51 protein-coding genes and 1 other annotated feature (1 of these 52 only partly in view) are annotated in these 57,671 nt (G+C 37.8%); of the genes, 37 read left to right on the plus strand and 14 right to left on the minus strand.

Going from position 1 to position 57,671, the window contains the following annotated elements:
- Positions 1-587 precede the first annotated feature (587 nt).
- The gene (locus tag ACIQ1H_RS20745) at positions 588-1,097 is read right to left on the minus strand and encodes a competence protein ComK (RefSeq protein ID WP_337982020.1); all 510 of its coding nucleotides are present in this window, start codon (positions 1,095-1,097) and stop codon (positions 588-590) included.
- A 228-nt stretch (positions 1,098-1,325) separates the two neighbouring features.
- On the opposite strand from ACIQ1H_RS20745, the gene ACIQ1H_RS20750 reads away from it, so the two are divergent.
- The 12 genes from ACIQ1H_RS20750 to ACIQ1H_RS20805 all read left to right on the plus strand — a co-directional run bounded on the left by ACIQ1H_RS20750 (position 1,326) and on the right by ACIQ1H_RS20805 (position 16,242).
- Positions 1,326-1,568 carry an IDEAL domain-containing protein gene (locus ACIQ1H_RS20750; RefSeq protein WP_173478112.1) on the plus strand — a complete coding sequence of 81 codons (243 nt, stop codon included), beginning with the start codon at positions 1,326-1,328 and terminating at the stop codon, positions 1,566-1,568.
- A 301-nt stretch (positions 1,569-1,869) separates the two neighbouring features.
- The gene (uvrB, locus tag ACIQ1H_RS20755; RefSeq protein WP_402891589.1) at positions 1,870-3,849 is read left to right on the plus strand and encodes an excinuclease ABC subunit UvrB; all 1,980 of its coding nucleotides are present in this window, start codon (positions 1,870-1,872) and stop codon (positions 3,847-3,849) included.
- Positions 3,850-3,856: 7 nt separating this feature from the next.
- Positions 3,857-6,721: an excinuclease ABC subunit UvrA gene (gene uvrA, locus ACIQ1H_RS20760; RefSeq protein ID WP_402891592.1), complete on the plus strand. Its 2,865-nt coding sequence runs from the start codon at positions 3,857-3,859 to the stop codon at positions 6,719-6,721.
- A 287-nt stretch (positions 6,722-7,008) separates the two neighbouring features.
- Positions 7,009-8,202 (plus strand): DUF4097 family beta strand repeat-containing protein, encoded by a 1,194-nt coding sequence (locus tag ACIQ1H_RS20765; RefSeq protein ID WP_402891595.1) that lies wholly within the window; start codon positions 7,009-7,011, stop codon positions 8,200-8,202.
- A 278-nt stretch (positions 8,203-8,480) separates the two neighbouring features.
- Positions 8,481-9,167: a cell division ATP-binding protein FtsE gene (ftsE, locus tag ACIQ1H_RS20770; RefSeq protein ID WP_173478108.1), complete on the plus strand. Its 687-nt coding sequence runs from the start codon at positions 8,481-8,483 to the stop codon at positions 9,165-9,167.
- Positions 9,157-10,041, plus strand: a complete 885-nt coding sequence (gene ftsX, locus ACIQ1H_RS20775) for a permease-like cell division protein FtsX (RefSeq protein ID WP_173478107.1) — start codon at positions 9,157-9,159, stop codon at positions 10,039-10,041. Before ftsE ends, ftsX begins: the two co-directional genes overlap by 11 nt.
- A 175-nt stretch (positions 10,042-10,216) precedes the next feature.
- A complete protein-coding gene (locus tag ACIQ1H_RS20780; RefSeq protein ID WP_402891599.1) occupies positions 10,217-11,512 on the plus strand; it encodes a murein hydrolase activator EnvC family protein in 1,296 nt (431 codons plus the stop codon).
- 273 nt (positions 11,513-11,785) lie between these two features.
- Positions 11,786-12,406 (plus strand): hypothetical protein, encoded by a 621-nt coding sequence (locus ACIQ1H_RS20785; RefSeq protein WP_402891602.1) that lies wholly within the window; start codon positions 11,786-11,788, stop codon positions 12,404-12,406.
- Positions 12,403-12,990 (plus strand): peroxiredoxin family protein, encoded by a 588-nt coding sequence (locus tag ACIQ1H_RS20790; RefSeq protein ID WP_173478104.1) that lies wholly within the window; start codon positions 12,403-12,405, stop codon positions 12,988-12,990. Before ACIQ1H_RS20785 ends, ACIQ1H_RS20790 begins: the two co-directional genes overlap by 4 nt.
- 264 nt (positions 12,991-13,254) lie before the next feature.
- On the plus strand, positions 13,255-14,703 hold the full coding sequence (locus ACIQ1H_RS20795; protein ID WP_173478103.1) for a S41 family peptidase: 1,449 nt from the start codon (positions 13,255-13,257) through the stop codon (positions 14,701-14,703).
- 109 nt (positions 14,704-14,812) lie between these two features.
- A complete protein-coding gene (locus tag ACIQ1H_RS20800; protein ID WP_402891606.1) occupies positions 14,813-16,018 on the plus strand; it encodes a PDZ domain-containing protein in 1,206 nt (401 codons plus the stop codon).
- The gene (locus tag ACIQ1H_RS20805; protein ID WP_173478137.1) at positions 16,018-16,242 is read left to right on the plus strand and encodes a CsbA family protein; all 225 of its coding nucleotides are present in this window, start codon (positions 16,018-16,020) and stop codon (positions 16,240-16,242) included. Before ACIQ1H_RS20800 ends, ACIQ1H_RS20805 begins: the two co-directional genes overlap by 1 nt.
- A gap of 174 nt (positions 16,243-16,416) precedes the next feature.
- Here the strand turns inward: ACIQ1H_RS20805 and ACIQ1H_RS20810 are convergent, their stop codons facing one another.
- On the minus strand, positions 16,417-16,743 hold the full coding sequence (locus ACIQ1H_RS20810; protein WP_173478102.1) for an AzlD domain-containing protein: 327 nt from the start codon (positions 16,741-16,743) through the stop codon (positions 16,417-16,419).
- On the minus strand, positions 16,740-17,471 hold the full coding sequence (locus ACIQ1H_RS20815) for an AzlC family ABC transporter permease (protein ID WP_402891609.1): 732 nt from the start codon (positions 17,469-17,471) through the stop codon (positions 16,740-16,742). Before ACIQ1H_RS20815 ends, ACIQ1H_RS20810 begins: the two co-directional genes overlap by 4 nt.
- A gap of 124 nt (positions 17,472-17,595) precedes the next feature.
- Between ACIQ1H_RS20815 and ACIQ1H_RS20820 the strand changes: the two genes are divergently transcribed.
- The 8 genes from ACIQ1H_RS20820 to ACIQ1H_RS20855 all read left to right on the plus strand — a co-directional run bounded on the left by ACIQ1H_RS20820 (position 17,596) and on the right by ACIQ1H_RS20855 (position 31,478).
- Entirely contained in the window at positions 17,596-18,147 is a 552-nt protein-coding gene (locus ACIQ1H_RS20820; RefSeq protein WP_173478100.1) for a helix-turn-helix domain-containing protein, read from the plus strand.
- Positions 18,148-18,158: 11 nt separating this feature from the next.
- Entirely contained in the window at positions 18,159-18,782 is a 624-nt protein-coding gene (locus tag ACIQ1H_RS20825) for a TVP38/TMEM64 family protein (RefSeq protein ID WP_173478099.1), read from the plus strand.
- Positions 18,783-18,949: 167 nt separating this feature from the next.
- Positions 18,950-22,459 (plus strand): helicase-exonuclease AddAB subunit AddB, encoded by a 3,510-nt coding sequence (gene addB / locus ACIQ1H_RS20830; RefSeq protein ID WP_402891613.1) that lies wholly within the window; start codon positions 18,950-18,952, stop codon positions 22,457-22,459.
- Position 22,460: 1 nt separating this feature from the next.
- Positions 22,461-26,174: a helicase-exonuclease AddAB subunit AddA gene (addA, locus tag ACIQ1H_RS20835; RefSeq protein ID WP_402891616.1), complete on the plus strand. Its 3,714-nt coding sequence runs from the start codon at positions 22,461-22,463 to the stop codon at positions 26,172-26,174.
- 159 nt (positions 26,175-26,333) lie between these two features.
- Positions 26,334-27,500: a DUF418 domain-containing protein gene (locus ACIQ1H_RS20840; RefSeq protein ID WP_402891617.1), complete on the plus strand. Its 1,167-nt coding sequence runs from the start codon at positions 26,334-26,336 to the stop codon at positions 27,498-27,500.
- A 124-nt stretch (positions 27,501-27,624) separates the two neighbouring features.
- On the plus strand, positions 27,625-28,527 hold the full coding sequence (locus tag ACIQ1H_RS20845; RefSeq protein WP_173478096.1) for a fumarylacetoacetate hydrolase family protein: 903 nt from the start codon (positions 27,625-27,627) through the stop codon (positions 28,525-28,527).
- Positions 28,528-28,745: 218 nt separating this feature from the next.
- Complete coding sequence (locus ACIQ1H_RS20850) at positions 28,746-29,114, plus strand: YisL family protein (protein WP_402891620.1); 369 nt, start codon at positions 28,746-28,748, stop codon at positions 29,112-29,114.
- A gap of 897 nt (positions 29,115-30,011) precedes the next feature.
- Positions 30,012-31,478, plus strand: coding sequence for an alpha-amylase family glycosyl hydrolase (locus tag ACIQ1H_RS20855; RefSeq protein WP_402891623.1), 1,467 nt, complete (start codon positions 30,012-30,014; stop codon positions 31,476-31,478).
- A gap of 337 nt (positions 31,479-31,815) precedes the next feature.
- Here ACIQ1H_RS20855 and ACIQ1H_RS20860 read toward each other — a convergent pair whose 3' ends face one another.
- Complete coding sequence (locus ACIQ1H_RS20860) at positions 31,816-32,673, minus strand: DegV family protein (RefSeq protein WP_402891778.1); 858 nt, start codon at positions 32,671-32,673, stop codon at positions 31,816-31,818.
- Between the two features lie 90 nt (positions 32,674-32,763).
- Entirely contained in the window at positions 32,764-33,573 is an 810-nt protein-coding gene (locus ACIQ1H_RS20865) for a Cof-type HAD-IIB family hydrolase (protein ID WP_173478092.1), read from the minus strand.
- A gap of 125 nt (positions 33,574-33,698) precedes the next feature.
- On the opposite strand from ACIQ1H_RS20865, the gene ACIQ1H_RS20870 reads away from it, so the two are divergent.
- On the plus strand, positions 33,699-34,463 hold the full coding sequence (locus tag ACIQ1H_RS20870) for a serine aminopeptidase domain-containing protein (RefSeq protein ID WP_402891625.1): 765 nt from the start codon (positions 33,699-33,701) through the stop codon (positions 34,461-34,463).
- Positions 34,464-34,516: 53 nt separating this feature from the next.
- Positions 34,517-34,825 (plus strand): metal-sulfur cluster assembly factor, encoded by a 309-nt coding sequence (locus ACIQ1H_RS20875; RefSeq protein ID WP_173478090.1) that lies wholly within the window; start codon positions 34,517-34,519, stop codon positions 34,823-34,825.
- A 154-nt stretch (positions 34,826-34,979) separates the two neighbouring features.
- Here the strand turns inward: ACIQ1H_RS20875 and ACIQ1H_RS20880 are convergent, their stop codons facing one another.
- The gene (locus ACIQ1H_RS20880; RefSeq protein WP_228134372.1) at positions 34,980-35,675 is read right to left on the minus strand and encodes a Crp/Fnr family transcriptional regulator; all 696 of its coding nucleotides are present in this window, start codon (positions 35,673-35,675) and stop codon (positions 34,980-34,982) included.
- Positions 35,676-35,933: 258 nt separating this feature from the next.
- Here ACIQ1H_RS20880 and ACIQ1H_RS20885 point away from each other — a divergent pair, with 258 nt between their 5' ends.
- Complete coding sequence (locus ACIQ1H_RS20885) at positions 35,934-38,060, plus strand: ATP-dependent Clp protease ATP-binding subunit (protein ID WP_402891627.1); 2,127 nt, start codon at positions 35,934-35,936, stop codon at positions 38,058-38,060.
- A 57-nt stretch (positions 38,061-38,117) separates the two neighbouring features.
- Here ACIQ1H_RS20885 and ACIQ1H_RS20890 read toward each other — a convergent pair whose 3' ends face one another.
- Complete coding sequence (locus tag ACIQ1H_RS20890) at positions 38,118-38,312, minus strand: YjzD family protein (protein WP_024362521.1); 195 nt, start codon at positions 38,310-38,312, stop codon at positions 38,118-38,120.
- Positions 38,313-38,689: 377 nt separating this feature from the next.
- Here ACIQ1H_RS20890 and ACIQ1H_RS20895 point away from each other — a divergent pair, with 377 nt between their 5' ends.
- From ACIQ1H_RS20895 to ACIQ1H_RS23040, 3 genes are all read left to right on the plus strand, one after another.
- The gene (locus ACIQ1H_RS20895) at positions 38,690-39,628 is read left to right on the plus strand and encodes a beta-ketoacyl-ACP synthase III (protein ID WP_173478087.1); all 939 of its coding nucleotides are present in this window, start codon (positions 38,690-38,692) and stop codon (positions 39,626-39,628) included.
- Positions 39,629-39,658: 30 nt separating this feature from the next.
- Positions 39,659-40,900 (plus strand): beta-ketoacyl-ACP synthase II, encoded by a 1,242-nt coding sequence (gene fabF / locus ACIQ1H_RS20900; RefSeq protein ID WP_173478086.1) that lies wholly within the window; start codon positions 39,659-39,661, stop codon positions 40,898-40,900.
- Positions 40,901-40,997: 97 nt separating this feature from the next.
- On the plus strand, positions 40,998-41,228 hold the full coding sequence (locus tag ACIQ1H_RS23040; RefSeq protein ID WP_337982012.1) for a YuzI family membrane protein: 231 nt from the start codon (positions 40,998-41,000) through the stop codon (positions 41,226-41,228).
- On the opposite strand, the gene ACIQ1H_RS20905 is transcribed toward ACIQ1H_RS23040, so the two are convergent.
- Entirely contained in the window at positions 41,206-41,520 is a 315-nt protein-coding gene (locus tag ACIQ1H_RS20905) for a hypothetical protein (RefSeq protein ID WP_173478085.1), read from the minus strand. The genes ACIQ1H_RS23040 and ACIQ1H_RS20905 overlap by 23 nt on opposite strands.
- A gap of 15 nt (positions 41,521-41,535) precedes the next feature.
- Positions 41,536-42,525, minus strand: a complete 990-nt coding sequence (gene trpS, locus ACIQ1H_RS20910; protein WP_173478084.1) for a tryptophan--tRNA ligase — start codon at positions 42,523-42,525, stop codon at positions 41,536-41,538.
- A gap of 63 nt (positions 42,526-42,588) precedes the next feature.
- Positions 42,589-42,820, minus strand: a binding site (T-box leader).
- Between the two features lie 492 nt (positions 42,821-43,312).
- Between trpS and spxA the strand changes: the two genes are divergently transcribed.
- The 4 genes from spxA to pepF all read left to right on the plus strand — a co-directional run bounded on the left by spxA (position 43,313) and on the right by pepF (position 48,021).
- A complete protein-coding gene (spxA, locus tag ACIQ1H_RS20915) occupies positions 43,313-43,708 on the plus strand; it encodes a transcriptional regulator SpxA (RefSeq protein ID WP_024362527.1) in 396 nt (131 codons plus the stop codon).
- Between the two features lie 438 nt (positions 43,709-44,146).
- Positions 44,147-44,815, plus strand: a complete 669-nt coding sequence (gene mecA / locus ACIQ1H_RS20920; protein ID WP_173478083.1) for an adaptor protein MecA — start codon at positions 44,147-44,149, stop codon at positions 44,813-44,815.
- A 169-nt stretch (positions 44,816-44,984) separates the two neighbouring features.
- Positions 44,985-46,109: a competence protein CoiA gene (locus ACIQ1H_RS20925; protein WP_402891632.1), complete on the plus strand. Its 1,125-nt coding sequence runs from the start codon at positions 44,985-44,987 to the stop codon at positions 46,107-46,109.
- Between the two features lie 94 nt (positions 46,110-46,203).
- Positions 46,204-48,021: an oligoendopeptidase F gene (gene pepF, locus ACIQ1H_RS20930; protein WP_402891634.1), complete on the plus strand. Its 1,818-nt coding sequence runs from the start codon at positions 46,204-46,206 to the stop codon at positions 48,019-48,021.
- Between the two features lie 599 nt (positions 48,022-48,620).
- On the opposite strand, the gene ACIQ1H_RS20935 is transcribed toward pepF, so the two are convergent.
- From ACIQ1H_RS20935 to ACIQ1H_RS20950, 4 genes are all read right to left on the minus strand, one after another.
- Positions 48,621-49,430: a ClpXP adapter SpxH family protein gene (locus ACIQ1H_RS20935; RefSeq protein ID WP_173478080.1), complete on the minus strand. Its 810-nt coding sequence runs from the start codon at positions 49,428-49,430 to the stop codon at positions 48,621-48,623.
- Positions 49,423-49,830, minus strand: coding sequence for a globin domain-containing protein (locus ACIQ1H_RS20940; protein ID WP_173478079.1), 408 nt, complete (start codon positions 49,828-49,830; stop codon positions 49,423-49,425). The genes ACIQ1H_RS20935 and ACIQ1H_RS20940 overlap by 8 nt, the downstream gene beginning before the upstream one ends.
- Positions 49,831-50,082: 252 nt before the next feature.
- Positions 50,083-50,874 carry a lytic transglycosylase domain-containing protein gene (locus tag ACIQ1H_RS20945; RefSeq protein ID WP_402891637.1) on the minus strand — a complete coding sequence of 264 codons (792 nt, stop codon included), beginning with the start codon at positions 50,872-50,874 and terminating at the stop codon, positions 50,083-50,085.
- Between the two features lie 40 nt (positions 50,875-50,914).
- A complete protein-coding gene (locus tag ACIQ1H_RS20950; RefSeq protein WP_402891640.1) occupies positions 50,915-51,505 on the minus strand; it encodes a CYTH domain-containing protein in 591 nt (196 codons plus the stop codon).
- Positions 51,506-51,733: 228 nt separating this feature from the next.
- On the opposite strand from ACIQ1H_RS20950, the gene ACIQ1H_RS20955 reads away from it, so the two are divergent.
- From ACIQ1H_RS20955 to ACIQ1H_RS20980, 6 genes are all read left to right on the plus strand, one after another.
- Positions 51,734-52,117 carry a UPF0738 family protein gene (locus tag ACIQ1H_RS20955; protein WP_173478077.1) on the plus strand — a complete coding sequence of 128 codons (384 nt, stop codon included), beginning with the start codon at positions 51,734-51,736 and terminating at the stop codon, positions 52,115-52,117.
- Positions 52,118-52,179: 62 nt separating this feature from the next.
- Positions 52,180-52,851, plus strand: coding sequence for a GTP diphosphokinase (gene yjbM / locus ACIQ1H_RS20960; protein ID WP_173478076.1), 672 nt, complete (start codon positions 52,180-52,182; stop codon positions 52,849-52,851).
- Positions 52,848-53,642 (plus strand): NAD kinase, encoded by a 795-nt coding sequence (locus ACIQ1H_RS20965; protein WP_173478075.1) that lies wholly within the window; start codon positions 52,848-52,850, stop codon positions 53,640-53,642. The genes yjbM and ACIQ1H_RS20965 overlap by 4 nt, the downstream gene beginning before the upstream one ends.
- Positions 53,617-54,543 carry an RluA family pseudouridine synthase gene (locus ACIQ1H_RS20970; protein ID WP_402891644.1) on the plus strand — a complete coding sequence of 309 codons (927 nt, stop codon included), beginning with the start codon at positions 53,617-53,619 and terminating at the stop codon, positions 54,541-54,543. Before ACIQ1H_RS20965 ends, ACIQ1H_RS20970 begins: the two co-directional genes overlap by 26 nt.
- 231 nt (positions 54,544-54,774) lie before the next feature.
- On the plus strand, positions 54,775-56,151 hold the full coding sequence (gene mgtE, locus ACIQ1H_RS20975) for a magnesium transporter (RefSeq protein ID WP_173478073.1): 1,377 nt from the start codon (positions 54,775-54,777) through the stop codon (positions 56,149-56,151).
- Between the two features lie 53 nt (positions 56,152-56,204).
- On the plus strand, positions 56,205-56,633 hold the full coding sequence (locus ACIQ1H_RS20980; RefSeq protein ID WP_402891648.1) for a hypothetical protein: 429 nt from the start codon (positions 56,205-56,207) through the stop codon (positions 56,631-56,633).
- A 65-nt stretch (positions 56,634-56,698) separates the two neighbouring features.
- On the opposite strand, the gene ACIQ1H_RS20985 is transcribed toward ACIQ1H_RS20980, so the two are convergent.
- Positions 56,699-57,223: a CotY/CotZ family spore coat protein gene (locus ACIQ1H_RS20985; protein ID WP_173478071.1), complete on the minus strand. Its 525-nt coding sequence runs from the start codon at positions 57,221-57,223 to the stop codon at positions 56,699-56,701.
- A gap of 134 nt (positions 57,224-57,357) precedes the next feature.
- On the opposite strand from ACIQ1H_RS20985, the gene ACIQ1H_RS20990 reads away from it, so the two are divergent.
- On the plus strand, positions 57,358-57,671 hold the 5' portion of the coding sequence (locus tag ACIQ1H_RS20990) for a YhcN/YlaJ family sporulation lipoprotein (protein WP_402891651.1). The gene runs 91 nt beyond the window's last position; the window shows 314 of its 405 coding nt (coding positions 1-314); it begins with the start codon at positions 57,358-57,360; its stop codon lies off the right edge, out of view.

A 57,671-nucleotide genomic window follows, 5' to 3' on the forward strand; every position in this document is an offset into this window, starting at 1 on the left:
TAGACTCCAGCGGGAATGCACAGAACGTAAGACGCAACAAACCGCGCGTTAGCGAGGGTTGCGGCTTATGTGTGTGCCCGCGGAAAGCGAAGTGGGTTTTTACGCATGAGAAGTACAATGCATAGAATGGCGCAGGAACTCCCGCAATGCAATATCCACCTTGCACTGCTAGTAGAACATTGATATATAAATGCCCGAGTAAAAATCCACGTAGACTCCAGCGGGAATGCACAGAACGTAAGACGCAACAAACCGCGCGTTAGCGAGGGTTGCGGCTTATGTGTGTGCCCGCGGAAAGCGAAGTGGATTTTTACGCATGAGAAGTACAATGCATAGAATGGCGCAGGAACTCCCGCAATGCAATATCCACCTTGCACTGCTAGTAGAACATTGATATATATACCCAAGTAAAAATCCACGTAGACTCCAGCGGGAATGCACAGAACGTAAGACGCAACAAACCGCGCGTTAGCGAGGGTTGCGGCTTATGTGTGTGCCCGCGGAAAGCGAAGTGGATTTTTACGTATTAGAATATCCAATGCAATAACTACCCCTACACATACTAATAGTAATAGTGGCCCTTCTCCTTAAAACGGAGGATGATAGGGAGCATCGTGGCTAAGTTGTTTACGCTCACCCATATAATGTTTATAAAGCATGGAAGCATTCACAAATTGTTTACTAATCGAAGCATATTTAATAGGCAATTCAATTTCCATATCATTTTTCAATGTAATAATACAGCCTTCATTACTCGGTGAAATATTTGAAATAGCATGAAGCCCAATCCAAATATTGTGTATAGAGTTTGGTGAATAGGTCGGTAAAAAAATACATGGAAAGCCATAATCATATGCGACGACTATGGGAAGCTTATGTTGATTACCAAAAAAACGCTTTGCTGAATGTTTTGCCGCTTCATAAGTCGTGCCTAATGAGATGCAAGATTTGCGTAAAACATGCAAAGGTTTGCGTGTCACAATAAGCTCATTATGCTTGTCGATAACTCGAGTAAAAACTTTAGATTCATGCTGAATCGGTTGTAATAAATAAGTATTGAAAGACATTAAATAACCATTCACATAATTTGATGACATATGTAAAAGCCTCCTTTTGATAGTGATTATTTGTAGTGTAAATGACAAAAATGCAATCTGAAAATATAGATATAAGCTCAAAACATATAGAAATTTGATGCTTTTTCCTAAGGAATTTGCTCGAAATTACGCTATAATTCTAATAAATAATAGATGATTTTTATTTGTTTAGCGTTGCATTTTAATCTAAATTTTCTTATAATTTAGAAAAGGATCGAGGTGAGATCGTTGGATAAATATTATTCGTACACAGATTTTCTAAAAGCCGTTGGTCAGTCAAAAAAAATTGATGAGGCAGAGAAATTATTGAACGAGATTTATTTAGATTTATTTTTAAATCATATCCAGCGTATACATCGTGAAGAACAGCTAATGGTTCTGATAGATAGAACACTCGATGAACGAGATAAAAAAGCTTTTCACTTATACGCAACTGAACTAGAAGCTTTACACAAAGTAGCAAGTGAATAATATGATAAATCCGCTCTCCACTACAGGAGAGTGGATTTTTTTGTCTCATGAACTAGACGCTAAGCGTGCCGATAGATTATTGCTTGCTGTAAAATCTTTTATTTTTCTAGAATTCTATGATTAAAGAATGGGTATATATCTAATCATGGGTATAAAGGATAGAAGTTGATCGTAACTGAAAGAGACATACCAAAAATTGAAAATGAAAAAATAACAAACATTCGTTCGTTAAATGTTCGATATTTTAATACTGCTATGCTAAAATATATGTACAAATTGGAAGGAAAGGACGGGGACATGCGTGCAAACATTTGATTTACAGGCGCCATATCAGCCTAATGGGGATCAGCCACAGGCGATTGCAGAATTAGTGGAGGGTGTACGTGAAGGGAAACGACATCAAACATTACTTGGTGCAACAGGTACGGGTAAAACGTTTACGATTTCTAACGTTATTCAGCAAATAAAAAAACCAACACTGATTATGGCCCACAATAAAACACTTGCGGGTCAATTATATAGTGAGTTCAAAGAGTTCTTCCCAAATAATGCGGTGGAATACTTTGTAAGTTATTATGACTACTTTCAGCCCGAAGCGTATGTTCCGCAAACCGATACGTATATCGAAAAGGATTCAAGCATTAATGATGAAATCGATAAACTGCGTCACTCAGCTACTTCGGCACTTTTTGAACGCGACGATGTTATTATTATTGCCTCCGTATCCTGCATATACGGTTTAGGTTCTCCAGAAGAATATCGGGAATTGGTTGTATCGATTCGCACAGGGATGGAAATTGAGCGCAATCAATTACTTCGAAAATTAGTAGACGTGCAATATGAACGCAATGATATTAGTTTTACTCGTGGGACGTTCCGTGTGCGAGGCGACGTTGTGGAAATTTTCCCAGCATCTCGTGATGAACATTGCGTACGTGTCGAATTTTTCGGAGATGAAATTGATCGAATTCGAGAGGTAGATGCTTTAACGGGAGAAATATTGGCAGATCGAGACCATGTAGCCATTTTCCCAGCATCCCACTTCGTTACGCGTGAAGAAAAAATGCTTAAAGCAATTGACAATATAGAACAAGAATTAGAGCAACGTCTTGAGCTATTGCGGGCAGAAGATAAGCTATTAGAGGCGCAGCGTTTAGAGCAGCGTACACGCTATGATTTAGAAATGATGCGAGAAATGGGCTTTTGCTCAGGTATTGAAAACTACTCACGCCATTTAACACTACGTGAAGCTGGAGCAACACCTTATACGTTACTTGATTACTTCCCAGAGGACTTTTTACTTGTAGTTGATGAAAGCCATGTGACATTACCACAAGTAAGGGGTATGTATAATGGGGATCAGGCGCGTAAAGGTGTTCTTGTAGAGCATGGTTTCCGTTTACCATCTGCACTAGACAATCGTCCATTACGTTTTGAGGAATTTGAAAAACATATTCATCAAGCAATTTATGTATCAGCAACGCCTGGCCCATATGAAATTGAACATACTCCAGAAATGGTAGAACAAATTATACGTCCAACAGGATTACTAGATCCGTTAATTGATGTTCGTCCAATTGAAGGGCAAATTGATAATTTAATTGATGAAATACATGATCGTATTGCGCGAAATGAGCGTGTACTCGTCACAACTTTAACGAAAAAAATGTCGGAAGATTTATCAGCTTATTTGAAGGAAATGGGCTTAAAAGTGGAATACTTACATTCAGAGATTAAGACACTAGAGCGTATTGAGATTATCCGCGAACTTCGTAAAGGTACATATGATGTACTTATCGGCATTAACTTATTGCGTGAAGGCTTAGATATTCCTGAAGTATCGCTAGTTGCAATTTTAGATGCAGATAAGGAAGGCTTTTTACGTTCGGAGCGTTCTCTTATTCAAACAATTGGCCGTGCTGCACGTAATGCGAATGGTCATGTCATTATGTACGCGGACAATATGACTGATTCTATGAAAAAGGCCATTGAGGAAACAAAACGCCGCCGAACAATTCAAATGGCTTACAACGAAGAACATGGTATTACACCGAAAACAATTGTCAAAAAGATTCCGGATGTTATTCGTGCGACACAGGTTGCAGAGGAAGAGGAGTCATATGTAACAAAGGCAACAAAAGGCAAAAAGTTAACGAAGGCAGAAAGAGAGAAATTACTTGCTACTCTTGAATTGGAGATGAAGGAAGCGGCAAAAGCACTTGATTTCGAACGTGCAGCAGAGCTTCGCGATACAATATTTGAATTGAAAGCAGAAGGGTGATTGGCTTGTGAAAAATACAGAAATTGTCGTGCAAGGTGCACGAGCACATAATTTAAAAAATATAAATGTTACAATTCCACGTGACCAATTAGTCGTGATAACAGGTTTATCTGGGTCTGGAAAGTCATCATTGGCGTTTGATACGATTTACGCTGAAGGACAACGTCGCTATGTCGAATCATTATCGGCATATGCTCGCCAATTTCTTGGCCAAATGGATAAACCCGATGTAGATGCAATAGAAGGGCTATCGCCTGCCATTTCAATCGATCAAAAAACGACGAGCCGAAACCCACGCTCAACAGTCGGAACAGTTACGGAAATTTATGATTATTTGCGTTTGCTATTTGCCCGTATTGGCAAGCCGATTTGTCCAAATCACGGTATTGAGATTACGTCTCAAACGATTGAGCAAATGGTGGATCGTTTGCTCGTCTACCCAGAACGTACGAAAATGCAATTACTTGCACCAATGATTTCTGGGCGTAAAGGGACACATGTAAAATTACTTGAGGATTTGAAGAAGCAAGGCTTTGTTCGTGTACGAATTGATGGAGAATTACGCGATTTAGATGATGCAATTGATCTTGATAAAAATAAAAAGCATTCGATAGAAGTTGTAGTCGATCGTGTTGTTGTAAAAGAAGGAATTGCAGCTCGTCTTAGTGATTCTTTAGAAACAGCACTTCGATTGGCGGAAGGGCGCGTACTTGTAGATGTAATGGAGCATGAAGAATTATTATTTAGCGAACATCATGCTTGCCCATTATGTGGATTTTCAATTGGGGAATTAGAGCCTCGTATGTTTTCATTTAACAGTCCTTTTGGAGCGTGCACTAGCTGTGACGGTTTAGGCACGACACAAGAGGTTGATCTGGATCTTATCGTGCCAGATTGGGATCGCTCATTACTAGAGCATGCTATTGCACCGTGGGAGCCTACAAGCTCACAATATTATCCACAGCTATTAAAAGCTGTATGTGACCATTACGATATTCCAATGGATGTACCTGTCAAAGATATACCTAAAGAAAAGATGGATAAGGTTTTATTTGGCTCAGGTAAAGATAAAATTCACTTCCATTATGAAAATGAGTTTGGCAATGTGCGAGATCAAATGATTGAATTCGAAGGTGTCGTTCGTAACGTAGAGCGTCGTTTTAAGGAGACAACTTCGGATTATGTACGAGAACAAATGGAAAAATATATGGCACAGCAAGCTTGTCCATCATGCAAAGGCTACCGCTTAAAACCCGAAACATTAGCAGTAAAAATTGCCGATCAGCATATTGGACAAGTAACAGAGTATTCGATTCAGGACGCCGATACATTTTTCAAAGAGCTCGATTTATCTGAAAAGGATATGCAAATTGCAAAACTAGTTTTGCGTGAAATTGAAGAACGTCTCGGGTTCTTAGTGAATGTAGGGTTAGACTATTTAACATTAAATCGTGCTGCGGGGACACTTTCAGGGGGGGAGGCTCAGCGTATTCGCCTAGCAACGCAAATCGGTTCTCGCTTAACGGGTGTGCTTTATATTTTAGATGAGCCGTCAATAGGGCTACATCAGCGTGATAACGACCGTCTTATTAGTACATTACAAAATATGCGTGATATTGGAAATACGCTAATTGTAGTTGAACATGATGAAGATACAATGCTCGCAGCAGATTATCTTATTGATGTTGGACCAGGGGCTGGTGTACATGGGGGACAAATTGTTGCCTCAGGTACGCCACAGGAAGTAATGGATAACCCTAAGTCGTTAACAGGGCAATATTTAAGTGGCAAGAAATTTATTCCTCTCCCAATCGAGCGTCGTAAACCAGATGGTCGTAAACTATCTATTTTAGGAGCAAAGGAAAATAACCTTCAAAACGTTAAAGTAGACGTACCATTAGGTCTATTTGTAGCAGTGACAGGTGTTTCTGGCTCAGGGAAATCTACGCTAATTAATGAAATTTTATATAAATCTTTAGCACAAAAGCTAAATCGTTCAAAGGTGAAGCCAGGTGCTCATAAAGAAGTCACAGGGTTAGAGGAATTGGAAAAAGTCATTGATATTGACCAATCACCAATCGGGAGAACGCCACGCTCAAATCCTGCAACGTATACAGGTGTATTTGATGATATTCGAGATGTTTTCGCAACAACAAATGAGGCAAAAGTACGCGGCTATAAAAAAGGGCGTTTTAGCTTTAACGTTAAAGGTGGTCGTTGTGAAGCATGTCGTGGCGACGGAATCATTAAAATTGAAATGCATTTCCTGCCAGATGTTTATGTGCCATGTGAAGTTTGTCATGGAAAACGCTACAACCGAGAAACACTAGAAGTGAAATATAAAGATAAAAGTATTGCGGATATTTTAGATATGACAATTGAAAATGCGGTAGTGTTCTTTGAAAATATTCCTAAAATACAACGTAAATTACAAACGATTGTTGATGTAGGGTTAGGGTATATGAAATTAGGACAACCTGCTACGACTCTATCTGGTGGTGAAGCACAGCGTGTGAAATTGGCTTCAGAATTACATCGCCGTTCAACAGGTAAGTCATTTTACATTTTAGATGAGCCGACAACGGGTTTACATGCGGATGATATTGCACGCTTATTGCTTGTGTTGCAACGTCTTGTTGAAAATGGTGACTCTGTACTTGTTATAGAGCATAATTTAGATGTTATTAAAACAGCGGATTACATTATTGACTTGGGACCAGAGGGTGGCGACAAGGGTGGTACCATTGTTGCAACTGGAACGCCAGAAGAAGTAGTGGAAGTAGCTGGCTCTTATACAGGGAAATATTTAAAACCGATATTAACACGTGATCGAATGCGAATGGAAGCTGCTTTAGCAGAGGCATCTAAATAAATTTTCAATCAGTAAATAGGGAATTTATATTATAAAAATCTGCTCTTTTTCCGAGTGAAGGACTTAACACCTAGCAGACTCTTTAGCTTTTGGAGCAGCTCGCAAAAGGTTTGTCCTCACTTAGGAAATCTTGCAGATTTTATTGCACATATCAAAAATATACCTAATAGCAGCAATGCAATATTTCATAATTTGTGCTAGTCAATGCTTTTTCATTTTTTCAGTGAAACTTTTCACATAGGGATACGTATAAATAGATATAACAATCTGTGGGAGGCTATATGATTATGCAAAATGAACGTCAACGAATTTTAGAACTTGTGGAAAAAGGAACAATTTCAGCGCAAGAGGCGATTACATTATTAGAAGCATTAGAGCAACCTAGCAAGTCCACTCAAAGTAGTAATAGCGATGTGTCGAATATGGGTCAGCAATCCTCAACAGAGAAGGAATCTATCTTTAAAGATCCAGAGTTTAAAGAAGAACAAAAGAAAAAAGATGCAGACTTCACTAAAAATTTCCAAGAGGAAATGCATGATTTTCGTAAAGATTTATCGCAAATCGGTTCCATCTTTATGGATATGATGAATACAGCGGTTAAAAAAGTAAAAGAATTCGATGTTTCTTCGCCATTTGGTGATAAATTTGAATTTACACATACAGAAGAACTAGCAGCAGAGAATGTAGAAAATGTCATTGTTGAATTACCGAATGGCAATTTTTCATTAGAAACGTGTGAAGGTGATAACTTCCAAATCATTTGTAAAGTAAAGGCACCACTTCTTAATGATAACGAAGAAGAAACACGTAATCATTTTTTAGAGCAATTTGTTGTGAAAAATGAGGAAGGTACACTTCGTATTTTAAGTCAGCTAAAGCTCGTGCAGGTCAATGTACAATTGCTTGTGCCAAAGGAAAAGTTAGATAAATTGTCGGTCCGTTTAATGAACGGTAGTGTTGCTCTTCAAGATATTGAGCTGGATCAGTTAAAACTTAAAACACTTAATGGTGCAATTAAAGGCTCTAAGCTAGTATTTACGAAGGCAGAAGTAGATTCATCGAATGGCTCAATTGAACTTACAGATGTACGAGGTAAAGATTTAGAAGCTGAAACATTAAATGGACGTGTTTATTTAGATGGTGCATTAGATGAAGTAGAAGCGAAATCTATAAATGGACATGTTGTTGTCACAACATGCTCTAGTAATTCATCAAAAATTAAAGCACATACAGTTGCTGGAGCCGTTGAAATTTATGTACCACGGACAATGTCTTTAAGCGGAAAAATTGTAACAAACTTCGGTAAAGTGGATGTAGGTATTCAAGATACGTCGAAAATTGAAACGCAAGATCAATTTTTAACTAAAGTAGTTCGTTTTGATAAAGAAGTGGAAAATGCAAATCGCTTATTTATCGAAGGAGAGTCGAAAACAGGAGCAGTATTAATTCGTTATACAACGACTGACGAACAACAAATGTAAAATAATATAGGGCATTCAAGCTAAGCAATTTGCTTGAATGCTCTTTTTTACATTCATTTTTATTGATATAAAACAGGAATCGACTAGTACTTTTCTTCGATTCCTGTTTTAATTTGTTGTCATTTGGTGTATTTTTAAAAAATATTCCAAATGATATTAAATAATTAGAATATAATGCCAACGAATGAAATAAAACTGTAATAAAAAAACATAGATTGAGTGATATAATAGAAAAAGAATACATCTTACATATAAGAGGTTTAGGTGGTTTAAAAAAAATGATAGAAATGAAAAATGTGACAAAGAAGTATCCGAATGGTGTAGTTGCGACAAATGGCATTTCGGTTAATATAAAACAAGGTGAATTCGTTTATGTTGTTGGTCCAAGTGGTGCAGGTAAATCGACATTTATCAAATTAATGTACCGTGAGGAAAAAGCAACTTCAGGTGAAATTACTGTTAATGGTATTAATTTAGGTGATTTAAAAAATAAAAAAGTGCCTTTCTTGCGCCGTCAACTAGGTGTCGTTTTCCAAGATTTCAAATTACTCCCAAGATTGAATGTTTATGAAAATGTAGCATTTGCACTTGAGGTAATTGAAGAGGAACCTGTTGAAATTCGTCGTCGAGTTATGGAAGTTTTAGATCTTGTCGGATTAAAGCATAAGGCAAGAATGTTTCCAAATGAACTTTCTGGTGGGGAACAGCAACGTGTTTCTATTGCACGTTCTATTGTAAATGTACCAAAGGTAGTAATCGCAGATGAACCAACAGGGAATCTGGACCCAGAGACATCATGGGAGATTATGAATTTATTTGAAGAAATTAATGCACGGGGAACGACAATTGTAATGGCAACCCACAACCGCGAAATTGTGAATACAATTCGTCGTCGAGTTATAGCGATTGAAGGCGGTATGATTGTCCGTGATGAGCACGGAGGTGACTACGGCTATGAAGCTTAATACAGTAAAACGACATTTTCGAGAGAGCATAAAATCACTTGGGCGTAATAGCTGGATGACAATTGCTTCTGTCAGCGCGGTTACAGTGACTTTAATATTAGTAGGTGTATTCTCGCTAATTATGATGAACTTGAATAAAGTAGCATCAGATTTAGAGAACGACGTTGAAATAAAAGTATTAATTGATGAAACAGCAGATGAAGCTGCTGAAAAAGCATTACTAGCAAAAATAGAAAAATTGCCTGATGTTGCGGAATTTAAGTATTCCACGAAAGAAGACGAATTGACAAAGCTAGTGAAAGATTTTGGGGATGACTTTAAGCTTTTTGAGCAAAGTAACCCGTTACGAAATGTTATTTATGTGAAGGCAACAGATCCACAGCAAACTGCCACGGTTGCAAAGACAATTAATAAGTATGAATATACATACGACGTGAAGTATGGTGAAGGTAAGGTAGAAAAACTTTTCAACTTCTTAAATATTAGTCGTAATGTAGGTCTTGTGCTGATTTTAGGGTTATTATTCACAGCTATTTTCTTAATCTCTAATACGATTCGTATTACGATTATCGCACGTCGCGATGAAATCGAAATTATGAAACTAGTAGGTGCAACAAATTCGTTTGTCCGAATTCCATTCCTTTTAGAAGGTATGTGGCTGGGGATTTTAGGTTCTATTATCCCAATTGCGGTTATCGCAACACTTTATCACAATGTATATAGAATTATTGCACCTCGTTTACAAGGTGAGCTTGTTCAACTTCTTGACTTCTCACCACTTGTCTATCAAGTAAGCGGTCTATTACTGCTTATTGGTGTGCTTATTGGTATTTGGGGAAGCTTCATGTCTGTACGTAAATTTTTAAAAGTTTAACTTGCTTCAGTAAAGACTTTAAGTGGGGGATACATTGCATTCTGTATGGATTTACCTCCACTTGAATCAAGTGAAAGATATGGTATGTCAGACATGTAGCGCAATAAAAATGCCGTTTATAACGGCGTACATAGTCAACAAAATGGAATTAAATAAACGAAGGGGAGTTCAATAAATGAAAAGTAAGGCAACAAACACGATTAAAGCATTTGCAGCAACAACGGCACTACTTCTTATTATCCAAACTCCAACAGCGTATGCAACTAGTTTAACGGATTTAAAAGAAGAGAAAAAACAAGTAGAAACAAAGAAAAATCAATTAAATTCTTCTATTAGCAATAAAGAAAATGCTATTAGTGCAAATGAAGAAAAACAACAAAAATTACTAGACCAAATTCAAGCGTTAAACGCTGAAATTGAAAATACAAATAGTAGTATTAAAAGTGTATTGGCAGAAATTCAATCTACAAATGCAGAGATAAAAGAATTAGAAGGTACAATTGAAGAGCTTCTTCGCAAAATTGAAGAGCGTGATTTACTATTACAAGATCGTGCACGTGCCATTCAAGCTGGTGGCTCAGTTAGCTATTTAGATGTGCTACTAGGTTCTAATAGCTTCGTAGATTTTATCGACCGCTTCTCCGCTGTAAATGCATTGCTTGAAGCAGATCGTCAAATTATTCGCGATCAAAAACAGGACAAGCAAACTTTAGAAGAGCAAAAGCAAGTACTAGAAAGCAAACGTCAAAAGCTAGAAGAGCAGAAAGCAAAGCTAGAACGACTAAAAGCATCATTAGATGGACAGAAAAAAGAGAAGAACACATTAGTTGAGCAGTTAGAAAAAGAACAAGCAAAACTAAAGTCAGAAAAAGTATTACTTGAAAAAGAATATTCAGAGGCGCTTGAAATTAGTGCTGAATTACAGCAGCAAATCATTTCAGAGCAAAACCGATTAGCGGAAGTAGCTCGTCAACAAGAGGCAAAACGTAAAGCAGCAGCCGCTGCTGCAGCTGCAGCAGGGAACTCAGGTTCAGGCTCTACAGTAAATGCTCCAGCTTCGGATGGAACATGGATAAAACCAACAAATGGTCGTTTAACATCACCATATGGCTGGCGTAATCTTGGTGCTGGTCCTGAATTCCACTATGGAGTTGACCTTGCCAATAAAACAGGTACGCCAATTTGGGCAGCTGCTGACGGTGTCGTATCTTATGCCGCACCACTTAGCTCTTACGGAAATGTCGTTATTTTAACACACTCTATTGATGGAAAAATTTATACAACTGTATATGCACATCTAAGTGCATTTAATGTGAGTGTTGGTGACGAAGTAAGCCAAGGGCAGCAAATTGCAGCAATGGGCAGTACAGGTCGTTCAACAGGACCACACTTACACTTTGAAGTGCACATCGGCTCTTGGCAAGGACAAGCAGTTGGTAGTGTGAATCCACTCAAATATATTCCATTGTAAATATTTAAATTAAGAGAGCCGTCTCATTGTGAGGCGGCTCTTTTTATCTGTAAGGGACAACAGAATAATATAATTTCCTTCTGTGGATAGCACGCATTCGAAAGAAATAAATATTATGATATACGATATGGGGTATTTACAAGTGAAGTGCTCAAAAAATGAGTATTTTTAGAATAGTTTAGAAAAGTTTTCGAACACAGTATGAAATGGAAGTTTTCATAAATGCATCTATGCTATGCTAAAATTATCTATATTGGTGGAGGATTTATTAGGGTGATTAATACTGAGTGGTTTTCTATTCGCGCATTAACTTTACCAGCAACGGCAGTCGCATTAATAGCTTCATTTATCATCGTCTGGCTTGTTTTACGAATACAATTCCCCAAAATATGGTCAGGGGTATACGGCGATGCAATTTTTACGTTTATACTTGTTTGGAAATTTAGTCTCATTATTACGGATTTTCCATCTGTCGTTTCACAGCCATTAACACTTCTTTATTTTAATGGTGGAACGGTCGGCGTCTTATTAGGAACAGTCGCTATACTATTGCAATTGTGGTGGAAGCGACAACAACTGCAATTCGATTATGAAGGCGTAACTGCAAGTAGTTGGGCAATTATTTTGACACAATCCATTTATCAATGGTTCGTGGTATTATTGAATGACAATTCTATCCAAAGCGAACTCGTCACTTTGTTAGTGCTAAGCACACTAACAATCTTCATACTATGGAAAGTAACGGAACCTACTCTAGCGTTATTAGTGTATACAGCTGGGTATGTAATCGTTGCAGCTTTACAGCCAAATGGCTTTTGGCAACCAGCTGTTGGAGTAAGCTTCCTATTACTTATGCTAGGTATAGGAATTCAACGAATGGGAGGAAAAGAATGAAAAAAAATATTGGGTTACTTGTTGTCGTGTTGTTAATAGCTGCGATGATTGGTACATATGTTAGACAGCAAATCGATAAAGAACGCGAAATCGAAACGGCTTCACTTGGTAAAGAGGTAGAGGAACGGACAATAGGGTTGAAAAAAGGAGATACACCGCCAGATTTTACGTTAACTAATTTAGATGGTGAGAAAGTGACGTTAAGTGAGCTCCGCGGAAAAAAAGTAGTATTGAATTTTTGGGCAACATGGTGTCCGCCATGTAAAGCCGAAATGCCCCATATGCAAAAATATTACGAACAATATGCAACAGAGGACAATGTTGAAATTTTAGCTGTCAATCTAACATCAGCAGAGCGTGACGTAACAGCTGATGCAAAAATTGATTCAGTCATGACATTTAGAGATAGCTTTGAACTTACATTTCCAATCTTACTTGATCCAGAAAATGCTGCTGGTTCAGATTATCAGGTCATTACAATTCCAACAACGTATTTCATTGATTCAACAGGGGCTATTCAGCAAGCAATTGAAGGTCCTATGAATGTCGAAATGTTAAAAAATACTGTTGAAGCATTAGATTAACTAGAACTATCCTAAAATCCCCTGTGCCCATGGAAGGCAAAGGGGTTTTTTTAGTGCCTTTTTAGTGCCAGTCACTCAAAAGATTCTGAATTTTCCTATTACTCCCTCTAAATAAAAATCTACGCTGACTCCCGCGGGAACGCAAGTGTCAGGCACCCAAACAATTCTGAAAAAGAAGGGCAAGCGCTTATTTAGAAAACAAAACATTATTTTGTATGTTTGAAAATAAAAATTCATACAGTAAAGAGACAGAGGAGGGAAGGTTTGCGCAAAATTACGGCAGGAGTCGGGGTACTTGTCAGCAGTTTATTGATAGGTAGTGGAGTTTACTTTGACTGGTTTGATTTTGTTGGAGCTGAGAAAAAAGTGCAAGTGGCAGAGGTTGATTCGATTAACGAAGCTTTACAACTAATCGAAAAGAAATCTGTATATAGCACGAAAAAAGAAGAACTAGTAGAAGGCGCTTTGCGCGGTATGGCAGATGCAATAAAGGACCCGTATAGTACCTATTACACGAAGGAAGAGGCTGAGCAACATCGGCAAATGCTAGCAGAAGAAAGAGTTGGCATTGGTATTGAACTGACAGAAAACAATGGCAAGTTTATTATTGTATCACCTGTTCGTTCGTCACCAGCAGAAAAGGCTGGAATGCGCTCTCTCGATGAAATTGTACAAGTTGATGGTGTAAAAGTAGATGGGAAAACAATGAGTGAACTCATGCATTTGATTCAAGGGGAGAAAGGGACAAAAATTACGATTGTTGTTTATCGACCAAGCGAGGATAAGCATATTAAAATGACGATGGAACGTGCTGCAATCTCCAATAAAACAGTATCGAGTGAAGTAGTGAAGATTGAAGATACTTCGATTGGATATATAGAGATCTCGTTATTTGGTGAGAAGACAGCTAATGAGTGGGTGGCAGAAACAAGTAAGCTGCTACGCAAAGATGTAGAAGGGCTCGTTGTTGACGTTCGAGATAATCCTGGAGGCTATTTACATAGCGTCGCAGCGCTACTTAGTACAATTTTAGAAAATGGTAAAGTATTTGCCTATATGCAAAATGCAGAGGGTGCTATGGAGCCGTTAAAAACTGAATCGAAAGGCTTTGATGAAAAATATTTAGCAAAGATGAATAAAATTCCAATTGTCATTATTCAAAATGGTGGTAGTGCATCTGCTAGTGAAGTACTGAGCGGAGCATTAAAAGGCTGGAATCGTGCTTCACTTATCGGCGTTAAAAGCTTTGGTAAGGGAACAGTACAAGAATCTTGGTCTCTTGCTAATGGAGGAGAACTAAAACTATCGACAAATAAGTGGCTTACGCCAAAACGTGAATGGATTCACGGGAAGGGTATAGAGGCTAGTTTAGTTATTGAACAAAATGAATTATTTGCATTCCAATTGCATCCATTAACAGGACAATTCAAAGTAGGCAATATGAGTGAGGAAATTGCGTATACACAAAAAGCCTTGCAAAAGCTTGGTTATCAGATTGACCGATTAGATGGCTATTTAGATGAGACAACTCAAGAGGCAGTCAAGCTTTATCGCAAGCAAAAAGAATTACCAGCAGCAGAAGATGATATATATGTAGACTCCACTTTCTTCAATAGTTTAAATGGAACGCTAAAGGCATACAAAGAAGATCGTCAAAATGACTTGCAATTCCAAATGGCTACAAGCTTCTTGTTGCACAATATTGAGCAGTAGATGCAATAGTTATTATAAATCTAGTAAAAATGATGGGAATTGCAAAGCTTTCTACCAGTTACTACTACGCAAGACAGTGGTCGTTTGATACAATGAATGCATAGTATTCATGACAGAAACGGCGGGTGTTCGTATGGTTAGTAACATATTAATAGAAATTGTAACAGCGATTGGCCGCTTTTTACTTAATCCAGTAGTTTATATTGCGATAGTAGTTGCTATTTTATTAGGGTATAGACGTGTAAAGCAAGAGCGAAGATTTTTTAACAGACGTATTATTTGGGGTTGGACAGAGCTGATGGAACAATGGAAGCGTGGATGGCCTTATGCATTAGTCATTTCACTAATTAGTCTAGGTGTCGGGCTGACTGTTCCTCCATCATTTTTATTGAGTCTAATGGCTATATCTTTTCTAGGTTTATTGCTATTTTTCATCAATGTATTATCACCAATTTACACAATGGCAATGGCGGCTCTAGCATTATGGGCGATGTTCCAATACAATTGGACGTTCTCCTGGTGGAAACTTACGTTGGAAGGCGTTAATTTATTAGATGGAGCTATTGTTACAATTACGATCATAACAGGGCTATGCGTTATCGTAGAAGGCATGCTAATTCGTCGTACTGCTAAACAAGTGATAACTCCTGGTATTGAAAATACGAAGCGTGGGATGCAGGCTATCGTCTATCGTACACGGAATGTCTGGGTGTTACCTATATTCTTTATTATTCCAGGTAATATCATTCCATCATCATTGCCATATTGGCCGCAGTTTACGTTGGGAGATAATCACTTTGCTTTCGTATTATTCCCTGTAGTTATCGGATTTTCAAAGCTGTTAAGGAAAGAATTACCCGTTGTGCAGTTGCCGAAAATAGGGCGCTCCGTCTTATTGTTAGGTCAGCTGATTTTAATAGGTGGACTTGCTTCATTTTTGGCACCAACTATTGGCTATATAACATTAGCAGTAGGGGTATTAATTCGAATACTGATTTCAATTTATTATGCATTGCAAGATAAAACGGAATCATATGCAGTTGCACCAAGTACAAAGGGAGCGATAATTGCTGCTGTGCTTCCTGATTCACCAGCAGAAAAAATGGGCTTGCTTGCAGGGGAATGTATTCGTAAAGTAAACGGACACACGATTACTACAGAAGTTGAACTATATGAAGCTTTACAATTGAATGCTGCACATTGTCGTTTAGAGGTGCTTGATCGTAATAACGAAATTCGCCTGACACAGCATGTCATTTACAGCAATGACCATTATCGAATAGGGTTATTGTTGGCGGAGCCGAGAGAACTATGATAGATCTATATGGGAAAATAATGTTAGCATTATTTTTCCCAGCATTACTCGTGTTATTGTTTACTCGAATTACGTATAACCGTTATGTGGCATTAAGTTTAGCAATAGCACTTATTGCGGCTTCCGTATATGCAGGTTATACTTCTCCACCTATTATTTTTGTTATTGATGCATTTTCGTTAACTGTTGGCTTTTGGTTGGCGAGCAAAATGCAAAAAAAATAAGGAAGGCTGTCATGAAAGACTCCTTAACTCCTGTAAAAAAAAAAATCCGCGTCGCATTTGCGTGCACTGTGTAAGACGAAATCATCTTTATAGCGATGATTTCGTCTTATACCTCGTGCTAATTCGCAAGCGTCTAAGCGGATTTTTTTATAGGGAAAAAGTCAACCTGATTGATTACATAAAAAATCTAACAGCAGCCATGATGATAACGCCTGCCACAACTGTAATGGATAGACTTTTTGTAACTAATGCAATAAGTAAAGTAGGCACAAAGGTTAAAAAGACAGGCCAATCCAGTGTCACGAAACTTTTGCTTTCAGTATCTAATAAGTTTTCTATAACAAGGGCGCTGAGAATACAAACTGGAATAAAGCTAAGCCATTTTAGCACAACATCTGGCAGTGTTACACTGCGAACAAACATAAATGGAATAACACGGGGTAACCATGTAACTAATGCACAACCGATAATAAGCCATACCATCGAAGCAGTTGTCGTCATTTATCTGTCACCACCCCAATCGTCGCCACAATCACAGTTGCAAGTAGTACTGCTAAATGTGAAGGAACGAGATAAGATAAGCCGTACATAATGATAACCATATAGCCAATCAATTTTAGGTAATGCATAATTTTATTTTTTCCAACGCTACTAAGCTGTAGCACTAGTAAAGCTACAAACATGGCGATTAATGCAAAGTCCAAGCCCCACTTTTCGGGGTTTGCCACCCATTGCCCTAAAAAAGCACCTGCAACGCAAGATAAAATCCAAAAAGAATACGCTGTTATATTCAGTCCATCCATCCATTTGCCATGTAATTTACCATTTTGCATTTGTTTGGTTATGGCTACTCCAAATGTTTCGTCTGTTAATAATGTCCCGAATCCGACATTTCGTAGCATAGAATAGCGCGTAAAATGAGGTGCCAATGTTAAACTCATTAATAAATGACGTAGATTTACGACAAAAATGGTTACAATGATAGCAGAGGCAGGACTACTCGTTAGCAAAAGTGCACAAAAAATAAATTGAGCAGAGCCAGCGTAAACGAGTATTGTCAGTAATGCAATTTCAACTACAGATAGTCCAGAAGCGGAACCTACAACCCCGAATGCCAGTCCTATACTAATGTAACCGAGTAGAGTAGGTACACAATCTTTAAATCCTTGTAAAAAGCTATTTTCTGTAGTGGTTGTTGAATCATTATGAAGATCTGTTGTGCTTGTCATAAATAGGTCATCCTTTCGGAAAAATTTCCATGTATACTTATAGTGGAATAGTTTGATAATTCACACATGTTTATTAAAGTATACATATGTCTGATAAAATAAACAATAGGAAATGGTGAGTCAGATGGAACAAATGAGTCGAAATTTAGCATTCCAATTAAAAAAAATACGACAGCAACGTAGTTTAAGCTTAGATGATGTAGCAAAAGCAACAGGCGTTAGTAAAGCACAGCTTGCCCAAATTGAGAAAGGTGAAGCGAATCCAACTGTTTCAACAATTTGGAAAATTGCTGCAGGTCTTCGTATATCATTTTCATCCCTTTTACAACCACCGATAGCCCATTTTATGAAGTTTAGCAGTAAAAATGCGCCACATGTCGATGAAGATGACGGGCGTTATCGTGTCTACTCCATTATTCCTTATGATCCTGAACGAGGTTGGGAATTTTATAAAGTAGAAATGGAGCCAGGTGCCAGAAGTAGGAGTGAAGCCCATACAGAAGGGGTAGAAGAAACTGTAACTGTTATTCATGGACAAGCAATTATTTCTGCTGGCGTAATGCATGAAACTTTAACTGAAGGAGAAACTTTGGTATTTTCTGGACATCAAGCACACGAATATCAAAATGCTTCAGAAGAACTTACGATTTTACATGTAATCTTGCAATATAAATAGAGGTGGCAAAAGTGAATGAATGGTTTACTGTAGAAAATATCGAGCATGTTGCGGCACAATACCGAACGCTGGGACCCATAATAGGTGTGATATTACCTTTCTTAGAGGCTTTTTTTCCTTTTTTACCGCTAGTTGTGTTCGTTGTCGCAAATGCAAGTGCGTTTGGATTATGGATAGGTTTTTTATTATCATGGTTAGGTTCAGTAGCAGGTTCATATGCAGTATTTTTGCTTGTCCGACATTTCGGAAAGCATCCGAAGCTGCGTTTTGTAACGCGGGGGAAAAAGGTACAAAAGCTTATCAAATGGGTTGATATGAATGGAATTAGCCCGTTGTTTGTTTTACTGTGCTTCCCATTTACACCGTCAGTGCTTGTCAATATAGTTGCGGGTCTCTCGCATATTCATAAAAAATATTATTTAACAGTGCTACTAGCAGGAAAATTCGTAATGATTTTAGGGATGAGTGTTCTTGGCTATGATTTAAAATCGTTGTTAACAAGTCCAATTCGACTGATTAGTGCTGGTGTAGCCATTGTATTGTTATGGTGGATTGGCAAGCTTATAGAGAAGCGTTTGAATGCGCGAGTGGAAAAAGATTTGAAACGTGCGCGAAAAATGACGAAAAATGAATAATCTTCTAGGCTGAATCTGCACATGCAGTCCCTTGTATCATGTAAAATGGTAGGAGGGTCTTTTTTATTTCATTTAGCAGTAGTTTGGTATTGGAGAATTATGGTGAAACGATTACAATAGATTTCTTATAATAGATTTGAATTTTTTACGAATAGGGGGAAGAGTGAATGACATTACGAATTGTATCAGGACGTGCAGGTACAGGAAAATCAGCATTTATTCATAGAGAAATAGTCGAGCAAGTATCTACAGATCCATTAGGTCACCCTATTTTTATCATTGTTCCTGACCAAATGTCTTATTCTACTGAATATGAGCTTACTAATAGACATGGCTTACACGGACTAATACGTGCACAAGTGATGACGTTTAAACGCTTAGCTTGGCTTGTACTACAAGAAACGGGTGGGATTGCCCGCCAAGAAGTTAATGGCTATGGCTATCGAATGCTTATTCGAAAATTACTAGAGGAGCAAAAAAGCGATTTCTCTCTATTTCGACAAGCTGCTGGTAAACGAGGCTTTACAGAAGAAATCGAAACATTATTACGTGAATTTAGCCGTTATAGTGTGAACAGTTCAGTATTAGCAGAAGTGACAGCTTCCTTAAAGGCTGTCGATGCACCGAATACATTACAGGCAAAAACAAATGATTTACAAATTGTTTTACAAGCATTAGAAGAACGACTTGGCACGACTTATGTCGACAGTGAGGGATATTATCCGATTTTAACAGAGCAGTTAAAATTTTCGGAGACGATGAAGCAGGCGACAATTTATATAGATGGTTTTACCGCATTTACTGTTAGAGAGCTAGAGCTTGTAAAAGAACTGCTAAAAGTATCAAAGCAGGTTACCGTTGTACTGCCGTTCGACCATATCGAAGAAGTATACGATGAGCAAGCGCTTTTCAATGAAGCGGCAATGACAAATCAACGTCTGCAAGATATAGCACAGGAAAATGGCATCGAGATAGATGGACCAATACATTTTTTCAATACACACCGATTCCAGTCAGAAGATTTACGTCATGTAGAAGCAACATTTGAGAAAATAGTGCCACAAACAAAAAAATCAACAGGTGATGTGAAGGTTTTTGAAGCATCGAATCGACGGGCAGAGATTCATGCCATTGCCCGGGAAATAACAAAGCTGACAAGGCAGGAGGGCTATCGTTATCAAGATATAGTATTGCTCTATAGACAAGCAGATGTATATGACCCGCTCATTTCAACAATTTTCCAACAGTATGACATTCCTATTTTTGTGAACTCGAAAAAAACGATGCTTCATCATCCTTTAATTGAGTTTAGTCGTTCTGCTTTGGAAGTTATCACATCTAATTGGAAATATGAACCGCTTTTTAGAAGTGTGAAAACAGATTTATTTTTCCCGTTGCATGCAGAGCAAAGTGTTTGGCGTGAGCGTGCAGATCGTCTAGAAAATTACTGTTTAGCACAAGGGATTTACGGAGAACGATGGTTTGAAGAAGCAAGATGGTTTTACAAAAAATATAGAGGGCTCGAATTTCATTCCCGTGTTCAAACGGATGAAGAGCGTGCGATGCAGACAGAAATCGAGGCAATTCGCGATGTCATCCGTGCACCGTTAAAAGTATTGCAGGACAAGCTTATGCATGCAACAACTGGTAGAGATGTGGCAACTGCGTTATATGAGCTAGTCGAGGAAGTGCAAGTATATGACAAGCTACAAATCATGAAAGATCGTGAAATTGATAGAGGAGAAGCATTAGCTGCAAGTGAGCATGATCAAGCGTGGAAAGAATGGGTGGCAGTACTTGATCAGTTTGTTTACATGTTTGGGGAGCAGGAAATGTCTGTGGAAGAAGCGGCAAAAATTTTAGATGAAGGATTCGATACATTAGAATTTTCCCGTATTCCGCCTACTTTAGATGAGGTCATGGTGGCAACAGTCGATTTAGCCCGTTTATCGCATATTAAAGTTGCCTTTGTTCTAGGAATGAACGATGGCGTTTACCCTACACGTATGGATTATGAAGGATTACTATCTGATACAGAACGTGATTGGTTTATGCACATCGGCTATGAATTAGCACCAACATCCAAAAATAGATTATTGCAGGAAAACTTCTTACTATATCGTGCAATCACAACACCGTCAGAAAAGCTATATATGACCTATTCGACGGCAGATGAAGAGGGAAAAGCGCTCCTCTCTTCGTTATACATTAAGAGGATTATTGGAAACGATAAAACGGAAGGACTTTTAAGCGGGGTAAATGTTGAGCGTGTTGTCATTGATCCAATTGAATTGCTCGATAATAATGTATTGCCTTATTTACGACATCCTCGTACAGCATTAGCACATTTAACGCTGCAATTACGGCAAGCAGAGCATAGTCGTGAGCTTGCACCAGAATGGGTAGCTTTACAAAAATATTATGAGCAAGATCCATATTGGGCATTAATTTTACATCGACTAATGCATCCGATTACACATAAAAATGAGGCAGAACCACTGGAAGGCTACATTACACAAGAGTTATATGGTCGTAAGCTAACATCAAGTGTGTCAAGGATTGAAAAATACTTCCGCTGTCCGTTTTCCCATTTCACAACGTATGGGCTGCGTTTGGAAGAACGAGCAGAATATCGCTTAGAAACATTTGCAATGGGTGATTTATTCCATGAGGCGTTGAAATGGATTACTGAAGAGACGCATCGTTTACAGCTATCGTGGATTCGTTTAACGAAGCAGCAAATTCAACAGCTTGCGCGACAGGCAGTTGAGCAAATAGTGCCTGTTTTCTCCCATCAAATTTTACTATCGAGTGCACGCTATCGTTATATCCAGCGCAAGCTTATCCGTATTGTAGAGCGCACAATGATGGCACTGACACAGCACGCAAATGTTTCCCACTTTAAACCAATTGCCATTGAGGCATCGTTTGGACCAGGGCAACACGAACAGCTTCCGCCATTGGAAATTGATTTACACGGTGGCAAAAAAATGTTTATGCGTGGTCGTATTGACCGTGTAGATAGTGCATCTATTGATGATCGCTCTTATTTACGTATCGTCGATTATAAATCATCTGCTCGTGATTTAGACTTGAACGAGGTCTATCATGGCCTATCGCTACAGGTGTTAACTTATTTAGATGTAGCGATGGAAAATGCATCCTATTGGCTACCTGGTGATGCAGAGCCTGCTGGTGTGCTGTATGTCCATGTCCATAATCCAATGTTAAAACTTGATAAAGACTTGAGTGATAGTGAAATTGAAGAAGATCGTTTAAAGCAATTTAAGATGAAGGGGCTTTTAACAGAAAATCCAGAAGCAATTTTATCGATGGACGAGCAACTTGAGGATGCAAGTGGGCACTCCCAGATCATTCCTGTCTATATGAAAAAAGATGGTACACCGTCAGAATCACAATCGCGTATTGTGCCTGTTAATGATATGAAAAACTTGCAACATTTCGTCCGCCGTAAGCATCAAGAAGCAGGGAATGGTATTTTAGCAGGGGACACAGCGATTAGCCCGTATAAACTAAAATCCAAAACAGCCTGTGATTATTGTCAATTTGCATCAGTGTGCCAATTTGACCCATCCGATGGTAAACAAAGCTATCGTCAGCTACCGCAAGTAAAACCAGTAGAGGTTGTCGAAAAAATTCGGGAGGAGATGAAATAATATGGTGCAGCAAATACCTGTGAAGCCAGCAAATGTCACTTGGACAGATGATCAGTGGAAAGCGATATATGCAAGTGGACAAGATACTCTTGTTTCAGCAGCAGCTGGTTCTGGTAAAACAGCAGTGCTCATTAATCGCATGATTGAGAAGGTCGTCGCAACAGAAAACCCAATTAATGTGGATGAATTACTTGTTGTAACGTTTACTAATGCTTCGGCAGCTGAAATGCGCCATCGTATGGCAGAGGCACTTGAAAAGGCGATAGCAGAAAATCCGACGTCTAGCCATTTACGACGTCAGTTGAGTCTAGTTAATAAAGCGCAAATATCAACACTGCATTCTTTCTGTTTAGCCATTGTGAAGCAGTATGCGTATATGCTAGATATTGACCCAGGTTTTAGGATAGCGAATGAGGCTGAGATTGCGTTACTTAGAGATGATATTCTAGCTGACGTGCTAGAATCAGCCTACGATACAGAGGACGAAGCTCAAATCAATGCCATCTATCGATTAGTGGATAGTTTTACATCAGATCGTGATGATCAGGCGATTGAAACATTAATGAGTAAGCTTTATGATACGTCACGCGTTCATGCTGAACCGAAAAAATGGTTACGAAGCTTACCAGAAACATATAAGTTAGCAGATGATGTGACAATTGATGATTTAGAGTTATCCAAATATGTGAAATTAACTGTTAAACATAGTCTAGAGGAAGCTTTCGTGCTAATTTCTGAAATGCGTGCCATTACGCTTCAGCCAGACGGCCCTGCGCCATATGCTGAAACGGCAGAGCTCGATTTTGCCATGATTCAAGAAGGGATTCGGATTAGTCATGAAGGAACGTGGCAACAGCTATTTGATTATTTTTCAACTGTCAAATGGTCGACATTGAAGCGCGTGTCAAAGGATGCATTAGTCGATGTAGAGCTTCAGGAGCTGGCAAAGAAAAAGCGTGAGTCGGCTAAAAAAATGATGAATAAGCTGAAAGAAACTTATTTTGTCCGCACACCAGCACGTCTGCTAGAAGAAATACGATTAATGGCACCGACGATTGCAACTTTAGTTGAGTTGACGACAATTTTTTACGAGCAATTCCGTCTGGCAAAATTAGAGCGGGGAATTATCGACTTTTCCGACTTAGAGCATTATGCACTGCAAATTTTAACGGAAGAGGTAGATGGAAAATTACAGCCTTCTCCTGTTGCGCTAGATTTAAAAAAACGTTTCAAAGAAGTGCTTGTAGATGAATATCAAGATACGAATATGCTACAAGAAACGATATTACAATTAGTCAAACTTGGTGAAGAGCAAGATGGCAACCTTTTTATGGTTGGTGACGTAAAACAAAGTATATATCGCTTCCGTTTAGCAGAGCCAAAGCTCTTTATGCGAAAGTATGGTGAGTTTTCAGAGAATCCAGATGCAACTGGCATGCGCATTGATTTGAATGCTAATTTCCGCAGTCGTAGTGAGGTTTTAGATGCCACAAATTTTGTATTTGCACAAATTATGGGTGAACGTGTTGGTGAAATACACTATGATGACAATGCTTCATTAAAGCCAGCAGCACCGTATGATGATAAAGAAGTACCTGTTGAACTCGTTGTTTTGCATCCACTAGAGGAGGAAGCAACGGATGAAGAACTGGAAGAGAGTATGAGCGAGGCATCAGAGCTTGAGGAACTAAAGAAATCACAGTATGAAGCACGATTTATCATTGATCGAATTCGCCAAATGATGGAAGACGGCACAACCGTATATGATACGAAAACCGCAACAGAGCGCCCATTAAAATACAGTGACATCGTTATTTTAATGCGTTCGATGACATGGTCAACGGATTTAGTGGAAGAATTTAAGCTTGCTGGAATTCCTCTCTATGCAGAGTCATCTAAAGGTTATTTTGACGCACTTGAAGTGATGATTATGCTTAACACATTAAAAGTCGTAGATAATCCGTATCAAGATATTCCACTAGCCTCTGTGTTGCGAGCACCCTTTGTAGGCTTAACAGAAAACGAGTTAGCCAAAATTCGTTTGGCAGATACAAAAACACCGTTCTACGATGCATTAAGGCAGTTTATTCGTAGCGAAGGACATGGTGTACAATCTGAAACATTTGAGAAGCTTCAACGTTTTATGCTGGCATTTGAAAATTGGCGAGATTTAGCGCGACGAGGATCTTTGTCAGATTTAATTTGGAAAATCTACTTAGATACACATTATTATGAAATGGTTGGCGCAATGCCGAATGGTAAACAACGACAGGCAAATTTACGCGTTTTACATGATCGAGCATTAATGTATGAAAAAACGTCGTTTCGAGGCTTATTCCGCTTCCTACGCTTTATAGACCGTATGCGCACACGTGGTGACGATTTAGGAACGGCAAAGTCCATTGGGGAAAAAGATGATGTCGTAAGACTTGTGACAATACACTCCTCTAAAGGGTTAGAGTACCCTGTTGTGTTTGTTGCAGGAATGGGACGTCCCTTCAATAAAATGGATTTCCATAATCCATATTTATTCGACCAGGATTATGGGCTTGCAGTCAAGGCAATTGATCCAGAAAATCGTATAACCTATACTTCCTTACCGTTTCTTGCGATGAAGGAGAAAAAAGAGCTTGAAATGAGAGCCGAAGAAATGCGGGTTTTATATGTAGCAATGACACGTGCCAAGGAACGGCTTATTTTAGTAGGGTCAGTAAAAAGCTGGGGTAAAACACGTGATGCTTGGCAGGATGCTCAAAACTTGGCTGTGGATGCACCGTTGCAAGATTATTTACGTGCACGTGCCAATAGTTATTTTGACTGGGTTGGACCTGCTGTTGCAAGACATGCTGATTTTGCATCCATTGCAAGTTCGCCATATAAGGCGAGACAAGATGTATCTCATTGGTGGATTCGGGCGATACCAACTTATCACTTTATGTATGACACGCAAGCGCTCGACAGTGATGTACAGCAGATGCTAGAAGCACCAGAGGATGCGGCGTTGCTCGCAGAAATTACAAATCGCTTCCAAGCGCAGTATGCATTTCAAAAATCGACATTAAAACGCTCAAAAACATCTGTTAGTGAAATTAAGCGTGTTGAAAGTTTACAACGTCAAGAAGAGCCAGAATACTACTTTATGAATCCTAAAAAGAATCAGGCTACGATTGCACCTAGACCAACCTTTTTACAGGACAAGCAGCTAACAGGTGCAGAAATGGGGACAGCTGTCCATACGGCTATGCAGCATGTACCACAGAGTGGCTTTTCTACAGTGCAAGAGGTTGAGCAATTTGTAGCTGAGTTAGTGGCAAAACAGTTGCTAACGGAGGCAGAAAGCAAAATTGTCCCGTGCGAGAAAATTTTCCGTTTCTTTACAACAGAGATTGGACAACGCTTCAAAAATGCCAAGCAAATTCGCAGAGAAATGCCATTTACCATTAGTCGTGTCGATGAAGACGGTGACGCGCAAATCGTTCAAGGGATTGTGGATTGCTTGTTTGAGGATGTTTATGGCAACTGGATATTACTTGATTATAAAACAGACCGTATTAGGCCCCCATTTATGGAGGAGCCAGCGCTATCGAAGGAACTTATAGGTCGCTATGGTGTACAACTACGTGTTTATAGTGAGGCGATTGAATCGATTTTACACATACAAGTAAATGAAAAAGTGTTGTACTTGTTTGATATTGAGCAAGCACTTTACGCGTAGGGAAACCGTCGCCTTAGAAATTAGGTAGTATTCCTTTCATACGCGTGAAAATGCAAGCTGCAAACTTCTGCGTGGAAAGTGAGCATTCATATAGCTTACATACATGCAGAAGGGAGCAAATTGCAATGTACGTGATAGGAAAGAAGAGGAGGCTATTTTGTGAATTTAAAACCGACGATGTTGCAGGAGCGTATTGCAACATTAGATATTTTACGTGGAATGAGTTTACTAGGTATTTTGCTCGTGAATATGTATGCTTTTTATTTGCCAATGCCACACATTGATTTAGGGTCATGGTTTACGACACCGTCTGATATTGTTTGGCAGCAAAATTTAGATATTTATGTGCAAAGCAGTTTTTACCCGTTATTTTCTATGTTATTTGGCTATGGGTTAGCGATGCAATGGCAAAAAGCCCAAAGTCGTGAGCAAAACTTTTATGGAACAGGTCTTCGAAGGCTGAGTGTATTGTTTATGTTTGGTTTAGCGCATGCGGTCCTCATTTGGTGGGGAGATATTTTAATGATGTATGCATTTTGTGGTATTTTTTTATTGTTACTACTACGTTTACAGCCAATTTGGCTTTTATTGACTGGAATTATTATTAATGGACTTATGCATGTTTTTATGTTGTTTGTAGTAGGGTATATTAGCTTTAATACGGAGGTTGATACGTATTTAAATATTACCGATGTGGAAAAAGCAATCACTGCGTATGGCACAGGCAGTTGGGTAGATGCCTTTTTACAACGTTTATCAGACCTATCTGTTCAGGCAGGTATCGGAATGTGGATTGCGTCATTGTTTATGGTATTACCATTTATGCTAATGGGTGCTGCTGCTTCCAAATGGCATTTAGTTGAGCGAGCGAAAGAGCTGAAATGGTTGTGGCTGGCATTAACAATTGTAGGTCTCGCAGCAGGTATTTTTCTGAAAAGTACCCCAATCTTATATTCTCGTACGTATTTACTCGATTATATAAAGGTCTATATAGGTGGTCCAATATTATCAATCGGCTATATAGGGCTCATTGTCTTACTATGTTTATTGCCCGTTGTCCCAAAATTACTTAGTCCCTTTGCGAAAATCGGACGCATGTCGTTAACGATGTACATACTTCAATCCATTATCGGAACATGTATATTTTATCAATATGGATTAGGCTGGTATGGGAAAGTTAGTGTTGCTACTGGTGTGTTAATTGCTCTTGGTATTATTGTGGCACAAATGATTTTGGCAGAAATTTGGCTAACGAAGTGGAAGCAAGGTCCTTTAGAGGCTTTATGGCGCAAATTAACATATAAAGCTAAGACTGAGTCAAGCTAAAAAATTGCTCGTAATACACTTAATTGATAGAGAATTAGCAACATTAAAAATTGTTATCGTAAAAGTAAGGTAATTTATATCATATTGTTGTATTATGTAGAAAAAAGAAGGAGCTCTTAAAATCATGAAAATTTTATCATTTAAATTAGGTGGACATGTAAGCTTTGGACCAAAAGTAAAAAAAGAAGAAGCGGTATGGGATGTACTCGCTATTCAAAACGAACTTCAAGTTCTCCCTTCTTTTTCAAGTTCAATTGTCGATGGCATTGCATTAGGCTTCGATTTTGTTGAACAGATTCGTAAATTAGTAGAGGCAGCAGAAAAATCTGATCGTGCGAATAGCTTCAAGCGTGAATTTACAGTGATTGAATGGTTATCACCAATTCCACGTACGCCTAAAAATATTATGTGTATCGGTAAAAACTATGATGAGCATGCAAAGGAAATGGGTGCAGAAGCAGCACCAATCGATTTAATGGTATTTACGAAGTCTCCTACAGCAATTGCTGCAGACGGCCAAACATTATCTATTCATGCTGATCTTTCTTCAAAAATGGATTATGAAGGTGAACTTGCGGTTGTCATCGGTAAACGTGGGAAAAACATTCCGAAAAACTTAGCCTTTGATTATGTATTTGGCTACACAATTGCGAATGATATTACAGCGCGTGACTTGCAAGATAAACATAAGCAGTTTTTCTTAGGAAAAAGTCTTGAAGGCACTTGCCCATTAGGACCATACCTTGTGACAAAAGATGAAATTCCAAATCCACAAGACTTAACAGTCGTAACAAAAGTGAATGATGAAGTGCGCCAAAATGGTACAACAAAAGATATGATGTTCACTGTCGAATCTCTTGTATCGATTTTATCGCAACACGTAACATTAGAGCCTGGTGATGTCATTTTAACTGGTACACCAGCAGGCGTAGGGAAAGGCATGAATCCACCGCAGTTTTTAAAAGCGGGTGATACAGTGAAAGTATCTATTCAAGGTATTGGTACGTTAGTCAATCATTTTGAATAATAGGTATAGTCCGCGCGAGTGCATGCTCCGCGGATTTTTTTATTGATGGAACCTTAGATGGTAGGGATGAATGCCAAAAATGCAATGATTTTAGAGTGGATTCGTCACCGCCCAGCCGTAATTAATTCAATTTCGTGAACACAATTTGTAATATTTGAAACCATTTCCACCACATGATAGGATATAGTTTGATAGAAAAAAAATGAGGTGGGACAAACATGGATTTTTTAACTAACCAAACACATTTACACATTACAACTTGGGTAGTTGGTATCGTAATCTTTTTAATCGCAGCACTTAGTGGTAAGCAGTCAAAAGGCTTACATATGGTATTACGTTTATTTTACATTTTAATTATCATTACTGGTGGAGCATTATTTATTGAAGCAATGGATTTCGGTCAAGGAATGCTTTATGGCTTTAAATTTATTGGCGGTATTTTAGTTATTGGCATGATGGAAATGGTATTAGTCCGTCAAAAGAAAAACAAGCCAACAACAATGTTCTGGATTTTATTTGTAGTGTTTTTACTAATTACACTGTTCTTAGGGTTCAAATTACCAATGGGACAACATTTCTTAGCATAATGATTTAAAAGCCGTGAAGTTTTGCTTCACGGCTTTTTTAGTGCCCAGCTTTTTAAGTGCCAGCTTTTTAAGTGCCTGTCACCCACACAATTTCCCCTGCAAAAATAAGAACTTAGCAGAGAGCACAAGTTGATGGTAGCAGAGGCGGTGACTCCTGCGGGAACGCACAAAACGTAAGACGCAACAAGCGGCGCGCCAGCGACGGTTGCGGCTTACGTGTGTGCCCGCGGAACGCACCGCTGTAGCGAACATTCACGACGATGCAAAAGAGGAGAGGACATCTCATTTTTGTAAATAAACCGAATGTAATAAGTTTACTTTCCTTGCAAAAATAAAACTTAGCAGAGAGCACAAGTTGATGGTAGCGAAGGCGGAGACTCCTGCGGGAACGCATACAGCGTAAGACGCAATAGGCGGCGCGCCAGCGACGGTTGCGGCTTACGTGTGTGCCCGCGGAAAGCCCGCCGTAGCGAACAACAACGACCATGCCAAAAGAGACGAGGCCATCTCATTTTTGAAAGAAAAACCGAATGACATTAGTTATACTTTCCTTGCAAAAATAAAACTTAGCAGAGAGCACAAGTTGATGGTAGCGGAGGCGGTGACTCCTGCGGGAACGCACGCAGCGTAAGACGCAACAGGCGGCGCGACAGCGACGGTTGCGACTTACGTGTGTGCCCGCGGAAAGCACCGCTGTAGCGAACATCAACGACAATGCAAGATTAATTCCTTCTTTTTCTCCATTGTCGCTTCATTTTATTTTTGAAGTTGGCTTAATTTGACACCTTTTTGTCGTAATTCATTTTGCATTTCACGAAAATATTTTGAAATGATAGCTACGTAGTTGTTTTATTTGGTAAAATGACGTTGGATTGCTTTGAAAGAGAGGGAATAAAAGTGAAATTTAAGAAGTGGATAGGCGCAACAGCCGCATCGCTTTTACTAGCAACTTCATTAATAGGTGCAACACCAGCTCATGCGGATGAAGTTCAAACTAGAACGATTGCAGAAGAAAGCATTTTTGATTTACTCGTTGACCGTTTCTTTAATGGTTCGGGTACCAACGATTTTGATACAAATACGAAAGACCCAACCAAATTTGCAGGTGGTGACTTTACAGGTCTACAAGATAAACTAAAATTTATTGGCGAAATGGGCTATACAATTGTATCGATCGGAACAATTTTCGATACTGAAATATACGATGGCTCCATGCCAACAAGCTATAGTAAAATCGAAGAGCATTTTGGAACAGAAGAAGAATTCCAAAATGTCGTGAAGGCTTATAAAGAAAAAAATATGTCGATGATGGTAGACTTTCCTTTAAATAATGTGAGCCCTAATCATGAATGGGCACAGGACACTACAAAACAAAATTGGATTGCCTCTACAGATAATGGCCATATTCAATGGGATTTAAATAATAAAGATGTACAAGCTGCTTTAATTGAATCTGCGACAACATTTGTTTCTACATATGATGTTGGGGGCATACGTTTAACGAATATTGCGGATGCTGATTCTGATTTTCTCAATGCCATGATTACAGCATTAAAAGATACAAAAAATTCGTTATACGTTATTACAAATGAAGAAAGTAATGCGAATTTTGATGCAAGCTTCTCGCCAGCAACGGCTGATATTCTCCGTAATATTTTTAAAAATGTTGATCAGGACTCATCAAAGTTAATGGAGCCTTTTGCTAGTGAGAAACCAACACAAATTATGATTGATTCACTGCAAACGCATCGTTTTACATTCGATTCGGCATCTGAAAACATGTTCCCACCAACACGATTAAAAATGGCATTGGGTGCATTATTTATGATGCCTGGTATTCCTGTAGTTCAGTACGGTACAGAAATCGCCATGAACGGGGAAGAGAAGCCTGACACACATCAGTTATACAATTTTAAAACAGATGAAGAGTTAATTGATTATATTAAAAACGTACAATCTTTACGTAATCAATCAGCGACATTACGTAAAGGTGATTTTGAAGTCATTACAAATGACAATGGTTTACTTGTATTTACACGAAAATCTGATGAAGAGCAATGGATTATTATGGTGAACAATACGGGGAAAACACAACGTGTCGATTTAACACCAGAGCAAATTGGTGAAGGCAAAATGCTAAACGGTATTTTACAAGAAGAAAAGGTACGTATAAATGAAAAAGATGTGTACCCAGTCATTTTAGACCGTGAAATTGTAGAAATATATCAAGTAAAAGACGATGAAGGACTAAACATTCCTTACATGGCTGCGCTTGGATTAGTCTATGTTGTATTTATTGGCTTTGTCATTGTTATTATTAAACGAGGTAAAAAACGTCGTCAAGAACAAGACGCCGCAAAGTAAAAAGAGCAAAGAGGCTGGGCAATAGAGAAAAAGTGTTAGATTGACGTCCATCTAACACTTTTTTCTGTTGACGTTGTTGTTCGCTACGGCGGACGCTTTCCGCGGGCACACCGTAAGCCGCAACCCTCGCTAACGCGCGGTTTGTTGCGTCTTACGTTTTGTGCTGTTCCCGCAGGAGTCGCCGCCTCCGCTACCAACAACTAGTATTCTCTTCTAATTTTTTATTTATTGCAAAAGAAGTAATAACAAAGTGTACACTCATTTTACACAACAGACATTTACTAACATCGTTGTCTCTCTTATTAGAATTTTAAAGTTATGTCCTGTTCTCATTATGCTATGCTTGGTAGCTCTTATTCGTAAAGAAAATAGCGATCGTACCTGGTCCAACATGAGAACCGATAACTGAACCAATCATTGTTATTTGAACTTCTTTTGGAGCGAATTTTTCCTGTATCGATGCCTTTACGTCGTTAGCGAAGGCCTCGTCATCACTGTGACTAATGCCAACAATTTTGTCAGAAAAATCACCACCGCGCTCTTGCATAATATCTAACATACGTCCAATCGCTTTTTTACGACCACGTGATTTTTCAATCGGTACAAGTTTGCCATCCTCAACATTTAAAATGGGCTTAATGCTAAGGAGCCCACCAAGAAATGCACTTGCCTTCGAAACACGACCGCCTTTCGCAAGGTAGTCTAAATCTTCCACTGTAAAAAGATGTTCCATCTGTGAAGCGAGTGAGGAGACTTTTGTTTCAATTTCCTCAAGCGAAGTACCAGCTTTACGTAGTTGAACGGCTTCTTGAACGATTAAGCCATGACCTAATGAGGCACATTTTGAATCGATAATTGCTAGCTTTAACGTAGGATATTGCTCGATTACTTGGTTGCGAATCATTACAGCTGTACTATACGTGCCTGACAATTCAGATGAAAAGGCGATATAAATGCCTTGCTCTCCGCTTTTTGCAAGGTCTTCAAAATGCTTTAAAAAAAGTTCTGGTGAAACTTGTGAAGTTTTTGGATGTGCGCCTTGTCGGATAGCATCGTAAACTTCTTTAGAATCAATCGATAGGACATCATCATATTCGTTGTTATTTACTTGTACTCGTAGTGGAAGTAGAATGACATCATTCTCTTCGTAGTAAGACTTCGGTAAGTCACATCCACTATCAGTAAAAATTTTCATCATCTTAACCTCCTAAAAAATTATATTTATTAGTAATGCTATACTTCGTCCAAATTTTAAATGGCTGAAAAAATGGAAATAGCTACTTATCTATGATAATTTTAAGCGCTCAATCAGTATTTTAGCAATGCCATCATCGTTATTCGTCGTTGTAATTTCATTGGCAATGTTTTTTAAGCTAGCGATTCCGTTCCCCATAGCGACGCCAATACCAGCATAATCAATCATTTCTAGATCATTGTCCTCATCACCAAAGGCGATAATACGCTCACGCGGAATACCTAAATCTTTAGCTACATGTGAAATTCCGACAGCTTTATTTAAGCCACGACGGACAATTTCAATAATGTGAAGCGGAGCACCCCAACGACGATGCTCAATCACTTCCGCATGAACTTCTTGTAAATGGTCACGTATAATCATTGAGTTAGTTTCGTTAGCTTGAATTAGTAGACTCGTGGGATTAACTAATAGATTTGTCGAAATATCACCGAGCGTAATTTTGGGATTCCCCATGTTAAAAATGTTTAGTATCCGATCATCCTCTGTATGCACATATATGTCATCCTTTACTTCAGCGATAATATTTTCATATTCATAGCTATTTACCGAATCGACAACCTCTCGTACAACGTTTAAGTCAATCGGTGTATGCATTGTTTGCCAAGCAGCATTTTTAGGATGGTGGACATAAGCACCATTAAAATTAACAATAGGTGTTGTTAAACCAAGCTCATGATAGTAAATGTCACTTGCACGGTAAGGACGACCTGTGGCAATCATCACTTGATGCCCTTGTTCCTTAGCCTGCAATAATGTTTTTTTAGTTTTTAAAGAAATTTGTTGTTGGTCCGTCAATAACGTACCGTCTAAATCTAAAACGATTAAATGCGGTTTCATTGCGTGTTGCCCCTTTCCTATATGTTTGAATAGTATCTCTTTGTAATCCATACGTCAAAATTTTGTCACATTGAAAAAAGTTTGCTAACATAAAAAAGGTTAGACAAAAGTTGGGAGTGACAAGAATGTTAGTAAAGAATGAAATTTGGGGACAAATTCCTTTGTTACATATATCGACAGATAATATGAATGAAAATACCCCCGTAGTAATTTTCTTACACGGCTTTATGAGCGCAAAAGAACATAACTTACATTATGCATACCAGTTAGTAAATAAAGGGGTGCGTGTCCTATTACCAGATGCAAAACTTCATGGTGATCGCAGTGAAGGATTAACAGAGACTCAAATGAATCTACATTTTTGGGATATCGTTTTAAATTCTATTCATGAAGTAGAGCAATTATATAAAGAATTAAAGAATAAGCAATTACTAGCTAACAATAAAATTGGTGTGGCTGGCACTTCGATGGGTGCAATCGTTACATCTGGCTGTCTAAAACGTTATGATTGGGTTCAAACGGCAGCAATATGTATGGGTGGCCCAGGTTTTATTAAATTAGGTGCCTATCAATTGCAACAAATGGCTAAAAGCGGTGTGAAATTTCCGATGTCTGAACAAGAAGTACAAAAAACGAACGAACTTCTCGCAAAATATGATATCAGTTTAACACCAGAACAATTCGCTGGCCGCCCAGTATTCTTTTGGCATGGTGAGCATGATAAAACCGTTCCTTTTAATGATACGTATGACTTTTATTTATCATTACGTGCATACTACGATGAAAATCCGAGCAACTTAAAATTTATTGCAGATAAACATGCTGGTCATACTGTAACACGTACAGGTATGCTAGCGGCAACTGATTGGCTTGCACAGCATTTGGCATAATAAGAAGCATCTGCTATGATTAAGTTAACACTGTGACGAAAGGAGAAATACAGATGGATCAAGATATGAAAGACAGCATGTTAAGTGCATTAGAAAACGTAATCGACCCTGAGCTTGGAATTGATATCGTCAACTTAGGTTTAGTATATGATGTAGATTTAGATGACGAGGGGTTAGCAACAGTTACAATGACACTAACGTCAATGGGCTGTCCAATGGGACCAGTTATTGTTGACCAAGTAAATACAGCTATGAGTGAACTACCAGAGGTGAAAAGTACAAATGTAAATATTGTATGGAATCCACCATGGTCTAAAGATAAAATGTCTCGCTATGCGAAAATGGCATTAGGTGTCCGTTAGTAGTTGGCATTCTAACGAGATGAATAAAAAATCCCTGCTTGCACATAACTGTAAGCGGGGATTTTTTATTTATTTTTTACTTAAGCTCACTGAAGGTTAAGTAGTCAAAATGAAATCGCAAATGGCCTACATACGACGCGTTATCGTTAATAAATCAGTCTATACGGCAAATTTGTAATGGGCAATTTTCACAGGCAATTTCATTTTTTAAATATTGTAAATCAAGAATCGTAATATAACCTTTTTCGAAGGATAGAATGTGATGCTTTTTTAGATCGTTCAACATACGGTTAATCATTTCTCTACTTGTAGCACATAAATTCGCAATTTCTGAATTCGTTAATGGAAAATCGATAAAAATGGACTCATTTTCTAATGGTTTGCCATAAGTATTTGAAAGGCGAATTAATGTTGAAAATAAAGCACCTTTTTTACCATTTAACACTAAATCACGTAATCGGCTTTGATATTTTAAATTTTCTGTTTGCAACCATTTCATATACTCTACCATTAAATGTGGCTGCTCCACTAATAGATGCTCTAATGATTTACGACTTAACACATACAACGTTGAAGTTTCTAAAACTTTAGCTGTCATCGAAAAATAAGTAAGGTTACAAAATAATGAGCCTTCACCAATTATACTATCAGGACCGCAAATTCGAATTGTTAATTCCTTGCCACTCTCGGTTTCCTGGCTAATCGAAATAGCACCTGTTTTAATATAATAAATCTCTTTAGCTCGTTCCCCTTCTAAGAAAATTTTACTATCTTTATTCACTTTAATAAAAACACCATTGTTTTGAAAAAGTGCATGCATTTTCTCTTGGATATTATCCATTAGTACCATATATCAAACACATCTCTTTCTTTTTGTAATAGAAATTACCTGTATTACAAAAGGATGACGATAATCATTTCGATATATTAAAACAACGAAACATACCACTATTATAACGTAATTTTCCATTTTTCAGTAAAAAATTTTTGAGCTTTTTTTTTGCTACGGTTTGTCGATTGTTGTAAAATAAAGTTAGTCAAAAAAGGTCAAACTTTTAATTGAAATTAAATTAGGGTAAAGATATAAAAAGAGAAGAGGAGTGCTACAATGCAATTTCAACAAACTGATGATAAAAAACCATTAGAGCAATTTGGTCGTAACTTAGTAGAAGAAGTAAAAAACGGCAAAATGGACCCTGTAATTGGACGTGATGAAGAAATTCGCAATGTCATTCGAATTTTAACACGAAAAACGAAAAATAACCCAGTGTTAATCGGTGAACCAGGGGTAGGTAAAACAGCCATTGTCGAAGGGTTAGCACAACGTATTGTAAAAGGTGATGTTCCAGAAGGATTAAAAGAGTGCGTATTGTACGAGCTTGATATGAGCGCATTAATAGCGGGTGCAAGTTATCGTGGTCAATTTGAAGAACGATTAAAAGGCGTATTAAAAGAAGTGAAAGAATCTGAAGGGCGCATTATTTTATTTATCGATGAAATCCATACGATTGTTGGTGCTGGTAAAACAGATGGAGCAATGGATGCTGGCAATATGTTAAAACCGATGCTTGCACGTGGTGAGCTTCACTGTATAGGTGCTACTACACTAGACGAATATCGTATGTATATTGAAAAAGATCCCGCTTTAGAACGTCGCTTCCAACAAGTGCTTGTTCGTGAACCATCTATTGAAGATACCGTTTCTATATTACGTGGCTTAAAAGAACGCTTTGAACTGCATCATGCGGTTCGTATTCATGATCGGGCAATTGTAGCGGCTGCTGAGCTTTCAAATCGCTATATTACAGAGCGTTTTTTACCAGATAAAGCGATTGATTTAATAGATGAGGCATGTGCAATGATCCGTACAGAAATCGATTCAATGCCACAAGAATTAGATGCGGTGACTCGTCGAATAATGCAATTAGAGATTGAAGAACAAGCATTACGTAAGGAAAAAGATGAAGCTAGTAAAAAACGTCTGGAGCAATTACAAGAAGAGTTAACAAAACTTAAAGATTCATCAGAAGGTATGCGTAAACAATGGGAAGCAGAGAAAGAAGCATTGCAAGGCATCCAGAAAAAACGTGAATTACTGGATAAATACCGTCGTGATCTAGATGAAGCGGAAAGTAAATATGATTTAAATAAAGCAGCTGAATTACGACATGGGAAAATTCCTGCCCTTGAAAAAGAGCTTCAAGAGATGGAAAAACATTTAGAAAAAGGTAGTGAGACACGTATTTTGCGTGAGGAAGTTACTTCTGATGAGATTGCTTCAATTGTATCTCGTTGGACTGGTATTCCTGTCACTAAGTTAGTGGAAGGCGAACGTGAAAAATTACTGCGTTTAAAAGATACATTACATGAACGTGTTGTGGGGCAGGATAATGCTGTTCAGCTTGTTACAGAAGCCGTATGGCGCGCGCGAGCTGGCATTAAAGACCCACATCGCCCAATTGGTAGTTTCTTATTCCTAGGGCCAACAGGTGTAGGTAAAACTGAGCTCGCTAAGGCACTTGCTGCCCAGCTGTTCGATTCTGAGGAGCATTTTATTCGTATTGATATGAGTGAGTATATGGAGAAACATAGCGTATCTCGTCTCGTTGGTGCACCTCCAGGCTACATTGGCTATGAAGAAGGAGGTCAATTAACGGAAGCCGTTCGTCGTAATCCGTATGCTGTCGTATTACTTGATGAAATTGAAAAAGCTCATCCTGATGTAGCGAACATTTTATTGCAAATTTTAGATGATGGTCGCATTACAGATAGTCAGGGACGAATGGTGAACTTTACAAATACCGTAATTATTTTAACATCTAATATTGGCTCGAGCTATTTAATGGAAGCACAAGAAGATGATGCTGGAGTCGAGGATTTAGTTATGGCCGCATTACGCCAGCACTTTAAGCCAGAGCTATTAAATCGAATGGACGATATTATTATGTTCCATGCGTTATCTGAAGAACATTTCACAGCCATTGCTTGGAAATATGTTGAGCAGCTTGTAAAACGTGTAGCTGAGCAGGAAATCACGTTAAATGTTGATCAAGACGTAATTGAATGGGTTGTGGAGCATGGAGCAGATCCACAGTTTGGTGCACGTCCTTTAAAACGCTTTGTGCAACGGTATATCGAAACAGCAGTTGCTAAGGAGTTACTGCGTGGCGAAGTGCTACCAGGAGAAACATTGCATATTAAAATGCAAAATGGCCAGTGTGTAGTTGAAAAATAATAAATAGAAAAAAACCTGTTTCGCATGAGGCGAGACAGGTTTTTTTTATGATTTTTATTAATGATGGTCTGCAGCTTCTGGTGTTGGCTCGTTTGGAATGATTGCGCCAATAACAAAAATTAGTACAGAGAATACAACTGAAAGGATCGCACCAGTTTGGAAATCAAATGGTACTCCAATTACAGCACTTACTACGTAGTTTAACATAGAAACTAGTAAGAATGACCATATGAACGTTACGATATATTGCATTAATTTCACCTCAACCGAACTTTTTTATTACATATACATTATCATATCATAACATAAGCCGAAAAAAAAAGAACCTTTTATCAAAAAGTGGCGCATTCCAAGCGGTGATTTATGGCAATATTGTCACAACATTTTAGCTTGTTGACAGAACGGAATTGTTTAAGCAGCGAAGGAGCGAGTTCTAATGGCGATAACAGAAGTTTTATCGGCGATTAAGAGACTTCATTCGGCGATACTAGGACTATTACCGTCGATGGGACGACTATCTTCAATATGGTATACTAAATTTTAATTCACCTTGCACCATTCCTTCATTATGAGTTATAATTATGACCAGTTACTAATAATTGATAGTAAGAAAGCAGAGGGGTTGCTATATGAACGCAGGTATTTTAGGTTTAGGCAGATACGTTCCTGAAAAGGTCGTTACGAATTTTGACTTAGAAAAAATTATGGACACTTCGGATGAATGGATTCGAACTCGTACAGGAATTGAAGAACGTCATTTCGCTGCAGATAATCAAGAAACTTCAGATTTAGCAGTTGCAGCTGCGAAAGATGCTATTGCAAAAGCAGGTATTACACCTGAAGAAATAGGATTAATACTAGTAGCAACTGTAACACAAGATCAAACATTTCCAAGTGTAGCATGTATGGTTCAAGAGCAAATTGGAGCTGTAAATGCAGCAGCGATGGACCAAGCAGCAGCTTGCGCAGGATTTATATATAGCTTAGTGACAGCAAAACAATTCGTAGAATCAAGCGCTTATAAATATGTCTTAGTAGTAGGTGTTGAAAAGCTGTCAAAAGTCATTGATTGGGAAGATCGTAATACGGCAGTCTTATTCGGTGATGGAGCAAGTGCTGCCATTGTCGGGCCTGTCTCAGAAGGTAGAGGGATTTTATCATTTGAGCTTGGCGCAGACGGCACAGGCGGTAAACATCTTTATTTAACACAGCAGGAAACAATTGCGATGAACGGTCGTGAAGTATTTAAGTTTGCTGTACGTCAAATGGGTGAATCAGCAGTGAATGTATTAGATAAAGCTGGTTTAACAAAAGAGGATGTTGATTTTTTAATTCCGCATCAAGCGAACATTCGTATTATGGAATCAGCACGTGAACGTTTAGCATTACCAGCAGAAAAAATGTCTAAAACGATTCATAAATATGGTAATACATCAGCAGCTTCTATTGGTATTTCTTTAGTTGAAGAGCTTGAAGCAGGTAAAATAAAAGATGATGATTTATTAGTACTTGTCGGTTTTGGCGGTGGCTTAACATGGGGTGCCGTTGCAATGAGATGGGGAAAATAACATAGAAAATTGCTTGAGAGGAGTAAGACAATGAGTAAACGACGAGTAGTAATTACAGGAATTGGCGCTGTTACACCACTAGGGAATAGCATCGAAGAAACATGGGCAAATATCAAGGCTGGTAAATCAGGCGTTGGTGAATTAACACGCTTAAATAAAGATCTATTTGCTGCCAAAATCGCTGCTGAAGTAAAAGACTTCGATATTGAAAAATATATTGAACGTAAAGAAGCTCGCAAAATGGACCGTTTCACGCATTATGCACTAGCAGCGTCTATTATGGCGATGGAAGATGCACAGCTTACAATCGATGAAGAGTTAGCACCACGTGCAGGCGTATGGATTGGCTCTGGTATCGGCGGGATGGAAACTTACGAAAACCAATTTTTAACGTTCCAAGAGCGTGGGGCAAGACGTGTTAGTCCATTCTTTATCCCAATGATGATTCCAGACATGGCTTCTGGTCAAGTGTCTATTCACTTTGGAGCTAAAGGTATCAATTCTTGTTCAGTAACAGCTTGCGCATCAGGGACGAATTCAATTGGTGATGCATTTAAAGTTATTGAACGTGGCGATGCAGATGTTATGATTTCAGGTGGGGCCGAATCACCAATCGTAACAATGGCAGTTGCTGGCTTCTGTGCGAATACAGCATTATCATTAAATACAGATCCTCAAACGGCTTCTCGTCCATTCGATAAAAACCGTGATGGCTTTATTATTGGTGAAGGTGCAGGAATTGTTATTTTAGAAGAATACGAACATGCAAAAGCGCGTGGCGCAAAAATTTATGCAGAAGTTCTTGGTTACGGTTCAACTGGCGATGCGCATCATATTACTGCACCAGCTCCAGAAGGTGAAGGGGCAGCGCGTGCGATGATTCAAGCATTAGAAGACGGTGGAGTAGACCCTTCACAAGTTGGCTATATTAACGCGCATGGCACAAGTACGCCATACAATGATTTATTTGAAACTCAAGCAGTAAAAACTGCTTTTGGTGAACATGCTTATAAACTAGCGATGAGTTCTACTAAATCCATGACAGGTCACTTATTAGGTGCAGCTGGTGGGGTTGAAGCTATTTTTACAGCACTAGCATTAAAAGAGGGTATTTTACCGCCAACAATTAATTTAACAGAGCCAGATCCAGAATGTGATTTAGATTATGTGCCGAACGAAGCTCGTGAGGCCAATATCGAATATGCAATGAGTAATTCCCTTGGTTTTGGTGGACATAACGCAAGTCTATTATTTAAAAAAATTGAGGAATAATTAAAAAACGTCAGCCGAATTTACAAGGCTGACGTCTTTTTTTTAAGGCTAGCGAATAGAAAAGAAAGTAAGAAGAAATAGAAAGGATGCCGTTTATTTGTTTCGTCTTTTTATATTTTTAATGAGCTATGGATTAATGATACTTTCTATTGGCAATTTAATTTTATATTTAAATTACCGGACACTTGGATATTCCTGGTCGGTTGTCTTTAAATTTATTGTGCATACGACAGAATTTTATATAGCAATTGGAGCCTGTATTGTACTTTGTAGTGTTGTGCTTGATTTTGGTGTTGATCGAACAGCTAATTTGAAAGATAAGGTATAAATGTAACGGGTATCGCTAATGCTACTGCCACTTTTTGGGCCAAGTCTTCACCTTGCTCATCATGATTTTTCGCTAAATATTCCATACCTTCAATAAATGAGTCCGTTTCCAGATCAATCCATTCACCAAACTTACACATCCATGTTGTCAACTCATCTTGTAATGCCTCTTCTAACGGAAGTTGTTCTAATTCTAAATTGGTACGACAATGACCACACCATAATGGATCAGCACCAAAGTCACTTTCTAACAAAAGCGCTTTGATTGGTTTATTACAATGTTCACAGTACATGTGCTAATTCCTTTCTTAGCGACGTGTGCGGCCTAAGCCCATAGCTTGTTCCATACGCTTTAAAGTTGCGCTAGCAATAGCATTTGCCTTTTCTGCACCTTCATCTAAAATGATATCTAATTCAGAAGACTCTACAAGGTTATAAAATCTTTCTTGGATTGGTGTAAGGTGGTCGATAACTGCTGTTGCTACACTTTGTTTAAAGCCGCCATAACCGATACCTTCATATTTTTTCACTAAATCATCAATTGATACACCCGAAATAGCAGATTCAATCGTTAGTAAATTCGAAACGCCTGGTTTATTTTCAACATCAAATGCCACAATACCATCTGAGTCCGTTACGGCTGATTTGATTTTTTTCTCAATATCTTTTGCTGTATCTAAAAGTTTAATCGTTGCTTTTGTATTTGGGTCGGACTTGCTCATTTTTTTCGTCGGCTCTTGTAACGATTTAATACGAGCTCCAGCTTTTGGTAATTGAATTTCAGGGATAGTTAAAACGTCCCCGTAGCGTTTATTAAAGCGCTCAGCAAGATCACGTGTTAGCTCAATATGTTGCTTTTGATCGTCCCCTACAGGAACAATATTCGTGTTATATAATAAAATGTCAGCAGCCATTAATGGTGGATATGTTAAAAGAGCGGCAGAAACAGTTTCTTTACCATGAGATTTATCTTTGAATTGTGTCATACGCTCTAGCTCACCGATAGAAGCAACACATTGTAGCATCCATCCAGCTTGAGCATGGGCAGGCACTTCTGATTGAATGAATAATGTAGACTTTTGAGGGTCAATACCAGTAGCGATATAAGTAGCAGCTAAGTTACGAATGTTTTGACGTAACTCTTTTGGATCTTGAGCAACCGTAATAGCATGTTGGTCAACGATACAATAAATAGCATTGCCTTCTTCCTGCAATGCTGGGAATTGCTTGAATGCACCAAGATAATTTCCTAATGTCACAATACCTGTTGGCTGTACGCCTGAAAAAATTGTTGTCATAATAAGTTCCTCCTCGGTTTCGAAAATAAAAAAACATCATGCGTCCTCATTAGAAATAACTAATGAAGGGACGAATGATGTTCGAATCCGCGGTACCACCCTGCTTGCCAAAAAGGCCTCTTAGCTTCGTAACGTGAAGAGACGAGCTTTGCTAATAGGTATCAAGTGTATACTTGTACGTTCACAAAGCTAACTCGGAAGTCCATTCCAAATGCATACATGATCTGTTTCCAGCAACCACAGACTCTCTATACATGTATATTGCATATGTACTACTCTTCGTCAGCGTTTTTAACTACATTATAAATGTAGATGTTTAGCGCAAATGCGCTTTTCTTATTGCACCACATTATAGTATAAAGACTTATCTAAATGCAAGTGTGCAAATTCAGTCTTTAGACTGAACTTTTTTTGTTTTGTCAAAAAAAGCAACCTGCATTTTGAAAGCTGCGTCATGATTGTACACGTCTAAGTGACATTATTCTCGTTTGTATTTTTTAATTGAGAACAACTAGTTTCCGTATATTCATGTTTAAAATGATGTGCTTATGGGAATATTATTATTAGTTCGTAGGACATACAAAGGAATTAGACACTTTAAGGCAGTATTAAAAGACAGAATATTTTGTAACAAAGTCATTTACTATGCATTCTTTTTTTCCTTGGAACTATATTCAAATACAGCTGAGTGCTGTATAATGGAACTGTAGTTTTACATTACATTAATTCTAATTTAACAAAATGGTCTATAGATAACGAAAACAAAGAGAAAGGATGTGTCAGTATGATAGTTACTTTATTTACATCACCAAGTTGTACGTCTTGTCGTAAAGCGAAAGCATGGTTAGAGGAGCATGAAATTCCATATACAGAACGTAATATTTTTTCTGAACCGTTAAGCATTAGTGAAATTAAAGAAATTTTACGCATGACGGAGGATGGAACAGATGAAATCATTTCAACTCGATCTAAAATATTTCAAAAATTAAATGTAGATGTTGAAAGCTTACCGTTACAACGCTTATATGAACTAATTCAAGAATATCCAGGATTATTACGACGACCAATAATTTTGGATGAGAAACGCTTGCAAGTAGGCTATAATGAAGATGAAATTCGAAGATTTTTACCACGTAAGGTTCGGGCTTATCAATTACAAGAAGCACAGCGCATGGTGAATTAAAATCCTCCTATATTGCATAGATTAAATGTATTAGGTGTTACAAATGCAGAAGCATGCATGTTGTGACATCTATTTTTTTATGTTTTACTTATGTAAAAACCTTCAAACAAAACTAATAATTAATAGGTAAAAGTCATATATTTCCCTAAAAGTATGTTAAACTTGATTTAATCAAAATAGTTTACTACAATTTCAATAATTCAAATATCTTCTTTGAAATGGTGTATATCCTTTTCATTTTATGAAAGAACAGCATACAATAGAATTAGAGACAACTGTGAACAAAAAATCTGTGATTACAGTTGCTCGATGACTTTTCTGTGGTGTGGTCAAAGGTTGAAAAACAAGGGAGTATGAAGGTTAAAAACAATGAATCAAAGCATACTAATGAAATAATACTGTTTTTCGACAAATGACAGTGAAGGGAGATGAGGTCTAGTGGACATCGAACGTGTAAATGAAAATACACTCAAGCTCTTTATTACGTACAATGATATAGAGGATCGCGGCTACAGTCGTGAAGAAATTTGGTACAACCGAGCAAAGGGTGAGCAACTTTTTTGGGATATGATTGATGAAGTGAATACGGAAGATTATTTTGATGTAGAGGGTCCGATTTGGATTCATATCAATGCGTCGGAAGTAGGCTTAGAAATCATTGTCACACGTGCACATATTTTAAAAGACGGTGAAACATTAGATGGTCATTCACATTATGATGAACAAAAAAGTATGTTTGCCCCATTCGACGAAGTAGGAGAGGATCTTCTTAGTCAATTAACTCAATTTGGTGACATGGATGAATCAGAGTTATTTATGGATACAGACATTTATGTTTATAAATTTAAAGATATAGATGAGTTAATCCCCGTTGCAAAACGGATGACTGATGATTTAGTGGATTCCTCATTATTCAAATATGAAGGTTGTTACTATTTAGTAGTAGACTTTGGGAACGCAGATGATGATTTAAATCGTCATGACAAAAATGCAGTCATTAAAGAGTTTTTAAGCCCTTCAAATTTCACAATTCATCGTCTTGAAGAATATGGCGAAAAGATTATGGAATACAATTGCTTCGAAACTGTTCGAAAATATTTTAGTTAACATCTTTTAAGCTTCTGATGGAGCTATTAGACTGTAGACATACTCAGAAATTTGAGTAAATCTACAGTCTTTTTTTGTGTTAAAAATCAAATTTCAAAGAAAAGCAGATAATTAGTTGGCTTAAAGAATAACTTTCTTTACAATGAGTGCAAAAAGGAGAAAGATGGTTATGCTAATTGCCTATACAGAGCAACAGCAATTATTTATCTCATATCAACATTCGAGAGAAGCCTTACAAAAGTATCGCCAGCTTCAACAATTTTTTTGCCCTCAATGCCAGCAGCCTGTTCAATTGAAAATCGGTCAGCTGAAAATCCCACACTTTGCTCATATTGCTAGCCAGTCTTGTGATCGACAATTTTCAGAAGGAGAATCACAGCTTCATTTACGGGGAAAAATTCAATTATTCGAATGGTTGAAATCGCTCGGGCATACAGTAGAGCTGGAGCCATTTTTACCGAAATTAGCTCAACGACCCGATATTTTATTACAAAGCAAAAAGCAAACGATTGCAATGGAATATCAATGCAGTGCGATAACAAACGAAAACTGGCAATTACGAACAGAAGGTTATGAGAAAAATCACATCCAAGCGTTATGGCTTTTTCAAACCCCACAGAATAAATATAAAGCGCATGCTATTCAAAAAATTAGAATTTCGCCTATCTATCAAAACGTGATTAATTATTCAGCGAGCAATGTGCCATATTTAGTTACATATGATGCGAATGCAGCCCAATTTAATTATTGGACGAATCTTCTTCATGTTCACGGGCATACTTTTATAGCGCATGTACTAAATATCCCACTTGAAAAACAACACTTTCCATTTTATGAGCCAAAGTTAATTACGTATGAAGCGTTTATTATTTACTGGCATACGTATAAAAGATTATGCCAACAGTATGTAAAGCAACGTTTAATGCGCAGTAAAAAAGGCGTACAGGACCTTTTTTTACGAAGTTGTTATGAATTGAGGTTTTCACTTAATGCATTGCCGAATTATATTGGCATACCTGTTAAAAATGCAAATGCTATCCCAATTTTTCCAATAGAATGGCAAGCCATTTTATTGGATTTTTGCAGGAAACGGCAGTTACCACCTTCAGTGCTGTGTAAAGGGGATATTCAATTATTTCTAACGCTTCTCAATTTAGAGCCAACAAATATAAGAGTGCAAGTGATTGAAAACTATGCAAAACTGTTAGGGCATAGTTTCCTTCAACAAGATGACAGTATGGGAATGTTGGAAAAAGTATATGAGCATTTGTATAGTCATATAAAAACCTCATGAGGAGGAAAAGGTAGGTAGATTATTATTTGCAATTGTCGCAATATATTGAGAAAATGTTAAGAGAAGGAAAGTCATATATAAAGGGGGCTGGCTCATGGCTAGTAACAGCAATCGAGTATTAATGAGAAGTGAAGTACCAGTAGAGTTAACTTGGCGATTGGAAGATATTTTTGCCACTGATGCACTATGGGAAGAGGAGTTTAAGAAGGTCGCAGAACTAGCAAAAAAAGCACCTAGCTATGCAGGTACTTTAAAAAATGGTTCAGATGCCTTATTAGCAGTATTAGCATATTACGATGAAATTTATCAGCGCACAATGAAACTGTATACGTACGCACATATGCGTAATGATCAAGATAAAACGAATAGTTTTTATCAAGATTTGTATGGCCGTATTCAAACGTTAGCGACTAATATTTCAACGGCATTATCATTTTTAACGCCAGAAATTTTATCATTAAGTGAAGAAACAATTGAAAGCTATTTAGCAGAAAATAAAGATTTACAATTATATAAGCAATCATTGAAAGAAATTTCAATGACTCGTCCTCATGTGTTACCTGCTGATCAAGAAGCATTACTTGCACAGATGGCAGAGGTTACAGGCACCGCATCGAATACGTTTGGTATGCTGAACAATGCGGATTTAGTTTTCCCTATAGTGAAAAATGAAGAAGGGGAAGAAGTCCAGCTTACACATGGTAATTATATTAAGTTTTTAGAAAGTAAAAATAGAGCGGTACGTGAAGCTGCATTTAAAGCGATGTATGAAACGTATGGTAATTTTAAAAATACATTTGCGGCTACATTAACAGGCAATGTAAAAAAACATAATGTCAGTGCCAATATTCGTCATTATGATTCTGCACGTCATGCTGCGATGTCAAATAACTTTATTCCAGAAAGTGTATACGACCAATTAGTCGAGACCATTCATAAGCATTTACCAGCTATGCAGCGTTATATTGCTTTACGTAAAAAGCTATTAGGTGTGGATGAACTGCATATGTGGGATTTGTTTACGCCACTTGTCCAGGAAGTTGACATGCAAGTGCCATATGAGGAAGCGCAGGATATTTTAGTGAAGGCGCTAGCACCTCTTGGGGAAGAATACCAAAGCATCGTACAAAGTGGTTTTGATAATCGTTGGGTGGATGTGTTGGAAAACAAGGGGAAAACGAGTGGTGCTTATTCATCTGGAACTTACGGTACGAATCCGTACATTCTTATGAACTGGCAGGACAATGTAGATAATTTATTTACATTGGCCCATGAATTTGGACATAGCGTACACAGTTATTACACACGTCAAAATCAGCCATATGTCTACGGAGATTATTCAATTTTTGTGGCTGAAGTAGCTTCTACATGTAATGAAGAATTATTGAATGATTATCTGTTAAAAACAATAGAAGATCCACAGCAAAAAATTTATTTATTAAATCATTGGTTAGACAAGTTCCGTAGTACAGTTTTCCGACAAACAATGTTTGCCGAATTCGAGCATATGATACACCAGATGGACAAAAATGGAGAATCATTAACAGCGGAACGTTTAACGGAAGTATATTATAATTTAAATAAGCTCTATTTCGGAGATGCAATCGTAGTTGATGAGGAAATCGGTCTAGAATGGGCACGTATTCCACATTTCTATTACAATTACTACGTATATCAATATGCTACTGGCAAATCTGCCGCTACGGCATTAAGTAAGCAAATTTTGGAGGAAGGTGAACCTGCTGTAGAACGTTATATTAATAACTTCTTAAAAGCTGGTTGCTCTGACTTCCCAATAGAGGTGCTAAAAGCAGCAGGTGTTGATATGAATGTAGCAAAACCAATTGATGATGCTTGTAAAGTATTTGAACAACGATTAAATGAACTAGAAAAGTTATTGTTGAATAATTAATTCGTATGGCTGTAGTAAAATTACTACAGCCATTTTTTTTGCTAATTGGAAAAGGACATTTTAGAAAAAAATAATTAATAATGATTTTCTTTGATTTACAAATGAAAAAAAGGTACCATCTTGTAAAAATACTCTATTGTAATCGCTTTCTATATGACAAATTTGTGAATCTAAAGCAGGATACATTGCTTAATTTATTATTCCATGATAAAGTGAATCTTGTGAAATAAATCACAAAACAAACATACACCCCTTTGTTTGAACGTGAACATTTCTCCCATCCCCTTTGTGAAAAAGAGGCGTCTCTATCTGTCGAGGATAGAGGCGTCTCTTTTATTTTAGGTCTTTATTGCTATCAGCATGTAGATTATGTGCCTTTAGTAGTTTTAATATTAAGCATCTCTTTTACTAATGATGCGAGTGATGCGTTGATTTATTGCTGAGACTATTGATGCGATTTTTCGGCTATCGATAATGTTTTGGACGCACGGCTTTGAAAATCCGTTAATTTAATTACCAGTTTTCTAAATGAAAAAAAAGGATAGGTCTCTCATATACTCAGAGAGTTCCTAACCTTTTGGAATAAAAGTATAATTGCATTATTTAATACGCCATAGTGTAGCGTAATCTGTTTGAATCCGTTCTATCTTTTGTTGCAGCATCCGTTTTTTTAATTCACGCTCAGCTGCTTGTTCTGTTAATGAATAAATAAAAGCTATATCATTTGTAGAAAGTGTTTGATACTTTGAAAACAATTCTTCAATGGTTGGTAACGGTTGACGTATAAGCTGCTCGTTCAACATCTCTTGTAAAATATGTTCATAAACTTCATAGGAATAGCTGCCACTTACCTTTAAACCTTCATCCTCAATGCATTCATTGAAAAATACGATACTCGGTACTTCATCTACTTCCATTTCCCGTTTTATATATAAATCGCATTGGAAGGCACGTGCGGCTTCTTTTGAACCAAAGTCTACAACAAATTCATTCATATCTAATTGGACATCCTCTGCAATTTTTAAAAGCGTTGCATAGGAATTTACATCCTGGTAGTTCAATACAACATATTCCTGTAATTTCGATAAGTAGCGAGCGCCTGCACGTTTACCCTGTAATTCAGCTGCCTTTATTGCTATAGAGGGTAACACAGGGTGATTAATATCCAGCTCAATCCCAGATTCGCAACCTTTCATACGCTTGCTCAGACAATTAAGTGATGAAAGCTCTGTGCTTAAGACAAAACGCCATGAAAAATAATGATTGTATTCTAGTTGTAGTTTGCGAATGATGGATTGCATACTAAAAGCTTCAGGACAAAGTGGATCTACGAAAATATACAATTCAATTGGCTTATTAGCAGTAGAAATCGTCGGTGTTGGTTCTTGCAACATTTGAATATTATTCACGTAATAATTCCCCCTCATCGTCATTAGGTGTATTAATCATGTGATGAGCTGTTAATACTAAGCGATGGTAATAAGTTTCACGGAACTTCCCTTCCAAGCCAACTTCATCCATTGCTTCGGCCATACATTCTAGCCATGCTTGGGCACGATCAGGTGTAATTGGAAAATTCATATGACGCGCACGCATCATCGGATGTCCGTGCTCTTCAGTAAAAAGATTTGGACCACCTAAATACTGTGTTTGAAATTGAATTTGCTTACGTGCTGTCTCTGTCAAATCTTTTGGGAAGATTGGTATAAGTTCAGGATGCTGTGCAACTCTTTTATAGAACGCATGTATGAGTTCAGAAAGTTTTTCAGCGCCCAGCTCCTCATAAGGAACAGTGTATTTTCGACTCATAAGTAAATGCTCCTTTTATTCTTTATAGGAAGTATATCGTAAAGTGCAAATCAATATGTTGATGTACAATTTTATCTAATACTAAGTTGAATAGAAAAATGTGAATATCTTGTGACTACCTTCATTCTATCAACGTCCATTCGTTTACACAAACAAAGAGCACTTTGAAAATGTTTTCGCTAGAAAAGAACAAATTTCACCAACGTGGGTGAAATTTGCTGAAAAAGACCGTAATTACAGGTTTTATGCGATTTACACAGTGTAGTAATTCATCACTTTTTTGACATAATTCTGTGTTTCTTTGAATGGTGGAATTCCATTATATTTTGTAACACGAGAAGCACCAGCATTATAAGCTGCCAATGCAAGTGTTGGATCATTATCGAATTTATCGAGCATTTGACGTAAATATTTGGCGCCTGCCATAATATTTTGTTCAGGATCAAAAGAATTCGTTACACCTAAAAATTGTGCTGTCTTTGGCATTAATTGCATTAAGCCTTGTGCTCCTGCATTGCTGACAGCTAATGCATTAAAGTTGGACTCCTGCTTTATAACGGCTGCGATAAGCTTGGCAGGTACATTATAAGTAGTCGAAGCCTTGTCAATGATATCGGCGTATTTATTTACTCCAGTAAGTGAATTTGCATAGGCAGTTGATCCAATTACATCATCAGATACATAGGAATCAAGACTAGTGCTGGATTGCATTTTTGCTAACGTAGCCTGAATCGAAGCAGGTATATACACGGAATTAGAGCCATTATAAAGCAAAGATTGCAGCGAGCTGTTTGTTGTTCCGACAGACATTCCTGTTAAACTATTTAGCTGATCCATGAAATTTGCAGAGCTTGAAGAACTCATGCCAAGCAAACTAGATAATTTTGCACTATTAGTTGTTGTGGCATCACCTAACATTTCGTCAATCATATCAGAAAATAATGAATTGCTATTTGTGAAAGAATTAGCTGAAGTATTTTCTGTTGAACCTAGTGTTTGCAGTGCTTGTATTTCAAGCATCGTTCTTAAAGATTGGATATCCAATTAGTTGGTCACCCTTTCGTTTGTACTATAGTTGCTTTATTTATTGTTGCTTAATTGATTGAAGTGCTTTCATAAATCGGGCGATTTTTTTTTCAGCAATTTGTTTTTCTATACCATATTGCTGTAGAAATTCGTCGAAGATTGCATTTCCTTTTATTTCATCTTTTGATTCATATTCTACCTCATAATCGTCACACTGCAAATAGAAAGAATGATCAAATACAAGAAGTCCGTCTTTATAAGGGATTTCGACACGATCCGTTGTAAGGGAACCGAACACAGCTAATTGCTCTAGTTGTATATTGTGTAGCGCCAGTCTTTTTGCAACTTCAGCTGCATAAAAGCCTTGACCTGAAAGCATTTTTTCAGCATGCGCTGCAGTTAAAACGTCTGTCGTCTCTAAATGGGCATGTTTTGAAGATTTTTCTTTTAATGTACATTCGTAATAAGTGTCTATTATTCGAATTCGTAGTCCACTTTGCAATTTGCGAATAGCATTGGAAGGCGTGTCGAAATAATGATTTGTTTGACGATGAATAGCATTTTCTTTGATTTGGAAATCCTCTAGTAATTGTTTATATTGTTGTTTGGTTAACACATTTTTAAATTCAATTTCAAGTTGTTGTGCCATCTATACTCACCCTTTATTATTAGTTTTTACCTTGTTTATGCAGAATTTCTCCAAATATACACTTGTTAAAGTGGAGGTCACCTCTTTCAAGTACGCTCGAAAATAATGTCACTAAGAGGTAATTGATTTTTAACAAGCGTTTGCTTGTAGTTTTGCAATTACACACTGCAACTATTTACCCCATATGCTAAAATAAGAGGAAGAGAACGACGAAAAGGGGACCCACATGTGCGTAAAATATATACAATAGAATCATTTTATTTTGAAAACCAGCAACCTCATTTTAGTTTAAACGACAATAATAAAAATTTACAGTTAAAGCCTGCTGCTCAATTAATTGCAGACTCAGATGATTTTGCTTTTATTTATTTACTAGATGCAGGAGAGGACTATCATTATTTGCGTTTTCCATTGACTAGTTGGGAGAATCTTGTACATATTTTACAAGCTAAACAAAACCCAATGTTAAAAATAGATGAGGAAGTCATTGAACTTACAAATTTTTACGATGAATTGGAAATGCTCGTGTATAATATTGAAGGAAATTACAATTACGGAGCAGAATTTGTTCAGGCAGTGGAACAACACTTCAAGGCAGTTCTCGCTGAATAAAGAGACAAAACGAACAGACGGTATTGCGATTGTTCGATACCGAATGTCGGGAGGTTTTAGCGATGGGACAATGGGAGATTTTTTTAAGTCCTTATAAACAAGCAGTAGATGAGTTAAAAATAAAATTAAAAGGTATGCGTTCCCAGTTTGGCATTGTCAATGCAAATTCACCAATTGAATTTGTCACTGGACGAGTAAAGCCACTGGCAAGCATTTACGATAAAACGTTAGAAAAAGGACTAGCCTTTGAACCTTCGAAGCAACTTGGCGACGAGCTTGGCGATATTGCAGGTGTTCGTATTATGTGCCAATTTGTAGATGATATTTCGACGGTGACAGAGCTAATTCGACAGCGGAAGGATATGCGTGTTGTTGAAGAGCGTGACTATATCACCCATAGTAAACCAAGTGGTTACCGATCACATCATATGATTGTAGAATACCCCGTTGAAACCATACAAGGAAAAAAGGTAGTGCTAGCTGAGATTCAAATTCGTACATTAGCTATGAATTTTTGGGCATCAATAGAACATTCACTAAATTACAAATATAAAGGCATGTTTCCAGAGGAAATAAAGAATCGTCTGCAAAGTGCTGCTGAGGCCGCCTTTCGGTTGGATGAAGAAATGTCATCGATTCGCAGTGAAATTCAAGAAGCGCAGGCCTATTTTAGTGAATTTAAAGAGGCATCGAATCCTAGTTTACTATCAGAGAAGGAGCGTGACTCACAATGAAATTTTCCATTCAATCACGTAGAGATGCACAATCAAATGAATTAATGGAGCTAGCAAAAACATATTTACAAGATTTTGGATTAACCTATGATGAAGAGACGCCTGAAATTGTTGTATCAATAGGCGGAGACGGAACATTATTACACGCCTTCCATCGCTACTCACATTTGCTAGATCAGGTAGCATTTGTCGGTATTCATACAGGTCATTTAGGATTTTATGCAGATTGGAAGCCTTCGGAATTAGAGAAATTGGTGTTATCTATTGCCAAGAAGGACTTTAATGTTGTGGAGTATCCATTACTGGAAGTAAAAGTGGAGCATCATAATACAGATTCAAATACTTATTTGGCGTTAAATGAAGCGACAGTGAAATCACCAGATGTTACGCTCGTAATGGATGTAGAATTAAACGGCAATCAATTTGAGCGTTTCCGTGGCGACGGCCTTTGTGTTTCCACACCTTCAGGTAGTACAGCCTATAACAAAGCACTTGGAGGAGCGATTATTCATCCAACATTAGCGGCACTTCAAATTACTGAAATAGCCTCTATAAATAATCGTGTTTTCCGTACAGTTGGCTCGCCATTGATATTACCAGCACATCATCACTGTGTGTTACGCCCTGTCAATGAGCAAAACTTTAATATGACAGTTGATCATATTCAAGTTACACAAGGTGATGTAAAATCCATTGCTTTTAATGTCGCCAATGAAAGAGTCCGCTTTGCTCGCTTTAGACCTTTTCCATTCTGGGAACGTGTGCATGAGTCATTTGTTGCCAATGAATAATAGCGATAGACGATTTACGCTTCAGTTTCTAGCTGAGAAGGATGGCCAATTATTGCGTGAAGCTTTAGCAGAATGGCAAATATCCAAACGAGCCTTAACAGCTATTAAATTTGAAGGGGGCTTATTGATGGTGAATGGTAACGAACAAAATGTACGTTACCCTCTCCGTATAGGCGATCAAGTAGAAGTAAAATTCCCACCAGAAGAGAAAAGTGATGGGCTTGCCATTGAATATGGCGAGCTTGCTGTTATTTATGAGGATGATGCGCTGTTAGTACTCGATAAACCAGCACATCAAAGTACTATTCCATCTCGGGAGCATCCAACAAAAAGTATTGCGAATGATGTTTGCGGCTATTTCGAACAACAGAATTTAGCTTCTACCGTTCATATTGTGACAAGACTTGATCGGGATACATCTGGCTTGTTATGCATTGCAAAACATGCGCATATTCATCATCTAATGGGTTTAGCCCAACGCTTTGGTGAAGTATCACGGGAATATGAAGCAATTGTACATGGACATTTAACACAAAATCGCCAGTCTATCATAGCGCCTATTGGACGCAAAGAAACAAGTATTATTGAGCGTGAGGTACGACAAGATGGACAATATGCACATACAGATGTAACTGTATTACAGCGTTTTTCTGTTCAAGGTGAGCCGATGACGCATATCCGCTTAAAGTTGCATACAGGACGAACACACCAAATTCGTGTGCATATGAGTTATTTGGGGCATCCGCTCGTTGGTGATGATTTATATGGAGGGAGTCGCGATTTAATAGATCGGCAAGCGTTACATTGCGTATCGTTATGTTTACAGCACCCTTTAACAAAAGAGCAACATTATTTCTCTAGTCCGCTGAAGGATGATATGCTACAAATATTAAATAATTGAGGAGGTGTTCGCAAAAACGGGCATCTCCTTATCATTTTTACTAAAAAAAATTATCTTAATAGCATGTTAACAGAAAAATAAGCAATTGTAGGGTATAGTATAGTAGAAAGTTGTTGCTACCTAAAAAAAGAGTTTGCACAAATAGTACATGCACACTATTATATAAAAGGTAGATTTACATCAACGTATGTAAAATGAAATGAATTCAACGCTCGGAAGGAGGGGACAAGCATGATAGAGGAAAGAAATGAAAAGGATGATGTGCAATTTGACGAAGCACATTTACGAGGTATGCTCGAGACCAATGATATTACCGCATTCCGTGATGAGTTTTTAGAACTTCATCCATATGATCAGGCAACGTTTTATGAAAAGGTGGAGCCTGATATACGAAAGATCATCTATTCGTACTTGTCTCCGACGGAAATGGCTGACATTTTTGAGGCAATCGAATTAGATGATGATGAATATAAAGCATATTTAGCAGAGATGGATCCCGCCTATGGTGCGGAAATGCTGTCTCATATGTATGCCGATGATGCCGCAGACGTCTTAAATGAACTAGATACTCAGCAACGAGAAAGCTACTTAGGCATGATGGATGAAGAAACAGCTGGAGAGATTAATGAGCTTTTAAGCTATGATGAATATACAGCTGGTTCTATTATGACAACGGAATACGTGGCCATTCCTGAAAATTCTACAGTTCGTTCGGCAATGGCGATATTACGTAAAGAGGCACCGAATGCCGAAACGATTTATTATATTTTCGTTGTGGATGAGGCGCATCGACTTACAGGTGTTATTTCTCTTCGTGATTTAATTATTGCTGACGAAGATACACTTATACGCTCCATTATGAATGAACGTGTTGTAATGGTCCATGTTGGGGATGACCAAGAAGAAGTAGCACAAATTATGAAAGATTATAATTTCTTGGCGACACCTGTTATTGATGATAAAGGTGAACTTTTGGGGATTATTACAGTCGATGATATTATCGATGTTATTGATGAAGAAGCATCTGAGGATTACTCTAAATTAGCGGGTATTTCAGATATGGATAAATTTGATACAAGTCCTTGGCAAGCAGCGAAAAAACGATTGCCATGGCTTGTCGTATTATTATTTTTAGGCATGCTAACAGCAAATTTAATGGGCCAATTTGAAGATACCCTCGATAAAGTTGCACTACTAGCTGTCTTTATTCCACTTATCTCTGGTACTTCGGGGAATAGTGGGACACAAGCGTTGGCTGTTGCCATTCGAGGTATTGCTACTGGTGATGTCGAAGAACATAGCAAGATGAAACTGCTACTTCGAGAGGCTGGTACGGGAATTCTGACTGGTATTGTTTGTGGTATTATCGTTATTGGTATTGTATATATATGGAAAAATGAATTAATTTTAGGCATGCTTGTAGGGGCAGCTATTTGTGGTTCCATTTTAGTGGCTACTCTTGCTGGATCATTTATCCCATTATTAATGCACCGCATGAAAATTGACCCTGCTGTTGCATCGGGTCCGTTTATTACTACGTTAAACGATATTACAAGTATTTTAATTTATTTAGGACTAGCGACAATGTTTTTAAGTCAAATAGGCTAAGAACCAATTTCTTCGTTTTTGCATATTGTAGGGAAAAAAGGGAAGTGATAATTGTGGAGCGAGAGCCACGCCTATATATAAAATCACCAACTTATTTCTTAAACATTTCCAAAATGCTACATGAACTTGATTTGGATGAAAGTACGTCTGTGTATGTAAGGGATCAATATGCAAGCGAGTCGAGTGAAGAAGAAGCGCTGTTAAAACAAAAGGAAGAAAAAGTAGAAATACAAGTAAAAGAAGAACAAATTAATGAGTATTTAATTAAACAGTTGCAATTTTTGGAAAAACCATTTCGTCAAAAGGCCTACCAGCCATTATTAATTAGTTTAAAAGATGGTAGAAAATTGAGCGGAACTGCTTCTGATATGCAAGAGGATTCGCTTATGTTGACGTCGAGGGAATTTAATACACAAGAAATTATTTACTTTGAAGATATCGAACAAATATTATGGCGAGGAAAAAATTTGCCAACATTATAAAAAAAGTGTACAGCAGAGGATGCTGTACACTTTTTTTTATGTGTAGTGTGTCAAAGGAGAAAGACTTAATCACAAATCCCTAAGTCAACATCAGCGATACATTGTACAGCGCAGAAACAAGATAGATCCACAGTAATACAGCTATCAGTGGAGTTCCAATCATCTACTTTACAAATTTTCTTCATATTAACGCAGCAGCCATCACGACTTAATAAGTCAACTGTGCTTTCAGTAGAATCATAAGTACATAAAGGTTCTAAAACACGTAAAGTAGCACAGCATTCATCAAACATATCTTCGACACGGAAAAATACTGATGTACATTTACAAGGATCTGCTGATGGAGAGCTAAAGAATGCTTTAAATGGAGTACCGTCTTTTGTAATTAACATGAATACGCGTGTGTCTGCTGCTGAACGTGCAGGACTTACAATCCCGCCTAGTGGTTCTAAGAAACAGTTTGCTGTACATGGAGAACACTCATCTCGCACCGCTTGATTTTGAATATCTAGAATTGCACGAACTACGTCACATACGCAGCCTGCTGATTGGATAGGTCCAATAGGATTTGTTGGTTTACCACAACCCATATCGTCACCTCCTTTCTTTCTAATACTTCTACAATATGTACTTTTAAAAAATGGACTCGGGCTTTCGTTTACTTATTCAAATGAATAGTTTTTTTCTGTGTGGAGAAACTGTGAAGAAAAGGAGGGTAAATAACTTGAGGTTATTAAGAATGATGTTGCCTCTATTAGTTTGTATGACATTGCTTATTGGATGCACGGAAAAAGAAAAATTTATTGTTTATGGTTCTCCTCAAAATGAGGAAGAGCTGGAATCGTTATTAAAAGAAGAAAAATTTGTTGAAAAATCAACGGTTATTCAATATGACGATAAAATGCTTGTTGCCGTACAAATTAAACCAATAAAAAAATGGAATAAGACTAAATTAGAGAAAAAACTACAAAAGAAGTTGGATGAAAAATACCCTAACAAAGAAATTTTCGTTTCAGCTGATTATAAAATATTTTATGA

The organism is Lysinibacillus sp. NPDC097279, from assembly GCF_044761745.1.
Classification (GTDB): domain Bacteria; phylum Bacillota; class Bacilli; order Bacillales_A; family Planococcaceae; genus Lysinibacillus.

What these genes read in the sequence shown, in the direction of transcription:
- ACIQ1H_RS20745 (WP_337982020.1), bottom strand. Translation starts at nt 1,097, where the DNA reads ATGTCATCAAATTATGTGAATGGTTATTTAATGTCTTTCAATACTTAT.
- ACIQ1H_RS20765 (WP_402891595.1), top strand. Translation starts at nt 7,009, where the DNA reads ATGCAAAATGAACGTCAACGAATTTTAGAACTTGTGGAAAAAGGAACA.
- ftsE (WP_173478108.1), top strand. Translation starts at nt 8,481, where the DNA reads ATGATAGAAATGAAAAATGTGACAAAGAAGTATCCGAATGGTGTAGTT.
- ftsX (WP_173478107.1), top strand. Translation starts at nt 9,157, where the DNA reads ATGAAGCTTAATACAGTAAAACGACATTTTCGAGAGAGCATAAAATCA.
- ACIQ1H_RS20780 (WP_402891599.1), top strand. Translation starts at nt 10,217, where the DNA reads ATGAAAAGTAAGGCAACAAACACGATTAAAGCATTTGCAGCAACAACG.
- ACIQ1H_RS20790 (WP_173478104.1), top strand. Translation starts at nt 12,403, where the DNA reads ATGAAAAAAAATATTGGGTTACTTGTTGTCGTGTTGTTAATAGCTGCG.
- ACIQ1H_RS20800 (WP_402891606.1), top strand. Translation starts at nt 14,813, where the DNA reads ATGACAGAAACGGCGGGTGTTCGTATGGTTAGTAACATATTAATAGAA.
- ACIQ1H_RS20810 (WP_173478102.1), bottom strand. Translation starts at nt 16,743, where the DNA reads ATGACGACAACTGCTTCGATGGTATGGCTTATTATCGGTTGTGCATTA.
- ACIQ1H_RS20815 (WP_402891609.1), bottom strand. Translation starts at nt 17,471, where the DNA reads ATGACAAGCACAACAGATCTTCATAATGATTCAACAACCACTACAGAA.
- ACIQ1H_RS20820 (WP_173478100.1), top strand. Translation starts at nt 17,596, where the DNA reads ATGGAACAAATGAGTCGAAATTTAGCATTCCAATTAAAAAAAATACGA.
- addB (WP_402891613.1), top strand. Translation starts at nt 18,950, where the DNA reads ATGACATTACGAATTGTATCAGGACGTGCAGGTACAGGAAAATCAGCA.
- addA (WP_402891616.1), top strand. Translation starts at nt 22,461, where the DNA reads ATGGTGCAGCAAATACCTGTGAAGCCAGCAAATGTCACTTGGACAGAT.
- ACIQ1H_RS20845 (WP_173478096.1), top strand. Translation starts at nt 27,625, where the DNA reads ATGAAAATTTTATCATTTAAATTAGGTGGACATGTAAGCTTTGGACCA.
- ACIQ1H_RS20850 (WP_402891620.1), top strand. Translation starts at nt 28,746, where the DNA reads ATGGATTTTTTAACTAACCAAACACATTTACACATTACAACTTGGGTA.
- ACIQ1H_RS20860 (WP_402891778.1), bottom strand. Translation starts at nt 32,673, where the DNA reads ATGAAAATTTTTACTGATAGTGGATGTGACTTACCGAAGTCTTACTAC.
- ACIQ1H_RS20865 (WP_173478092.1), bottom strand. Translation starts at nt 33,573, where the DNA reads ATGAAACCGCATTTAATCGTTTTAGATTTAGACGGTACGTTATTGACG.
- ACIQ1H_RS20870 (WP_402891625.1), top strand. Translation starts at nt 33,699, where the DNA reads ATGTTAGTAAAGAATGAAATTTGGGGACAAATTCCTTTGTTACATATA.
- ACIQ1H_RS20875 (WP_173478090.1), top strand. Translation starts at nt 34,517, where the DNA reads ATGGATCAAGATATGAAAGACAGCATGTTAAGTGCATTAGAAAACGTA.
- ACIQ1H_RS20880 (WP_228134372.1), bottom strand. Translation starts at nt 35,675, where the DNA reads ATGGTACTAATGGATAATATCCAAGAGAAAATGCATGCACTTTTTCAA.
- ACIQ1H_RS20885 (WP_402891627.1), top strand. Translation starts at nt 35,934, where the DNA reads ATGCAATTTCAACAAACTGATGATAAAAAACCATTAGAGCAATTTGGT.
- ACIQ1H_RS20890 (WP_024362521.1), bottom strand. Translation starts at nt 38,312, where the DNA reads ATGCAATATATCGTAACGTTCATATGGTCATTCTTACTAGTTTCTATG.
- ACIQ1H_RS20895 (WP_173478087.1), top strand. Translation starts at nt 38,690, where the DNA reads ATGAACGCAGGTATTTTAGGTTTAGGCAGATACGTTCCTGAAAAGGTC.
- fabF (WP_173478086.1), top strand. Translation starts at nt 39,659, where the DNA reads ATGAGTAAACGACGAGTAGTAATTACAGGAATTGGCGCTGTTACACCA.
- ACIQ1H_RS20905 (WP_173478085.1), bottom strand. Translation starts at nt 41,520, where the DNA reads ATGTACTGTGAACATTGTAATAAACCAATCAAAGCGCTTTTGTTAGAA.
- trpS (WP_173478084.1), bottom strand. Translation starts at nt 42,525, where the DNA reads ATGACAACAATTTTTTCAGGCGTACAGCCAACAGGTATTGTGACATTA.
- ACIQ1H_RS20925 (WP_402891632.1), top strand. Translation starts at nt 44,985, where the DNA reads ATGCTAATTGCCTATACAGAGCAACAGCAATTATTTATCTCATATCAA.
- pepF (WP_402891634.1), top strand. Translation starts at nt 46,204, where the DNA reads ATGGCTAGTAACAGCAATCGAGTATTAATGAGAAGTGAAGTACCAGTA.
- ACIQ1H_RS20940 (WP_173478079.1), bottom strand. Translation starts at nt 49,830, where the DNA reads ATGAGTCGAAAATACACTGTTCCTTATGAGGAGCTGGGCGCTGAAAAA.
- ACIQ1H_RS20950 (WP_402891640.1), bottom strand. Translation starts at nt 51,505, where the DNA reads ATGGCACAACAACTTGAAATTGAATTTAAAAATGTGTTAACCAAACAA.
- yjbM (WP_173478076.1), top strand. Translation starts at nt 52,180, where the DNA reads ATGGGACAATGGGAGATTTTTTTAAGTCCTTATAAACAAGCAGTAGAT.
- ACIQ1H_RS20965 (WP_173478075.1), top strand. Translation starts at nt 52,848, where the DNA reads ATGAAATTTTCCATTCAATCACGTAGAGATGCACAATCAAATGAATTA.
- ACIQ1H_RS20970 (WP_402891644.1), top strand. Translation starts at nt 53,617, where the DNA reads ATGAGTCATTTGTTGCCAATGAATAATAGCGATAGACGATTTACGCTT.
- mgtE (WP_173478073.1), top strand. Translation starts at nt 54,775, where the DNA reads ATGATAGAGGAAAGAAATGAAAAGGATGATGTGCAATTTGACGAAGCA.
- ACIQ1H_RS20985 (WP_173478071.1), bottom strand. Translation starts at nt 57,223, where the DNA reads ATGGGTTGTGGTAAACCAACAAATCCTATTGGACCTATCCAATCAGCA.